The sequence below is a fragment of the Marseilla massiliensis genome (assembly GCF_023336985.1).
In the GTDB taxonomy this organism is placed as follows: Bacteria; Bacteroidota; Bacteroidia; order Bacteroidales; family Bacteroidaceae; genus Prevotella; species Prevotella intestinigallinarum.
Genome location: NZ_JAMBLP010000007.1, coordinates 57,672 through 115,342 on the forward strand (window position 1 = coordinate 57,672; position 57,671 = coordinate 115,342).

The 57,671-nt window shown below is 56.5% G+C and carries 48 protein-coding genes and 1 tRNA gene (2 of these 49 cut by a window edge); 31 read left to right on the forward strand and 18 right to left on the reverse strand.

Going from position 1 to position 57,671, the window contains the following annotated elements:
• Positions 1–1,954, forward strand: partial view of an ATP-dependent DNA helicase RecG gene (recG, locus tag M3089_RS07150; protein WP_249082921.1) — the 3' portion only. 146 nt of this gene lie to the left of the window's left edge; the window shows 1,954 of its 2,100 coding nt (coding positions 147–2,100); its start codon lies off the left edge, out of view; the stop codon is at positions 1,952–1,954.
• Positions 1,955–2,334: 380 nt separating this feature from the next.
• Here the strand turns inward: recG and M3089_RS07155 are convergent, their stop codons facing one another.
• Both M3089_RS07155 and M3089_RS07160 read right to left on the reverse strand, forming a co-directional pair.
• Positions 2,335–3,345: a class II fructose-bisphosphate aldolase gene (locus tag M3089_RS07155; protein WP_205111000.1), complete on the reverse strand. Its 1,011-nt coding sequence runs from the start codon at positions 3,343–3,345 to the stop codon at positions 2,335–2,337.
• Positions 3,346–3,715: 370 nt separating this feature from the next.
• Complete coding sequence (locus tag M3089_RS07160; protein ID WP_249082923.1) at positions 3,716–5,548, reverse strand: MutS-related protein; 1,833 nt, start codon at positions 5,546–5,548, stop codon at positions 3,716–3,718.
• Positions 5,549–5,793: 245 nt separating this feature from the next.
• Here M3089_RS07160 and M3089_RS07165 point away from each other — a divergent pair, with 245 nt between their 5' ends.
• Positions 5,794–6,798, forward strand: coding sequence for a YqiA/YcfP family alpha/beta fold hydrolase (locus tag M3089_RS07165; protein ID WP_249082926.1), 1,005 nt, complete (start codon positions 5,794–5,796; stop codon positions 6,796–6,798).
• Positions 6,799–7,102: 304 nt separating this feature from the next.
• Here M3089_RS07165 and M3089_RS07170 read toward each other — a convergent pair whose 3' ends face one another.
• Genes M3089_RS07170 through M3089_RS07180 form a run of 3 tightly spaced genes read right to left on the reverse strand, consistent with a single transcriptional unit; the run spans position 7,103 to position 8,648 of the window.
• Positions 7,103–7,633, reverse strand: a complete 531-nt coding sequence (locus M3089_RS07170; protein WP_249082927.1) for a DUF5024 domain-containing protein — start codon at positions 7,631–7,633, stop codon at positions 7,103–7,105.
• Positions 7,630–8,151, reverse strand: a complete 522-nt coding sequence (locus tag M3089_RS07175) for a hypothetical protein (protein WP_249082930.1) — start codon at positions 8,149–8,151, stop codon at positions 7,630–7,632. Before M3089_RS07175 ends, M3089_RS07170 begins: the two co-directional genes overlap by 4 nt.
• 8 nt (positions 8,152–8,159) lie before the next feature.
• Positions 8,160–8,648: an RNA polymerase sigma factor gene (locus M3089_RS07180; RefSeq protein ID WP_205110990.1), complete on the reverse strand. Its 489-nt coding sequence runs from the start codon at positions 8,646–8,648 to the stop codon at positions 8,160–8,162.
• Between the two features lie 795 nt (positions 8,649–9,443).
• On the opposite strand from M3089_RS07180, the gene M3089_RS07185 reads away from it, so the two are divergent.
• The 9 genes from M3089_RS07185 (at position 9,444) to M3089_RS07225 (ending at position 18,728) form a co-directional block, all read left to right on the forward strand.
• Complete coding sequence (locus M3089_RS07185) at positions 9,444–10,295, forward strand: ABC transporter ATP-binding protein (RefSeq protein ID WP_249082932.1); 852 nt, start codon at positions 9,444–9,446, stop codon at positions 10,293–10,295.
• 2 nt (positions 10,296–10,297) lie between these two features.
• Positions 10,298–11,110: a hypothetical protein gene (locus M3089_RS07190; protein ID WP_249082934.1), complete on the forward strand. Its 813-nt coding sequence runs from the start codon at positions 10,298–10,300 to the stop codon at positions 11,108–11,110.
• Positions 11,111–11,127: 17 nt separating this feature from the next.
• Positions 11,128–11,955, forward strand: a complete 828-nt coding sequence (locus M3089_RS07195; RefSeq protein ID WP_249082936.1) for a hypothetical protein — start codon at positions 11,128–11,130, stop codon at positions 11,953–11,955.
• On the forward strand, positions 11,952–12,356 hold the full coding sequence (locus M3089_RS07200) for a GntR family transcriptional regulator (protein ID WP_249082938.1): 405 nt from the start codon (positions 11,952–11,954) through the stop codon (positions 12,354–12,356). The genes M3089_RS07195 and M3089_RS07200 overlap by 4 nt, the downstream gene beginning before the upstream one ends.
• A 186-nt stretch (positions 12,357–12,542) precedes the next feature.
• Positions 12,543–13,265, forward strand: coding sequence for an ABC transporter ATP-binding protein (locus M3089_RS07205; protein WP_205110984.1), 723 nt, complete (start codon positions 12,543–12,545; stop codon positions 13,263–13,265).
• A gap of 21 nt (positions 13,266–13,286) precedes the next feature.
• Positions 13,287–14,546 carry an ABC transporter permease gene (locus tag M3089_RS07210; RefSeq protein ID WP_249082941.1) on the forward strand — a complete coding sequence of 420 codons (1,260 nt, stop codon included), beginning with the start codon at positions 13,287–13,289 and terminating at the stop codon, positions 14,544–14,546.
• Positions 14,547–14,889: 343 nt separating this feature from the next.
• Positions 14,890–16,122, forward strand: coding sequence for an ABC transporter permease (locus M3089_RS07215; RefSeq protein WP_205110980.1), 1,233 nt, complete (start codon positions 14,890–14,892; stop codon positions 16,120–16,122).
• Between the two features lie 126 nt (positions 16,123–16,248).
• Positions 16,249–17,358 (forward strand): efflux RND transporter periplasmic adaptor subunit, encoded by a 1,110-nt coding sequence (locus M3089_RS07220; RefSeq protein ID WP_249082944.1) that lies wholly within the window; start codon positions 16,249–16,251, stop codon positions 17,356–17,358.
• A 14-nt stretch (positions 17,359–17,372) separates the two neighbouring features.
• Positions 17,373–18,728 carry a TolC family protein gene (locus tag M3089_RS07225; protein WP_249082946.1) on the forward strand — a complete coding sequence of 452 codons (1,356 nt, stop codon included), beginning with the start codon at positions 17,373–17,375 and terminating at the stop codon, positions 18,726–18,728.
• 139 nt (positions 18,729–18,867) lie between these two features.
• On the opposite strand, the gene M3089_RS07230 is transcribed toward M3089_RS07225, so the two are convergent.
• The 8 genes from M3089_RS07230 to M3089_RS07265 all read right to left on the reverse strand — a co-directional run bounded on the left by M3089_RS07230 (position 18,868) and on the right by M3089_RS07265 (position 34,294).
• On the reverse strand, positions 18,868–20,580 hold the full coding sequence (locus tag M3089_RS07230) for an endo-1,4-beta-xylanase (protein ID WP_249082949.1): 1,713 nt from the start codon (positions 20,578–20,580) through the stop codon (positions 18,868–18,870).
• 12 nt (positions 20,581–20,592) lie between these two features.
• Positions 20,593–23,016, reverse strand: coding sequence for a hypothetical protein (locus tag M3089_RS07235; RefSeq protein ID WP_249082951.1), 2,424 nt, complete (start codon positions 23,014–23,016; stop codon positions 20,593–20,595).
• 143 nt (positions 23,017–23,159) lie between these two features.
• Positions 23,160–25,829: a chitobiase/beta-hexosaminidase C-terminal domain-containing protein gene (locus M3089_RS07240; protein WP_249082953.1), complete on the reverse strand. Its 2,670-nt coding sequence runs from the start codon at positions 25,827–25,829 to the stop codon at positions 23,160–23,162.
• Positions 25,830–26,310: 481 nt separating this feature from the next.
• Positions 26,311–26,562 carry a hypothetical protein gene (locus M3089_RS07245; RefSeq protein ID WP_249082955.1) on the reverse strand — a complete coding sequence of 84 codons (252 nt, stop codon included), beginning with the start codon at positions 26,560–26,562 and terminating at the stop codon, positions 26,311–26,313.
• A gap of 4 nt (positions 26,563–26,566) precedes the next feature.
• On the reverse strand, positions 26,567–29,242 hold the full coding sequence (locus M3089_RS07250; RefSeq protein WP_249082957.1) for a chitobiase/beta-hexosaminidase C-terminal domain-containing protein: 2,676 nt from the start codon (positions 29,240–29,242) through the stop codon (positions 26,567–26,569).
• Between the two features lie 495 nt (positions 29,243–29,737).
• Positions 29,738–32,437 carry a chitobiase/beta-hexosaminidase C-terminal domain-containing protein gene (locus tag M3089_RS07255; RefSeq protein ID WP_249082959.1) on the reverse strand — a complete coding sequence of 900 codons (2,700 nt, stop codon included), beginning with the start codon at positions 32,435–32,437 and terminating at the stop codon, positions 29,738–29,740.
• Positions 32,438–32,804: 367 nt separating this feature from the next.
• Positions 32,805–32,996 carry a hypothetical protein gene (locus M3089_RS07260; protein ID WP_205110874.1) on the reverse strand — a complete coding sequence of 64 codons (192 nt, stop codon included), beginning with the start codon at positions 32,994–32,996 and terminating at the stop codon, positions 32,805–32,807.
• Positions 32,997–33,112: 116 nt separating this feature from the next.
• The gene (locus tag M3089_RS07265) at positions 33,113–34,294 is read right to left on the reverse strand and encodes a phosphoribosylaminoimidazolecarboxamide formyltransferase (protein ID WP_249082961.1); all 1,182 of its coding nucleotides are present in this window, start codon (positions 34,292–34,294) and stop codon (positions 33,113–33,115) included.
• 574 nt (positions 34,295–34,868) lie between these two features.
• Here M3089_RS07265 and M3089_RS07270 point away from each other — a divergent pair.
• Positions 34,869–35,102, forward strand: coding sequence for a hypothetical protein (locus tag M3089_RS07270; RefSeq protein ID WP_205110870.1), 234 nt, complete (start codon positions 34,869–34,871; stop codon positions 35,100–35,102).
• A 677-nt stretch (positions 35,103–35,779) separates the two neighbouring features.
• Here the strand turns inward: M3089_RS07270 and rplS are convergent.
• On the reverse strand, positions 35,780–36,142 hold the full coding sequence (rplS, locus tag M3089_RS07275) for a 50S ribosomal protein L19 (protein ID WP_205110869.1): 363 nt from the start codon (positions 36,140–36,142) through the stop codon (positions 35,780–35,782).
• Between the two features lie 254 nt (positions 36,143–36,396).
• On the opposite strand from rplS, the gene M3089_RS07280 reads away from it, so the two are divergent.
• Both M3089_RS07280 and M3089_RS07285 read left to right on the forward strand, forming a co-directional pair.
• Positions 36,397–37,161, forward strand: coding sequence for a 5'-nucleotidase C-terminal domain-containing protein (locus tag M3089_RS07280; protein ID WP_249082962.1), 765 nt, complete (start codon positions 36,397–36,399; stop codon positions 37,159–37,161).
• Positions 37,162–37,174: 13 nt separating this feature from the next.
• Positions 37,175–38,023, forward strand: a complete 849-nt coding sequence (locus M3089_RS07285; protein WP_205110865.1) for a bifunctional metallophosphatase/5'-nucleotidase — start codon at positions 37,175–37,177, stop codon at positions 38,021–38,023.
• Here M3089_RS07285 and porT read toward each other — a convergent pair.
• Positions 38,004–38,753: a type IX secretion/gliding motility protein PorT/SprT gene (porT, locus tag M3089_RS07290; protein WP_249082964.1), complete on the reverse strand. Its 750-nt coding sequence runs from the start codon at positions 38,751–38,753 to the stop codon at positions 38,004–38,006. The two genes, M3089_RS07285 and porT, sit on opposite strands and share 20 nt — an antisense overlap.
• A gap of 311 nt (positions 38,754–39,064) precedes the next feature.
• Between porT and M3089_RS07295 the strand changes: the two genes are divergently transcribed.
• The gene (locus tag M3089_RS07295; protein WP_205110862.1) at positions 39,065–39,232 is read left to right on the forward strand and encodes a 4Fe-4S binding protein; all 168 of its coding nucleotides are present in this window, start codon (positions 39,065–39,067) and stop codon (positions 39,230–39,232) included.
• A 194-nt stretch (positions 39,233–39,426) separates the two neighbouring features.
• Here the strand turns inward: M3089_RS07295 and M3089_RS07300 are convergent, their stop codons facing one another.
• Positions 39,427–40,464, reverse strand: coding sequence for a hypothetical protein (locus tag M3089_RS07300; protein ID WP_249082966.1), 1,038 nt, complete (start codon positions 40,462–40,464; stop codon positions 39,427–39,429).
• 1,004 nt (positions 40,465–41,468) lie between these two features.
• Positions 41,469–41,542: transfer RNA gene (locus M3089_RS07305), tRNA-Met, on the reverse strand.
• A 147-nt stretch (positions 41,543–41,689) separates the two neighbouring features.
• Between M3089_RS07305 and M3089_RS07310 the strand changes: the two genes are divergently transcribed.
• The 14 genes from M3089_RS07310 (at position 41,690) to M3089_RS07375 (ending at position 55,996) form a co-directional block, all read left to right on the forward strand.
• Entirely contained in the window at positions 41,690–42,088 is a 399-nt protein-coding gene (locus tag M3089_RS07310) for an START-like domain-containing protein (protein ID WP_205110858.1), read from the forward strand.
• 95 nt (positions 42,089–42,183) lie between these two features.
• Positions 42,184–44,103, forward strand: a complete 1,920-nt coding sequence (locus tag M3089_RS07315; protein WP_249082970.1) for an LptF/LptG family permease — start codon at positions 42,184–42,186, stop codon at positions 44,101–44,103.
• Positions 44,104–44,132: 29 nt separating this feature from the next.
• Complete coding sequence (locus M3089_RS07320) at positions 44,133–45,341, forward strand: bifunctional 3,4-dihydroxy-2-butanone-4-phosphate synthase/GTP cyclohydrolase II (protein WP_249082972.1); 1,209 nt, start codon at positions 44,133–44,135, stop codon at positions 45,339–45,341.
• Positions 45,342–45,455: 114 nt separating this feature from the next.
• The gene (locus M3089_RS07325; RefSeq protein WP_249082974.1) at positions 45,456–46,649 is read left to right on the forward strand and encodes a pyridoxal phosphate-dependent aminotransferase; all 1,194 of its coding nucleotides are present in this window, start codon (positions 45,456–45,458) and stop codon (positions 46,647–46,649) included.
• A 201-nt stretch (positions 46,650–46,850) separates the two neighbouring features.
• Positions 46,851–47,687, forward strand: coding sequence for a MotA/TolQ/ExbB proton channel family protein (locus tag M3089_RS07330; RefSeq protein WP_249082975.1), 837 nt, complete (start codon positions 46,851–46,853; stop codon positions 47,685–47,687).
• Between the two features lie 26 nt (positions 47,688–47,713).
• Positions 47,714–48,325: an ExbD/TolR family protein gene (locus M3089_RS07335; protein WP_205110851.1), complete on the forward strand. Its 612-nt coding sequence runs from the start codon at positions 47,714–47,716 to the stop codon at positions 48,323–48,325.
• A gap of 3 nt (positions 48,326–48,328) precedes the next feature.
• Positions 48,329–48,976, forward strand: a complete 648-nt coding sequence (locus M3089_RS07340; protein WP_205110850.1) for an ExbD/TolR family protein — start codon at positions 48,329–48,331, stop codon at positions 48,974–48,976.
• 38 nt (positions 48,977–49,014) lie between these two features.
• Positions 49,015–49,842, forward strand: coding sequence for an energy transducer TonB (locus tag M3089_RS07345; RefSeq protein WP_249082978.1), 828 nt, complete (start codon positions 49,015–49,017; stop codon positions 49,840–49,842).
• Positions 49,843–49,845: 3 nt separating this feature from the next.
• A complete protein-coding gene (locus M3089_RS07350) occupies positions 49,846–50,808 on the forward strand; it encodes a PstS family phosphate ABC transporter substrate-binding protein (protein ID WP_205110848.1) in 963 nt (320 codons plus the stop codon).
• Between the two features lie 169 nt (positions 50,809–50,977).
• The gene (locus M3089_RS07355; protein WP_249082980.1) at positions 50,978–52,342 is read left to right on the forward strand and encodes a tetratricopeptide repeat protein; all 1,365 of its coding nucleotides are present in this window, start codon (positions 50,978–50,980) and stop codon (positions 52,340–52,342) included.
• A 997-nt stretch (positions 52,343–53,339) separates the two neighbouring features.
• Positions 53,340–53,834, forward strand: coding sequence for an RNA polymerase sigma factor (locus tag M3089_RS07360; protein WP_249082982.1), 495 nt, complete (start codon positions 53,340–53,342; stop codon positions 53,832–53,834).
• Between the two features lie 35 nt (positions 53,835–53,869).
• A complete protein-coding gene (locus tag M3089_RS07365) occupies positions 53,870–54,343 on the forward strand; it encodes an SMI1/KNR4 family protein (protein ID WP_249082984.1) in 474 nt (157 codons plus the stop codon).
• 11 nt (positions 54,344–54,354) lie between these two features.
• Positions 54,355–54,843, forward strand: a complete 489-nt coding sequence (locus tag M3089_RS07370; RefSeq protein WP_249082987.1) for a hypothetical protein — start codon at positions 54,355–54,357, stop codon at positions 54,841–54,843.
• A gap of 292 nt (positions 54,844–55,135) precedes the next feature.
• Entirely contained in the window at positions 55,136–55,996 is an 861-nt protein-coding gene (locus tag M3089_RS07375; protein WP_249082990.1) for a hypothetical protein, read from the forward strand.
• Positions 55,997–56,148: 152 nt separating this feature from the next.
• On the opposite strand, the gene M3089_RS07380 is transcribed toward M3089_RS07375, so the two are convergent.
• On the reverse strand, positions 56,149–56,700 hold the full coding sequence (locus M3089_RS07380) for a GrpB family protein (RefSeq protein WP_249082992.1): 552 nt from the start codon (positions 56,698–56,700) through the stop codon (positions 56,149–56,151).
• Positions 56,701–56,806: 106 nt separating this feature from the next.
• On the opposite strand from M3089_RS07380, the gene M3089_RS07385 reads away from it, so the two are divergent.
• Positions 56,807–57,175: a hypothetical protein gene (locus tag M3089_RS07385; protein ID WP_249082994.1), complete on the forward strand. Its 369-nt coding sequence runs from the start codon at positions 56,807–56,809 to the stop codon at positions 57,173–57,175.
• Between the two features lie 414 nt (positions 57,176–57,589).
• On the forward strand, positions 57,590–57,671 hold the start of the coding sequence (locus tag M3089_RS07390) for an IMP cyclohydrolase (RefSeq protein WP_249082998.1). Its footprint extends 512 nt past the window's final position; the window shows 82 of its 594 coding nt (coding positions 1–82); it begins with the start codon at positions 57,590–57,592; the stop codon falls past the right edge of the window.

Sequence of the window (57,671 nt, forward strand, 5' to 3'; positions counted from 1 at the left end):
GTACGCCATCAGCGAGCTTACGGGCGACATGCCCTATGTGCAGGTGCGCGGCCAGATACTGAGTTACGAGACCTTCGAGATGGGGCCGCGCAAGGAGCGCGTGGTCGCGCATTTCTCAGACGGCACGTCTGTGATGGACCTTACGTGGTTCAACGGCGGCAAGTATGCCAAGAAGGCATACCGGCCCGGCACGATGTACATCGTCTTCGGCAAGCCAACGGTGTTCAACGGGCGCATCAACGTGGTGCACCCCGACATCGACCAGGCCGACACGCTGGAGCTTTCGGCAATGGGGCTGCAGCCATATTACTCTACTACGGAGAAGATGAAGAAGGCCGGGCTGACTTCGCGTGCCATCGAACGGCTCACCAAGAGCCTCGTCGAGCGTATGAAAGAGCCCCTGGCTGAGACGCTGACCGACGAGATGGTGGCCCGTCTCCACATGATGGGGCGCGACGCAGCCCTGCGCACAATACACTATCCGAAAGACGCGCGCGAGCTTGAGCGGGCCCGCGCCAGGCTCAAGTTTGAAGAACTATTCTACGTCCAGCTGGGCATAGTGCGCTATGCCAGCGACCAGAGACGCAAGTACCGGGGCTACGTGTTCCCCCGTGTGGGCGAATGCTTCAACACGTTCTACAGCCATTACCTGCCGTTCCCGCTCACCGAGGCGCAGAAGCGCGTCATCCGCGAGATACGCCGCGACGTGGGCTCGGGCCGCCAGATGAACCGCCTCTTGCAGGGCGACGTGGGCTCGGGCAAGACGCTCGTGGCGCTCATGTCAATGCTGCTGGCCGTCGACAACGGCTACCAGGCGTGCATCATGGCGCCTACGGAGATATTGGCCGAGCAGCACCTGGCAACCATACGCAGTTTTCTCGGCGACATGCCGTTGCGCGTGGAGCTTCTAACGGGCATGGTCAAGGGGCGGCAGCGCCGCGATGTGCTCGGGGCGCTGGCCGAGGGCAGAATCGACATTTTGGTGGGGACGCATGCCATTATCGAAGATTCGGTTCACTTTGCACGCCTCGGTTTCGTCGTGGTCGACGAGCAGCACCGCTTCGGGGTGGCGCAGAGGGCCAAGCTGTGGGGCAAGAGCGCCAACCCGCCACACATACTTGTCATGACGGCCACGCCTATACCGCGCACGCTGGCCATGACTCTCTACGGCGACCTCGACGTGAGCGTAATCGACGAGCTGCCGCCCGGGCGCAAGCCTGTGCTCACGCAGCACGTCTACGACACCCGGCTGACGGCCCTCTACGACAGCATTCGCCGGCAGATAAGGCTCGGGCGGCAGGCATACATAGTGTTCCCGCTCATCGAGGAGAGCGAGAAGAGCGACCTGCGCAACCTTGAAGAGGGGTTCGAGGTGCTCAGCCAGGCTTTTCCCGAGTTCAGGCTGAGCAAGGTGCACGGCAGGATGAAGCCGGCCGAGAAGGATGCCGAGATGCAGCGTTTCGTCAATGGCGAGACACAGATACTCGTGGCCACGACGGTGATAGAGGTGGGGGTGAACGTGCCCAATGCGTCGGTGATGGTCATACTCGACGCACAGCGCTTCGGCTTGTCGCAGCTACACCAGTTGCGCGGGCGCGTAGGCCGCGGGGCCGACCAGTCGTACTGCATCCTGGTCACCCCCAACAAGCTGAGCGACGACACGCGAAAGCGCATCGACATCATGTGCGATACGACCGACGGGTTCCGCATCGCAGAGGCCGACCTCAAGCTTCGCGGCCCCGGCGACCTTGAGGGAACGCAGCAGAGCGGCATGGCTTTCGACCTTAAGATTGCCGACATTGCGCGCGACGGGCAGCTCGTGCAGATGGCGCGCGACGAGGCACGCCGCATCATCGACGACGACCCGGAGTGTGGCAAGGAGCGCTACGCACTGTTGTGGAGCCGCTTGCGCGAGCTACGCAGAAACGAAATAAACTGGGGGGCAATCTCCTGACGGCTCTCTGTGCGGCGTCTTCTCAGCTTTGGGGCGTTTTTGTGGCTATTTATTTTCGGGTGTGTTTGTCTTTCGGAAATATTCCAATGATAAGTATTTGAGTCTCAGTGAGTTTGCAAAACGGCCCGTTTCGGATTGCAAAACAACCGGTCTTGCAGTCCGGAACGGGCCGTTTGGCGTTCCCGTTTGGCCTCTTTGGCCAGGCCTTGCGGCCGGGGCTGTGCGTCGGCGGCTTGCAGGCGTCGCTGCCGCATGGGTCGGGCCACTGTGCGCTTGCGTTTGTTTGCTGGGCCGACCCAACCCGAAACAAGAGAGGCGGAACGCCACTGCAGTGGTGTTCCGCCTCCTTATGGCAGTGGGGCATGGCCCCGTTGCATGTGTCAGTCGAGCTGTGCCAGCTTGTTGTCGCTGCCGAGCACGTCGAGAATCTTGTGCTTGTACATTTCCTCCATGAGGTCGCGAGCCGGTCCGCAGTACTTGCGCGGGTCAAACTCTGCGGGCTTCTCGGCCAAAGTCTTGCGCACTGCTGCGGTGAAGGCAAGGCGAGAGTCGGAGTCTATGTTAATCTTGCAGACAGCGCTGTTGGCTGCCTTGCGCAACTGCTCCTCGGGTATTCCGACAGCGTCGGGCAGCTTGCCGCCGTACTGGTTGATCATGTCAACATACTCCTGGGGCACAGATGAAGAGCCGTGGAGCACGATGGGGAATCCGGGCAGCTTCTGCATTATCTCGTCGAGCACGTCGAATGCCAATGGCGGGGGCACCAGGCGGCCTGTCTTCGGGTCGCGGGTGCACTGCTCCGGCTTAAACTTGTAGGCGCCGTGTGATGTGCCTATGGAGATGGCCAGCGAGTCAACGCCGGTCTTTGTCGTAAAGTCAATCACCTCTTCGGGCTTGGTGTAATGCGAAACCTCGGATGCAACTTCGTCCTCAACGCCTGCAAGCACGCCCAGCTCGCCCTCGACGGTAACGTCATACTGGTGGGCATAGTCTACAACTTGCTTCGTGAGGGCCACGTTTTCGTCGTAAGGCAGTGACGAACCGTCTATCATTACCGACGAGAAACCCATGTCAACGCAGTTCTTGCAAAGCTCGAAGCTGTCGCCATGGTCAAGGTGCAGTGCTATCTCGGGGTGATTGCAGCCAAGCTCTTTTGCGTATTCAACGGCACCCTCGGCCATGTAGCGAAGCAGAGTCTGGTTGGCGTAGTTGCGCGCTCCCTTTGACACTTGCAGGATAACAGGCGACTTCAGTTCTGACGTTGCCTTGATAATGGCCTGCAGCTGCTCGAGGTTGTTGAAGTTGAATGCGGGCACAGCCCATCCGCCATTGATGGCTCTCTTAAACATCTCGCGTGTGTTCACGAGACCTAAAGACTTGTAGTTTACCATAATTTTATTGTTTGATTGAGTGTATCCTTTTTCTTTTCTGACCGCAAAGTTACCATTTTAATTTTGCACTCCCAAAGTTTTGCATCTGTTTTCGTGTGACGGTAACGTTACTTTTTCATTAATTTGCATTACTCTTTGCTTTCGGCGGCCTTTTGCAAGCCAAACTTTGCAATGTCGGGGCTTTGCCGTCAGTGTGCTGTGGCGGCCGTTTCGCCTGGCGATAAAAAAAGGGGCTCCGCCGAGCCCCAAATCTTTTAAACCTTAAATCTAATACTATGAAAAACACTTTCCGCAAAGATAGCTTTTTGTTTCCATTGCGCAATGCCGGCCGAACTTATTTCGGTAGACCCTGATGTTTTCTTGATTTAAATCAATTATTTCCTATTTCGGCAATTATATTGCCCAATAGGAATGTTGCGTTTTGGTTTCTTGCCACTCCCGGGGTTATCTTATAAGTATATGTTATCTTGTCGGCGAGCCCTATCTCGAAGCACCAGTTGTGGAACGTTTGCGGCTTTTCGTCGGCCATTTTCGACAGTTCGAGGTCGTGGGTGGCAATCATCCCGCTTACGGGTAGCGTCGATATGGCTTTCAGGAACATCCGCGAGCCGTTCAGTTTGTCGAGCGAATTGGTGCCCTTGAGAATCTCGTCGAGTATTATCAGTGTGTGTTCCGACTGCTTGCAACTGCTGATGAGCTGTTTCAGGCGCAGCAGTTCGGCGTTGAAGTAGCTTATTCCGTGGCTTAGGTCGTCGCTTGTGCGCATGCTGCAGAACAGGTTGAACACCGTTGTGCGCATCGACTTGGCGAACACCGGCATGCCGTTCATGGCCAGGATGTAGTTCACCCCGATTGAGCGGAGGAAGGTACTCTTGCCTGCCATGTTGGCTCCTGTGACGATATAGTAGTTCTTCTCGGCTATGCTGAAGTCGTTGCACACGGCCTTCTCGCCCAGGAAAGGGTGCCAGATGGCCTTTGCCTCGAGGCTCACCCCGGGCTTGCTGCTTATCATGGCGGTGGTTGCCGCCGGTTCGTTGTAGCTGAATGTGGCCATGCTTACGAGCGCGTCGAGTTCGCTAACGGCGTCTATCCACTGCTCGGTGTGCCTCATGTGGCGCCGTTGCCAGCCCAGGAAGCGCCTTACGAGGAAGAAGTCGCTGAGCAGCAAGGTGTCGAATGCTATTAGTCCAAGCACGTTTGCCCGCCTGTCGAGGCCGTCGAGCATTGCCTGCAGCTCGCGGAACGACTGTCGGGCGCTGTGGGCATCGGGTGCTCCGTTGCCGTTGCCGTCGTGTGTCATGACCATTTCGCGCAGCTCGGTTGTTGCCGTCAGTTCGGTGAGCTCGGCGTAGGCCTTGAGCTGTTTGTGCAGGTTGTTCACCGCCTTGCTTATCAGTCGCAGTGGCTTGGAGCACACGAGGTAGACCAGTGCGAACTGTGTCACGCCCCAGGTTATGGGCACCCCGGCCTCCATGTCGGTGGTGGCGGCCATCAGTATGGTGGCCATGAACCCCGCGATGGCCATCCACGCCACTGCCGCGGCCACCGGCGAGAGCGCAAACCGCGGTATGGCCATGTTGCGGGCCTGGTTGAGTGCCTCTTTCACCGCAGGCGTGTCGATGTGCCCGTGGCGCCTGTGGGCCATGAACTCCGTGCGCAGCGGCTCCATTGCGGCCAGCCTGCTTATGGCCTGTCGCCGCCTGTCGGCCGTGGCTTTGGCCTTTTCCGGGTCGGCAGAGTCGATGGTTGACAGATGCCGTGCCAGGCAGTCGGCGCCTCCGCTTGTCACGGTGCGGCATATGCGATGGTACAGCGAGAGGGGCCCGAAGATGTCCATGTCGTAGGTGAACGGATGCTTCGGGTCGGCGTAGCGGCTGCCGTCGTCGAATGCCGAGAAGTCGCCCTGCAGGTATTTCAGTTCGTTGCAGTATGCTTCGTGGCGGCTTTCCTGCTTCTCTATGAGCCGGCCGTTGGCCACGTCGCGCCTCCGTGTCACAATGTATGCAGCCAGCATGGCGGCCGCCAGGGCCGGCCATGCCCATCCGCCCCACACGGTATAGGCCGCCACCGAGCAGATGGCTGCGATGAACGTGAACAGTTCTGTGCCCAGAAACAGTCCGTTTTTGCGTTTCAGCCGGCTGATGTCTGCAGCCAGGGCGTTGGCGTTGGCGGTGTAGAAACTGCGTAAATCGTCTTTTGTCATGCTCTGGTTGTTGTATGGTTTGGCTGCAAAATTACAGCATTCCGTTCTTTTTGTCAGTCATGGTTAATATGGTTTAACAGATGTAATGGTGCAGATAGCATAATTTATAGGTTGTGGTTTGTTGGCCGTTAGTCTATTTTGGCGTAACTTTGCACGCCGGTAGTAGCCCCGGCGGCTGTGCCCCCGGAAGGGCATGCCGCCCCGGCCCGCTTCCGCCAAGAACCGAACAGCATAAACAAAAGGATATGGATAACGCATACATTAAGTCGTTTCCCGACGTCATGTCGGGCAAGAAGATACTATATGTCCACGGTTTCGCATCGTCGGGCCAGTCGGGCACAGTGGCCAGGCTGCGCGAGTTGCTGCCCGGGGCCGTGGTTGTGGCCCCCGACCTGCCCATACATCCGGCCGAGGCCATGGACTTGCTGCACAGCGTTTGCGACTCCGAGAGGCCCGACCTCGTTGTCGGCACGTCGATGGGAGGCATGTATGCAGAGATGCTCTACGGCTTCGACCGCATATTGGTGAACCCCGCTTTCAGGATGGGCGAGACCATACTGAAGAACGGCATGCTCGGCAAGGTGACGTTTCTCAACCCCCGCGCCGACGGCATGAAGGAGTTTATGATGACCAAGCAGTTGCAGGAAGAGTACCGCGAGACTACCGAACGCTGCTTCACAGGGCCCGTTGCCGGCGACCAGGGGCGCGTCTGGGGGCTCTTCGGGATAGAAGATCCCGTGGTGCACACCTACGACTTGTTTGCCTCTCACTATGCCAATGCGCTGCGCTTCCACGGCGAGCACCGCATGAACGACAGCATACTGCTCCACTCGGTGCTGCCGGTGGTGCAGTGGATTGACGACCGCCAGCGCCGGCGGCAGCGCAACATCGTGTACATAGGCATAGAGCAGACCATGGAGCACGACTGGCGTCCGCTGTCGAGCGTGGTAAAGGCCGTGCGCTTCTTGCTCGAGTGGTACGACGTTTATTTCGTCGGGGCGTTGCCACCGGCCGACGGCGGCTATGCCGGGCGCGTGTCGCAGTGGGTGTTCGAGACCGTCGGCGTGCCCTCGTTCCGCCACGTCGTGTTCACCAACCGCAAAGACCTGCTCTATGGCGACTACCTTATCGACGCCAGTGCCGACGGAGGCTCGGCCTCGTTCATGGGCACCCGCATCGACTTCGGGTCGGATGCGTTCAAGACGTGGGAGGAGGTGATAGAATACTTCGGGCGGCTCGGCGGCCAGTGACGGCCCGGCCACAGGTGTGCCGGCGCCCGTGGCATGCCTCCGCGCCGCGCCGCGGCAGCCCTTGCCCGCGCTGTCGGAGCTTGCTGCCGCGCCGACGGCCGACGGCCGCTGTCGGAGTTTGTGCAGCCCGCGGCCGTCGTTGCATAAAGCAACAGGTGCGCCCGGCAATTGCCACGGGCGCACCTGCTGACATCCCGTCTCCCGACGTGACATCGTCAAAATCATGATGTGAAAAGTCTTAACGCCTTAAGACGACTTGCTTAATCAGATCTCTATTGCATCTATCAACTAAAATCCATTATGGCTAACTTATCTCCTTTATTGCGCATCTGCCCCCGGCGGCGTGGCCGTCGGTGGCCGCCATGTCGCCGTTGCGCTTGTGGGTGGTCTCCACCGACGACTCGTCGATATTGACAGACTCGTCGCGGAAGTATGTCTGGACGTCGACTTCAGGGCGCAGCTTGTCGCCGCTTACCGACAGCCGGTAAACCGTCTTGGTGGAACCCTGTACGAACGTGAGCACGCATTCGTAGCTTTCGCCCCTCTGTTCGCGCTCCACGTTGGTTGCCGAGCGCGCCTCGGCCTCGAAGGCTTCGCGCAGTGCGTTGGCCACGGTGCCCCCCTGGCTGTAGAAGTGGAAGTTTTTTGTCTCCATGCCCACGCGCCGTGTCTTCGGGTCGCGCTTCACTATGCGGTCTGTCATCACGTTTTTGCTTTCCAGGTCGCGTATCTGTTCTTCGATGCGCGCTTGCGCCAGTGCCGCCGTGGTGGCAGCCAGGCACAGTAGCAGCGATGCCACGGCTCTGGTGCACATTATTTTCATTGCAGTTGTCATATCGTAGGTCTGTTGCTGTTTTGCTTGTTTTCGTTCTCCATCATCTTGAATATCTCCTTCGGCGACATCCTTCCGATGCCCTTGTACCTGTTGCCCAGCGCGCAGGCCTCGTGCTCTATGCGGCGCAGTTCGGGCATTATCACCTTCAGGTCGGTTATCTTCTTGCCCCCTCTCACTATGTAGCTGCCGCTGTATATGGCATACATCCGTTCGGTTTTGGCGTGGTGTTGGTAGGCTACGGCGGCCCCGGCTACTATCAGCACCGCTGCGGCGGCCCCGGCGGCAACCTTGGCCCATATCGGCACCGTGCGCGCGCGGCGCCCTTTCGGCTCGGCCACTGGCGGCAGTGGTGCAGCCATGCCGCCTGCATACCATTCGAACATGGCCTTGTACTTATGCAGGTGGCTTGCCACTCGGCTGCCGGTGAAGTAGTCGTAGAGCCGGCGTTCCTCTTCGTTGCTTGTCGCCCCGTCGAGGAATTTCGCTACGAGCTGTTCCATTATCTTGTCTTTATCCATAGCTCTGTCTATTCGTTTACGAAGTGTTTCAATATGTTGCGCCTTGCCCTCGACAGGTTTTGCCTCACGGCCTCGGGCGAGCTGCCCGTGAGCCTGGCTATCTCGCCCACCTCCATGCCTTCGGTGTGCTTCATCCTGAGCACTGCCTGCTGGGTGTCGGGCAGGGCGTCTATGAGCCTTGCCACGCGCTCTTCGTCTTCCTGCTCGATTAGCGATGCCTCGGGCGTCTGGTCGGTGGCGGTGTCGGCGGGGCGCGCCTCGGCCAGCGGCACCGTTGCCTTGCGCATTTTGTTGAGGCTCAGCCGGCGGGCCATCACCACGGCCAGCGCTTCTGTGGAACGGTATTCTTCGAGCCGGTCGTGCATGACCCAGAGCTTGAGCACCACTTCCTGGGCTATGTCTTCGGCGTCGGCTGCGTCGGAAACATACCTCATGGCTTCGTGGTGCAGGCGTGGGCGTATGCGCCCGACCTCAATCTCGAACTCCTTTTGTTCCATATACATTTATCAGACACGGCCGGTGGCGGTTTGTGACATTGGTTGCTGTCTATTTAAACTATTTTAATAAATGCCAGGGCGTTGCCGAATGGTTATGGCGGGGTGCCGTGAGTTGGGCTTGCCTGTGGTCGCCCGGCGTTGGCTGACAGCTGCTTTGGTGGGTGCTGCCGGCCAAGCTCATGACCGGGCGCAGCTGGTTGCAGCTCCTTCCAACTCCTTCTTACTCCCCAATAACTCGTTTTAACTACCCAAATACCTCCTTCTGCCTCCCCTCATTTGGCCCTATGTCGATGTTCATTTTATTTAAATGGGCTCTTGCTTTGCAACACTCCGCGTGTCAATATTATTCATGCGGCAAATCCGTTGTGGCCACTTAGTGTAACCGGTTGGATTTCAGTGTGTTGGCAAACGGGTCGGGACAGCCTGCAAAACGGCCCGTATTGCCCTGCCGAACGGGCCGTTCGGTGTGCCTGTATGGCCCGTTTGGCTCGACAGTTTGGCCGTCGGCTGTGGCCGGAGCTGCCGTTTGTAAACATTGTTCACTTCCACTTCGGTTTTCTGCAGGGTCGCGTCGGCTGTGGCTCGGCTCGGGCCCGGCGCGATGTTGCGGCCGGAGGCGTTTCGCCCCTGCCACCCGATGGCATGCCGATAATATAATTATGTGGAAATGTTAAATCACCGATTTGGCAGAAAAAACATGCGCGTATGTTTGCCGTATTGCATGTTTTGTATTATCTTTGCGGTGTACTAATACAGTGGTACACTATGGGTCGATAATTAAAACGATAGAAAATCATGATAGAAGTAAGCAACATCTGTTTCAAGTATCCCGGGAGCAAGCGTCCCGTGTTCACCGATTTCAGTGTCAGCATGGCCCCTGGGCGTGTCTACGGGCTGCTGGGCAAGAACGGCACGGGCAAGTCGACGCTTCTTTATCTCATGGCCGGACTGCTGCGCCCACGGTCGGGCAGCGTTTGTGTCGATGGCGTCGAAGCATCAAAAAGGCGTGCCGACATGCTCCGCGAGATGTTCGTCGTGCCCGAAGAATTCTTCCTGCCCGACGTCACCCTCGATGCCTACGTGCGCATCAACGCCCCGTTCTACCCGCGCTTCAGCCGCGAGGTGCTCGACGCCTGCCTTGCCGACTTCGAACTGCCCGGCCGGTTGCGGCTCGGCAAGCTGTCGATGGGGCAGAAGAAAAAGGTGTACATGAGCTTCGCCCTGGCCGCCGGCACGCGCCTGGTGCTGATGGACGAGCCCACCAACGGGCTCGACATACCGTCGAAAAGCATCTTCCGCCGTGTGGTGGCGCGCCATTTCACCGACGACCGCACGTTTGTCATATCCACCCACCAGGTGCACGACGTGGAGCAACTGATAGACCATCTGCTCATCATATCCACCGGCGGTATGTTGCTCGACGCCTCGGTGGCCGACGTGTGCGGGCGCTATTCGTTTGAGCTGAGGCAGCCGGGCGAGCCTCTCGGCGGCGTGGTCTACGCCGAACCCTCGCTGCAGGGCAACCTCGTCATGGCCCGCCGCCAGGCCGGTTGGCCCGAGACGCAGCTCAACCTCGAACTGCTGTTCAACGCCGTGGTGCAAGGCAAGCTGCCTGCCGGCAGCCTTGCAGGAGGGGAGGAGGTGTGAATATGGGTGGACGTTTCTCGTTCAGGCGCGTGGCGTTGCTGTTGCGCAGCGATGCGGAATGCGTGTGCCCGGCATTGCTCAAGGTGACGCTCGGCGCAGGGTTCTTCCTGTTCCTGTATTTCATGGCTACGTATGGGTATGATGGCAGCGGCATCATCAGCGTGACTACAGATGCTGCCATGAGGTGGAAGGGTAGCGTGTCCAAGGGCTGTCTGGTCATGGCCATGGTGTTTGGCCCTTCGTTTATCTACGCCGGCATGGCCCGGCCCGACGCCCGTTTGGCGTTCATGATGCGCCCTGCTTCGGCGGCCGAGAAGTTTGTCGGCCGGCTATTGCTGTCAACTGTGGGTGTGTCCGCCTTGGTTTTGCTGGCTGTCGCCGTGGCCGATTTGCTCCACCTGGGCTTCAGTCTGGCCGCAGGCACCTCCGACGGGCTGCGTTCCGTCATGGCCAGCCTCGCCCGTGAGACGGCAGGCAGCGTTTCCGACATCTTCCGGCCTGCCCCGCATGACTGGCCAGCAGCTCTGGCACACGGGCTCAATGCCGTGGCTGGGCTGTTGTTTTTCCAGTCGCTTTATCTGCTCTGCCCGCTTCTGTTGGCCCGTGGCGGGTTTGTTGTGGCTACGTTTTCGGCAGTGGTCTGCCGGGCCGTTTTCGTTGCGCTACGCCATTGTTTGCCCGACACCGTCAGCCAGTCGGCCTGCGATTTCATGTGGATGGCGTTAGGCTTGTTGCTCGCCGTCGCCAATTATGCCGTGGCCTACCGCAGTTTCCGGCGTATGCAGTTGGTGAATGGAAAGTGGTTTAACATATAAATCAGGAATAGAAAATCATGGATACATATTTTGACATAAGGCGTTTCGGCCGCTTGATGCGTTACGACCTTGTGGCCAACTCGCGCCACTTGGCCTTTCTTCTCATCGCTGTCAGCGTGGGATTGTACGCATTGTTGTTCCTCAATTTCTACAAGGCGTTCACCGTCACCTATAGTGTCGGTGAAATGGAAAGCCGTGTCGGCGACATTGCCTCGTTCTTTCTGTTGGTGCTCTTTGTCTTTTCGGTCTACAGTCCGAGCCTTGTCTGCTCGCGCCTCAGCGACAAGGCAGCGTCCACGGCATACTGGCTGCTGCCCGCCTCGCCGCTCGAGAAGTTTTTGGTGCGCTTCTTGCTGTCGGCGTTCGGCGCTGTCGGTCTGGTGGTGTGCGCCATGCTTATGGCCGATGCGCTCTTCATGCTCACATGCCTTGCCGCAGGCTTGCCCGGCGTCACCTCGGTGTCGCTGGCCATGGCCGGTCTCTTGGGCGACACGCTCGGGGCGTTCGCCCGCCGCGAATTGCCGCCGGGGCCGGGCGGTTGGTGGCTTTTGGTGGTGCTGTGGCTTACGTTTGCCATGTCGAGGGCGCTCAGCCTGCTTTGCGGCGTGGTGTTCCGCCGCAGGGCGCTGCTGCTCACTGTGCTCCTGTCGGTGGTGGTGAGCATGGGCTATGCCGCCATGGGCGGCGACTGGGTTGGCGCGCTCTACTGGTCGGCCTATGGCTCGCCGGTGTCGGCGGCGTGGCTGTCGCTGTCGCTTCTGGCCGTCACGGTGTGCTGCTACCTGCTTGCCTACCGCCTGTTTTGCCGCATACAGATTGTAGGGCGCAAATGGATAAGCCTATGACAACGTTCAATCCCGACAAGCCCATCTACCTGCAGATGGCCGAACGGCTGTGCGACGAGATACTGGCCGGCACCTACAGCGACGACGACCGCGTGCCCAGCGTGCGCGAATATGCCGTGATGCTCGAGGTGAACACCAACACGGCGGTGAAGGCTTACGACGCCCTTGCGCGCGACAACGTGATTTACAACCGCCGCGGACTGGGCTACTTCGTGTCTCCCGGCGCCCGCGGGCGCATACTCAGTGCCCGCCGTCGCGATTTCATGGATCACACCCTGCCGTCGGTGTTCCGCGACATGAGGCTGCTCGGGATATCCATCGGCGACATCGTAGGCGCGTGGCAGGCCACAGCCGGCGGGCAGGGCGACCAGCCTGGCGGCAGCGACGGCGGCCAGGGATAAACGCCCCTGCGTATGGCAAATATGACCATCGGACGATAAAAAAGATGGATAAATGTTGCTGAGCGTGCAACATTTTGCCTTAACTTTGCGTCAATAATATGTCAGTAGTAGCAATAACACAGAGCTGCCGGGCCCGCACCGTGGGGTAAAAGCCAGCAGGGGCGGGGCCGGCATACATATATTATTATGGTAATACACATCAAAGACCTCAACAAGACATACCAGGGAGCGCAGCCGCTCCACGTGCTCAAGGGCATCAACCTCGACATAGAGCGGGGCGAGTTTGTGTCAATCATGGGCGCGTCGGGCTCGGGCAAGTCGACGCTGCTCAACATACTGGGCATACTCGACAACTACGACACGGGCGAATACCGCCTCGGCGGCGAGCTGATATGGAACCTTAGCGAGAGGCGCGCGGCCGAATACCGCAACCGCATGATAGGCTTCGTGTTCCAGTCGTTCAACCTCATCAGCTTCAAGACAGCCGTAGAGAACGTGGAGCTGCCCCTCTACTACCAGGGAGTGGGCCGCCGCGAGCGCCGCCGTCGGGCCATGGACTACCTCGACCGGCTGGGGCTGGCCGCTTGGGCCACCCACTATCCGGGCGAGATGTCGGGCGGACAGCGCCAGCGTGTGGCCATAGCCCGCGCCCTGATAACGCGCCCCGAGCTCATACTGGCCGACGAACCTACGGGCGCCCTCGACTCGAAGACGAGCGTAGAGGTGATGCAGCTGCTCAAGGAACTGAACGAACAGCAGGGCATGACCATCGTCGTGGTGACCCACGAGAGCGGAGTGGCCAACGAGACCAACCGCATCGTGCACATACGCGACGGCGTAATCGGGCTCATAGAAGACAACCATGACCACCATGCCTCGCCGTTCGGGGCGGGCGGCCTGATGAAATGACGACAATAAAGCAAGCCATATATGCGCGACATCTTTACTGAAATATGGGCGACAGCCAGGCGCAACAAGCTGCGCACGGCGCTCACCGGCTTCTCGGTGGCGTGGGGAATATTCATGCTCATCTTCCTGCTCGGGGCGGGCAACGGCCTTATCAACGCCCAGATGCAGAGCACAGACCGCTACCTGGCCAGTTCGATGGTGGCATTCGGGGGCCGCACCTCGAAGCCCTATGCGGGCTTGGGGAGCGGCCGCGGCATATCGCTGCGCGAGCAAGACATGGCCACCACCGACAGCGTGTTTGCCGGGGTGGTGGGCGATGTGGGCGCCGTCTACGACCATGGCGGCGTCACCCTCTCGGCCGGGGCAAACTACATGGCGGGCCAGACGCTGAGCGGTGTCTACCCGGTGGACCGCGACATTAACAAGACAGAGGTGGTGGAAGGCCGCTTCATCAACGACATCGACATGCGCGAGCGGCGCAAGGTGGCCGTGATAAGCGAAGACCAGGCGCGCGAGCTGTGGCCCCACGGGGGCTCGCCCGTAGGCAAATACGTCAAGGCCGACGGCCTTATGTGGCGTGTGGTGGGCGTCTACAGGGGCGACGGCATGATGAAGGCCTCCGACGTCTACTGCCCCCACGCCACCGTTTGCGCCATCTACAGCACCGACAGCCGCGTGGGCAACATTGAGTTTACGTTCGACGGGCTCGAGACGGAGCAGCAGAACAACGACTTCGAGGCCGACTACAGGGCCAAGCTGAACCTGAACCACAGCGCAGCACCCGACGACGACAACGCCGTGTGGCTGTGGAACCGCTTCATGGACAACATCCAGATGGCCCGGGGCATGGGCATACTGCGCACGGCGCTGTGGGTTGTGGGCTTGCTGACGCTGCTTAGCGGCGTGGTGGGCGTGAGCAACATCATGCTCATCACCGTGAGGGAGCGCACCCGCGAGTTTGGCATACGCAAGGCCATCGGGGCCCGCCCGTGGTCTATATTGCGGCTCATAATAATAGAAAGCGTGGTAATGACAACATTGTTTGGCTATGTGGGCATGCTATGCGGCATCGCCGCAAACGAGTATATGAACGCCACGATAGGCCGCACGGAGGTAGACACGGGCCTGTTCAAGGCCACAATGTTTGTCAATCCCACCGTGGGCGTCGACGTGTGCATAGAGGCCACGCTCGTGATGGTGCTGGCCGGCACGCTGGCCGGGCTGGTGCCTGCGCGCCGGGCTGCCCGCGTGAGGCCCATCGAGGCGCTCAAGGAAAACTGACGGCGGCGGCAAACAATGCCGACAAAATAGAGGCCGCCCGGCATCGCTCGCGCCACGGCGCGGCCAAACGGCACATATCGCGCCGCAAGACGGCCTATTCGGCAGTGCAGAACGGGCCGTTTGGCCGTGCAATACGGCCCGTATCGCAAAGCCTTGAGAATCAGTATGATGGGCGGAGCGGCGCGGATGGCGAAAAATAATTACACAAGTCTGCCTCCGCCGGGGAAGCGGCCGGGGCCGAGACGCAACGCGCAGGCCTGGCGGCAGTGGCAGGGCGGCGCGGCGGCCGCCACAGCGGCATACAGTGAAACACAGGCCGATGGCCTGATAAAGAAATGCGATTATGAATTTCAGAGAGATAATAGATTCGCTCATGCGCAACAAGAGCCGCAGCATACTGACCGGTTTCGGGGTGTTCTGGGGCGTGTTCATGCTCATTGTGCTCATCGGCGGGGGCAACGGGCTGAGGGAATTGCTGCAGAACAACTTCGCCGGGTTTGCCACAAACTCGGCCATGGTGTGGGCCCAGCCCACGTCGAAGGCATACCGTGGGCTGCCCAAAGGGCGCAGCTGGAGCATGGACTACCGCGACGTGGAGCGCCTGGCCAGGCAGGTGCCGCAGCTCGACAGGGTGGCGCCGGTGCTCTTCGTGGGCGGCAAGAGGGCTGTCAACGGCGAGCACACCGCCTCATGCAACGTGTCGGGCGTGACGCCGGAATATGCCGACATACAGACACCCAAGATACGCTACGGCCGCTATCTCAATGCCCTCGACATGGAGCAGGGGCGCAAGGTGTGCGTCATTGGCAAGCGCATTTACAACGACCTGTTTCCCGAAGGGGGCGACCCGTGCGGCCATTCCATGCGCATCGATTCCGTTTACTACGAGATTGTGGGCGTAGACTTCCGTACCGGCAACTCCGTCAGCGTCGGTGGGCCTGTAGACGAGAACGTGTCGGTGCCCATAACCGTGGTGCAGCGGGCCTACAACCGTGGCTCTCAGGTCGACGTCATAGCCGTCACGGGGCGCCGCGGGGTGGTGATGAGCAAACTGACCGGGCGCATCCGCAGTGTGGTGGCGCGCTCCCACAATGTTGACCCCACCGACGAGCAGGGCGTGATGGTGTTCAACACCGAGGTGCTTTTCGCCATGCTCGACAATCTTTTCCGCGGTGTCAACTTCCTGGTGTGGCTCGTTGGCACGGGCACGCTGCTGGCCGGGGCCATCGGGGTGAGCAACATCATGATGGTAACGGTAAAGGAGCGCACCTCGGAAATAGGCATACGGCGGGCCATAGGGGCCACGCCGCGCATGATTCTCGGGCAGATAGTGGCCGAGAGCGTGGTGCTCACGGCCGTTGCCGGCATGAGCGGCATCATGCTGGGCGTGGCCATCCTGCAGATGATAGAGCTGGGCTCAACCACCGACGGCATAGCCGCAGCCCGCTTCCAGGTAGACTTCTCTACGGCTTTCGCGGCCGCGTCGATGCTCTGCCTGCTCGGCGGACTGGCCGGACTGGCCCCTGCCTGGAGGGCAATGAAGGTGAAGCCCGTAGACGCCATGCGCGAGGAGTAGGGCCGAAGCGTGCCTCTACGGCCCCGTGCCGCATCCGTATGGGCTGCCTTTGCGAGGCGTGGCGGCCTGGAAAGCCACTGCGCCCGGCTTGTGGGCAGATGTAAATGTAACTTAACAACAACAGATATGAGAAGATATTCCAAACTCATTGTTGCGGCACTGGTGGCCGTGGCATTCATCGGGACATTTGTGTTCCTCTATCAGAAATCGCGGCCGAAGCCTGTGGTGTATACCGAACTGAAGGCTACGGTGGGCGACATACGCAAGACAACCATCGTCACCGGGAAGATTGAACCGCGCGACGAGGTGAGCGTAAAGCCGCAGATAAGCGGCATAATAAGCCAGATCATGAAGGAGCCGGGCGACAGGGTAGAGGCCGGCGAGGTCATCGCCAAGGTGAAGGTGATACCCGACATGAGCCAGCTTAGCTCCGCGCAGAGCCGTGTCAGGCTGGCCGAGATAAACCTGAAGCAGGCCACCACCGACTTCGGGCGAGAGAAGGCGCTCTACGAACGCCGCCTGGTGAGCGACGACGAGTACGACAAGGTGAGGCAGGCCATGGAGCAGGCGCGCGAAGAGAAGGCCGCCGCAGAAGACGCCCTGCAGGTGGTGCGCGACGGCATATCGCGCAGCAACGCCAACGCCAGCTCCACTCTCATACGCTCGACTATATCGGGCATCATTCTCGACATCCCTGTCAAGGTGGGCAATTCGGTCATACTGAGCAACACGTTCAACGACGGTACGACCATAGCCACGGTGGCCGACATGGGCGACTTGATATTCCGCGGCAATGTGGACGAGACGGAAGTGGGCCGCCTCGCTGTCGGAAAGCACATGAAGATTACCGTGGGGGCGCTGGAGAACCTTTCGTTCGATGCCGTGCTGGAGTACATCTCACCCAAGGCTGTAGAGAACAACGGAGCCAATCAGTTTGAGATCAAGGCGGCGGTGAGGCTCGACGGCAAGGGCCGCATGCGCTCGGGCTACAGCGCCAACGCCGAGATTGTGCTCGACGAGGCCCGCCATGTGCTTACCGTGCCGGAGAGCGCGATAGAGTTCAAGGGCGACTCCACGCTGGTTTATGTGGCCCGGGGCGAAGGCAAGGAGCGGCAGTATGTGAGCCGCAGCGTAACGACGGGCCTGAGCGACGGGGTGAAGATAGAGGTTAAAAGCGGGCTCAAGGCCGGCGATATCGTGCGCGGGCCGCAGCAGGTGGCCAGCGATGACAATTGACGGGAGGCAAGGCTATGGTGCATAACAGGATTTTCGTTATCGTGGCGGCGCTCTCGCTGGGTTCTGCAAGCGCTGTGGCGCAGCAGGGCGAAGCCACCCCCGGCAGGGCCGAATGGACGCTGGCCGAGTGCATTGACCGTGCGCTGGAGCGCAACATCAGCATTAAGCAGAGCCGGAACAGACGCATGCAGCAAGACGTGCAGCTAAACACCGACAAGTGGAGCCGCTTGCCCTCGGTCGACGCTTCGGCCGGGCAGAACTTCTCGTTCGGCCGCGGACTGACAGAAGACAACACATATACAAACACCAACACGAGCAGCACGTCGTTCTCTGTCGGCGCAAGCGTGCCGCTGTTTACCGGGATGAGGATAACCAACTCGATAAAGCTGGGGCGCCTGAACCTTGAGGCGGCCACGGCAGACCTTGAGAAAGCCGGCAACGACGTGCGGGTGCAGGTGGCCCAGGCCTATGTGCAGGCGCTTTACGACATGGAGGTTGTGGGCGTGGCATGCCGCCAGGTGGCCATCGACTCCATGCAGGTGGAGCGGCTGCGGGCCATGAAGAGCCACGGCAAGGCAAGCCCGGCAGACCTCTCGCAGCAGGAAGCCACGCTGGCGCAAAGCCGTCTCACGGCGACGCAGGCAAAGGGGAACCGCAGCCTGTCGCTGCTTGCGCTGTCGCAATTGCTCGAACTTCAGTCGGCCGAAGGCTTTGCCATAGCGTTGCCCGACACCGCCGGGATGGAGGCGCGGTGCTCGTCGCTGCCCGCCGCCGATGCTGTCTATGCCGAGGCTTTGGGCATAATGCCCGAGGTGAAGGCCGAGCAGATACGCCTGAATGGGGCCGACTACAGTGTCAAGGTGGCCCAGGCAGCATTCTATCCGCAACTGTCGCTCACGGCTGGGCTGGGCACTAACTACTACCGTACGTCGGGGTATAGCTCCTCAAGCTTTGCCTCCCAGATGCGAAACAACTTCAGCCAGTATGTGGGCCTGAGCCTCAATGTGCCGCTGTTCAACCGCTTCCAGACCCGTAACAGCGTGAGGGCAGCCCGCATAGACAGGCAGACACAGGAGCTGCAACTGGAAAACGTGAAGAAGAACCTGTACAAAGAGATACAGACGGCCTGCCTCAATGCGCGCAACGCTGGCGCTAAATATGTCAGTTGCAGGGCGGCCCTGCGCAGCTTTGAAGACGCTTTCAGCCTGACACAGGCAAAATATGAGAACGGCAAGGCTACCATAACAGAGTTCAACGAGGCCAAGAACAACCTCATGAAGGCACAGAGTGACCTGGCGCAGTCGCGCTACGAGTATCTGTACCAGATGGCTTTGGTCGACTTCTATCGCGGCCGCCAACTCGCCTTCTGACCTCGTCCTGCCGCCACGGAGGCAAGTGCTGATACGACAGGCGTGCCACCCGGAGACTCCGGGTGGCACGCTTCTTGTTGCCGGTGGGCTGCCCTCGGGGGCGCAAATGCCGGCCGCGGCAATGCCATTGGCCCATGGCTTACCTTACGACGGTGCATTTCCCGTCTATTATGTATATGCCTTTGGGCAGCCGGCCGATGTCTTTCCTGTCAAGGCCGAGGGCCACAGGGCGCCCGCCGAGGTCGTAGACGTCGACAGAAGCCGATGCGGTGGCGCCGGTGTCAGGCGCTGTTATGCCGTCGGCAATTTGCGCGGCGCTTTGCAGAATGTCGCGCAGTGTGAAGAAAGCAGGCTTGGGTTCAAGCGTCTGGCGGAAGATAAGAGGGTTGCCCTGACGCCAAGACATGTCGTCGGTGACGCCCCATACCAGAATGTTGCGGCAGTGGTCGTAGTTCATCATCACCGAGGCAATCTTGCCGTATTCCTCTGCCTGTTGCTGCTCGGCGCCCTGGGCGTATGCGTCGGACATAGAGACGTCAAGCTCCGTCACCGCGCATTCAACGCCGAGCGGCGCATATCGCTTCACGTTGTTGTCGAACTTGGCCGAGTCGGTGTCGCCCACTGTGAGATGACATTGGAACCCCACGCCGCCAACGGGGATGCCGTCGTTGACGAGACGGCGCACAAGGTTGTAGTAGGCCTGCGTCTTGGCTTTGCCTTGGAACTCAACCCCGTAGTCGTTGATGTATAGTTGGGCGTCGGGGTCGGCCCTGTGGGCATAGACAAAAGCCGAGTCTATGTAGTCTTCGCCTATGACATTCTGCCACACCGAGGGCCTGAGGTCATAGCTGAGCGGGTTGGTGCGTATGGTGGTCTGGTCGTCGTCGAGGCATTCGTTGACCACGTCCCACTCGCTGACCTTGCCCTTGTAGTGGGAGACAACGGCCGTGATGTGGTCTTTCATTATCTGAAGCAGCTCGTCGCGAGAGTATCCGTGGTCGTTCTTGATGCCGTCGGAGCTTATCCATGCCGGCACTTGCTTGTGCCAGACGAGCGTGTGCCCCCTGACTTCCATGTCGTGGCGGGCGGCGAAGTCAACGATGCAGTCGCCGTGGTAGAAGTTGAACTCACCGCGGTTTGGCTGCAGTGCGTCGGGCTTCATCTCGTTTTCGGCCACTATCATGTTGAAATTGCGGAAGACGGTTTGCGTCGGCAGCAGGCTTTCGTCGTTGATGTTGATGCGTGACACCGGCACTGCCACTCCGATGTTCTTGCCTGCCTTTGCGGCATGGTAGCGCAAAGTTTGCTGCTCATCGGTGAAGTCGTAGCCATAGTCTGCGGCAATCAGCCGAATGTTGTCTACGTAATATTCAGCGTCAACGGAGTTGAATCCCATGTAGATTTTGTCTGATGCTTCATCGGTTCGTTCCATGATGTACGACTTCGCCACCCATGTCTCTGCCTGGCCTTGGTCGTAGAAGCCTGCGTCGGCATAGATAGTGTCCTGCCCGAGCCTTGCCACAAACTGCTTGTAGTTGGCGTCTGAGGCCGGGCGATAGAGGTCGAAGGCCAGCATTCGGTAAGATTCGGTGATGTTGCCCTGCGTGATGTGGCCTATGGCAAGTTCGATAAGAGTGTTCCAACTCTTGTTGGTGACGTGCAAGACCTTGTTTTGCGGGTTCGTGGGGTCGGCCGTCACTTCTGCCACCGACTCCGTCTTGTCGCTGTAAAGGTCGTTCATCGGCAGCCTGTCGCCTATTTCGTAACCTTCAAAGTCGTATATCACTTTTTCCTGTGAGTGCCCTTGCAGCGTGGCAACGGCGAGCATCATAAGCAATAATGTGTGTCTCATTGTGTCGTCGTTTTATTTGTTGTTGATTTTCATTGTCACCCCGTCAACGTCGACAATGGCCATGCCGCTCACGCCGCTGATGGTGTTCAGTCCGTTGGCCGACACCGTTTCGCTAAGCAGTTGGCCGCTTGCCGAGTACACTTTGATGCGCTTCCCGGCCTCAGTGTCTACGTAGATGTTGCCGTTGGCAGAGTAAATGCGCGTCTTCCCAGAGTCGGTTGCTGTCTTGACGGCGCTGGGCGATTTCGCCGTGAGCACCAGTCGGTATGCTCCCTCGGCCTCGCGCTCCTCGACAGTCCACTTGTCGTTGTCTGGCAAAGCGATGTTGAAGTTCCACGGGTCGCCGTACAGCGAGCCTTTGCCTTTGGCTTCGATGAGCACGAACTCGTCGCCCTCGTTGTATTGGTACGAGTCTTTTACGTCGAGCTTCACCGTCGGTTTGTCGTCGCTCTCGGTGAAATCCTCGCAGATGTTGTAGTAAATGATGTCGCCGCTGGCCACGATCCGGTCGTAGTCGTCGGCAGATGCTATTTCCATGTTGATTGTTGTGGTAGGCCGCAGGTATAGTGCCACGGGTTCGTCTTTGGCAAAGTTCTTGAGCGTAAGGGTTCCCGTGCCGTCGCTTCCAGGTTCTATGGTGCCGTAGACGTCGGTGTTTCCGGCAATGCTTCCGTTGCCGCCGATGGTCGCTTTGCTGAATACGAACGTCTGGGTGGTGCCTGTGGCGTAGCCCGTTCCGCCGGTGAGGTGGTATGCCTCGGCCTCGGCCGTGTTGTTGTTCACCAGCAACCGTCCGTCGAGCACGCGTATTCCGCCGTTTATCAGGTTGTTGTTGTTAGTCAGGGTGTATGTTCCGGCCCCTTCCTTGATGAGCCCCACCTGCTGGCTTTCGTATGGCTTGCCGTTCTTGTCGGCAGGTGCAATCTGTCCGGCCAGTTCAGAGTCGGTGCCAAGGCAGCCCACGAGATAGTAAGACTTGGGGTTTGAGGCCTTGTAATATCCGCAGAGCCGTGCCGTGGGAGCCATGCGCAGCTCGCCTATCCTGAATCCCCTCGTGCCCGACTCGCACGCCAGCGTGGTGTTGTCGTGCATTATCAGCGTCTTGTTTTCAAAGGTGGCGTTGACTTTCCCGGCCTCGATGCTCTCCTCTACTTCCTCGGGGTTGAACGTCTTGCCGCCGTGGCCGAGCACCAGTCCGTAGAACCCGGCCGAGCCGTACACCTCTTTGTATGGGTAGAGGTTGACCGTTCCGCTGAACTGCGACCAGTCTGGTATTTGCGCACCCTTGGCGTTGCCCAGGTAGGAGCGTTCGCCTCCGGCGTATATGTTGAGCGTGCCTTTGCCGCTGATTTGCGACATCCAGTAGGTGTAGCGTGACGTATAGACATCGAGTGTGCTGCCTTCGGCGATGTCGATAGGCGCGTTTACGCTTACATAGTCAGACGTGTTGAGGCTGAAGTGCAGCGCCCCGCCGTCGGCCTCGACCTTGGTGCCAAACGGGTTTTGCAGTCCTGCGTTCACCATCCTTATCATGCCGGAATGCAGGTATGTGCCCCCGTTCATGTTGTTGTTGACGTCCATGGTGACTGTGCCGCCGCCCTCGACCGACATCTTGCCGAAGCCGGTTATGGCGTCGTCAGGGTGTTGGGCCGTGAGAGTGTAGTCGACGGCCTTGTTGCTGAACAGTATGCTTGGCGCCTCGACCGTCTCGCTGACAACGACCCTGGCCGTGCCTGCCCCTGCCGTGGCTGCCGGCGTGTCGTCGAATATCACGGCATAGCCGTTGGCAAAGCACGCCGGCTCGCCTTCGGAGCCGTCTGCCGGCACGGTGGCAAAGTTGGGAGTGGTGCCAACGTCCCATACGTCAGACGTAGCCCCCGTCCATCTCAGCGTGTCTTTGGCTTCTTTCGACACCCCGCTGAGCACTATGTTGTCGATGTAATACTCCGCCGTATTGTTGTTGTATCCTACGTACAGGCGCACGGCATCGTTTTTCACGTATTTCAGTTCGTAGGTCTTCTTCACCCAAGTTTCCTTGTCTCCCTGGTGCGGATAGCCCTCGTCCCAGTACAGCTGGTCGTTGCCCAGCAGTACGGCCATCTGCATCCAGTCGTTCTGGTCGCTCGCCGGGCGGTAAATGTCGAACGATATGGACTGGTACATGTCGGCCATGTTGCCTCCGTCTACGCCGTCCGGCAGTTCAAACTCAATGAATGTGTTCCATGATGTGTTCTTTACGTGCAGCACCTTGTTGCCTTCGTTGGCCGGGTCTGCCTCGACCACGGCAGTCGATGTGGTTGTTGTGTTGTAAATGTCCTTCATGTTGAAGGCCTGCCCGATTTCGTTTTTCTCAAAGTCGCACACGGTGATGTTGTCTGCCCGGGCCTGCCCCAATATGGCGGCACAGGCAAGCAGCAAGTAAGTTTTTCTCTTCATGAGATGTTGTTTGATGTTAGTAAGTAAATGGTTAGTTGTTTTTTGTCAGGGTACATTAGGGTTATTGCAAAGGGCCGGCACGGTGTCAGGCACACATGCCGGCCCTTTTGTGAGAATGGTTGCCGTGAAGGCAGCCGTCGGTATTACCTTACAACGACTTTCCTCGTCTTCACGCTGCCGTTGTCATACACTTCCCTTATGATGTTGATGCCCTTGGCCGGGGCGTTGAGGCGTGTGCCGTTGATGCTGTAGATAAGCGTGCGCACAACCTCGCCTGTGGCTTCTTCGGCCGCGTCAACATCCTTTATTCCGCTCAGTTCGCCATGGTTCATGATGTATATGTCGAATACCATGACACTGGAGAATGCAGCCTGCAGCTTTACAAACACCTTGTCGGTGCCCTCGTAGCTGGCTATGTTCTTCTTGATGTAGCGCTGTGTCTTTGAGAAGTACACCGAGTCTACAAACGTCCAGTTGTCTTCAGACAGGGTGTCGGTGCTGATGAACAGTGCAGCCTTGGGCTGGTTGCTGCTGCTGGCGTTGCCGACGTAAGTCACTATGTCAAACGGGCCCTGGAAAGCTTCGGTGCTTTGTATGTGGCAAGAGTAGGGGTCGTTCTCCACACCGTCGCTCTTGCGTATGTTGCCGAATGTCACCGAGTTGTCTGAAGCGCCTTGGTCGAATGCCGTCTCGCCGCGGTAGCGCTTGTCGGTGTTGGCGTCTGAGATGTCGTCCGATATGGTTATGCGCTCCCAGAGCATGCCCTGGCCGTAGGTCTTAGCCTCCCATCCCTTGCCGGGATTGACAACGGTGAGGTTCCACAGCGGCTCCTTGCTGTCGATGATGGTGGTGTCGCGCCCGTCGGGAAGCTCCTCTACGTGTGACACAACCTCATAGTAGTTGTAGCCGTTCTTCTCGCCTTCGGTGTAGTACTTGGTCTTGCTCTCGCCCAGCGACCAGTCGGCGGCGTTGGCGTCGAAGTGTGACACAACGTCGAGGCGCACCTCCTTGCCGGTTATGGTGATGTCTTTCGAGGCGAGCTCAGACGCAACCTTCTCGGCCTCGAGCACTTCGCCGGCGAAGGCATAGATGGTGGTGGGGTGGGTTATCGTTATCGGTGAGGTGTAAACCGACGATGCCGTGGCATCCTTCACGCCCGTGAAGTTGTAGTAGAGCGTGGCGTTGGGCTCGTTGTTTGTCAGCGTCACGATGGCCTTTCCGTCTTCCTCGGCCGTGGTGATGGTAGGCATGGCCGATGTCTCGTGCAGTGCCACGTTCAGCGTGGCGGGCTCGCTGGGGTCGTAACCGTCGGCGTAGGCCACGGCCGTGATGGTGGTGCCGGGCTCAGATATGTTCACCGGCCCGGTGTAGGGCGTGCTCGCGTCTGTTGGGGTGGTGCCGTCGGTGGTGTAGTAAATCTTGGCTCCTTCGGTGTCCGAGGCTATGGTGACGTCGGTGTTCATCTGCTTGTAGTCTTCGGTGAACTTCGGCGTGGCAGCCTTGGTTATCTCCTTCTTCGAGTAGTTGAGCTCCTTGATGGCGTTGGTCAGTATGTCTACAATGCTCACAGCGTAGAACTGGTTGTCGGCACCGTAGGGTATCAGCATGTAGGTGTTGCGCCCGGCGTTGTGCTCATGGATGGCGGTGGCCCCTCCTACGGTTGCCAGCACGCGGTCGTTTGCAAAGTATGACCCTTCGGGTATCTCGACTCCGGTGGCCGAACCCTCCTCGAAGAATGCGAGCTTGCCGTCGGTGATGTAGTTGTCCGACTCGTTCGACGGCTTGAACAGGGCGTCGTCGAGCGCTTCTTCAGCCACGTCGAGCGACGGAGAGTCTGCTGTCTTGGGCGTGCCGTAGCCCCATGTGGCGTAAAGCTGCGGGTTGAGGTTGAGCATTGGCACGTAGGCGATGGCCTCGCGCAGCGTCGGTGCATACTGGTCGTCGGCCGGCATGTAGCCGCTCACCACCACCACGTCGTAGGCCTTCAGCTCGTCGGGCGTTTTCCTGTTGGCCTCCTGGCTCACGTCGAGGGCGTCGAAGGTGATGTTGGTAAACTCGCCGTTGTTCTCGATGATGTCCCTGAAGGCATCGTTAGAGGCGTCGTAGTTGTTGTAGCCCGAGTTGAACACGTAGGCAATCTTGGCGCCGTCTACTGCCGGGGCGTCTTCCTGCAGGTCGATGTAATATATGTGGCAGCCGTTGCTGTTGGTCACGGTGACGTCGACCAGCTCGCCGTTGGATATGTCGGCCGGTATCTGCCATACGCACGTTGTGCGCTCCTTGGGTTTTTCCGAGCCTTCTATTATCTCAATGGCCGTGCCGTTGACCGACAGCGACACGCCGCGCCCGTCGGTGAGCCTGTGCGACTCTACGTCCATGGTGATGTTGGCTCCCGGCTTGACACCCTTTATTGTGAACTTGTTGTTCTTTCCTCCCATCCACAGGTAGCTGGGCCCTGAGTATGGGCCGAGGCCGTCCCAGGTGGTCTGGTAGTTTACGGCCAGGGCGAGCGACCTGCCGCTGCAGTTGAACACCAGGCCCTGTGTCTCGGTTATTGTGGTGGTCTGGCCGTTGGCAACTGTTGCCAGTTCGGTCTCTTCTTCGGGCACATACCAATAGCAGTTGCCGTTGGTCTCGCCGTCGCCGCTTGCTTTTTCGATTGTCGTCCACCTTGTTCCGCCATTGGCCTGGGCGTCGGCAGCAAGGTTTTGCAACGTTGCCGAACTCCAGTTGGTGAAGTCCCATTTCCTGTTTTCTGCATTGGCGCTCATCGTCAATGCAAAAAAGGCAGTGAGCATAAAAAGTTTTCTCATAATTGTTTATTTTGATTAGTACTATAATTTAGTTCTTTTTGTTAGTAATGTCTTGCCTTTTTGGGCACTGTCGGTTTTTAGTCTGTGTTGGTAGGTCAATCGTCGGCAAAATTAATAAAATATTGTTTACCTCACAATGGTTTATGCTTGGTATTATGATAAAGATTCTTTGATTTTGGATAAAATGCCCGTGCCCGTTCCTCTTTTGCCCCGGCGGCCATGGCTTATGCACCGTAGCTTTTGTTTACAATGGGCGAGTCAATTTGCCGGCATGGCTCTGCGGGCATGGCAAACGGCCCATATCACTGTGCCATACGGGCCGTTCGGGATGGCCATGCAGGCCGTTTTGGCGGGCGTTTCGGCCTGTGTTGCAATGCGCTGGTACACAGGCCATTGCGCAATGCGGCCCGTGGCTTGATTTTTTATTACATCGTTTGGGCCCGGCCGGCGGTTGCCCCTGTCCGCGGCATGGCTGCCGCCACTACCCGCAAGCGTCAACCTGGCTGCGCCTCTCTGCCCTTATGTCCATGCCGGTTGTCACCCATGCTTCGCCACGCTTGCAGGCGTCGCTGCCGCCCATTGGCCTTGCCGTTGCAGCCTTCGCCTCTTGCAAGGCCTCCGGCAGCCTTGAGCGGCAGGTGTCGGCATCCGTTTGTGGCCATGGCCGGCGGTTTGAGGCAATGAAAAAGCGGCGGGCCACAAGGCCCGCCGCCGGTGTCAGGGTTGGTTTCATGTAGTTATTTAACCATCACTTTCTTGGTCTTCACCTGGCCGTTGGCATACACTTCCTTGATGATGTTGATGCCCTTGGCCGGTGCGTTGAGCTGCGTGCCGTTGATGCTGTAGACGATTGTCTTCACCACCTCGCCTGCGGCTTCGCTGCCCTCGGTCACATCCTTTATGCCGGTGATGTAGTCTTTCGATGCTTCTCCCTCGTTCTTGATGAAGATATCGAAGATGTTGGCCTTGGTTCCGCCCGAAGCCAGCTTCACATACACCATGTCTGTGCCTTCGTAAGAGAGTATGGTCTTCTTCCAGATGCGGTCGTCGCCTGGTTTGCCGTTGTCACCATTGCCCGAGAGGGTGTTGGCCACGAGGTCGCCAATCTTAGTCCACTCGCCGCTGATGGTGTCGTTTGTCACGAGCACCTCCACCTTGGCGTTCTTGCCCGACATGTATGTCACCACGTCAAACGGGCCCTGGAAAGCCTCGGTACTCTGTATGCAGGCTGATGCGGGGTCTTTGAAACCGTTGCCGTCGGTGCCTGTCACACTCTGGAAGGCAACACATCCCTTTGTTATCTCCTGCTCGCTGTCGTCCCACGGCGTCTGCGGGTTGTAAGCATTGAAGTCGAGCACGTTGTGGCCGGCGTCGTTGTTCTGGTAGAGCATGGGCTGGCCGTAGCTCTTTATCTCCCATCCCTTGCCCGGGTTGACGCATGTCAGCTTGTTGGCCGGGGCGTAGATGTTTACTATTGAGTCCTGTCCGGGGCCGAAGTAGTCTTCGTATATCTCCTTGTCTATTATCTCGTCGGTGTAGAAGTTGTAGCCCTTGGTGTAGTAGCTTCCGTCAAGTTGTACGTTGTAGTCGGTGGCGTTGGCGTCCATGTGCGACACGATGTCGATGCGCACCTTCTCGTCTTGCACCGCAACAAACTTCTGAGTGAGCTCCGACTGCAGGTAAGAGCCCTCCACGCCGTCGGTGAATGCGGTCACTGTGGTGTGCTTGTTGACGGTTATCGGCTCGGTGTATTCGGCCGACTTAGCCTTCTCGTCGCTGCCCGAGAAGTTGTAGAACAGCACGTCGCCCTCATGGGCCGGTGTGATGGTAATGGTGCTCTTGCCGCTCTCTTCGGTCACGGTGATGGTTGGCTTGTCGGCAAGTTCGTATATGTCGATGGTCTTTTCGGCAACTCCGCTGGTAAGGTAGCCGTCGGCGGTTGCTATCGCCTTCACCGTCACTCCTTCGGCCTTGATGTCAAACGGCTCGGTGTAGAGGGTGCTCTCCGTGGTCGGCGTGCTGCCGTCGGTGGTGTAGTACACCTTGTAGTTCTTGGTGACGCACGACAGCGACACCGTTGTGTACAGGTGATGGTATTCTTGCGATATGGTCGGGTTGGCTGCATTGGTCACCTTGGCCTTTGTGTCGCAGAGCATGATGATGGCGTTTGGCGAGATGTCCATGAACGAACCGGCCGGCGACCCCATCGGGAATGCATACGGAATCATCATGTATGCGTTGCGGTTGGCGTTGTGTATGTGCACTGCGGCAGCCGTTCCGGCCATTGCCAGCGTGTCGTCGTTGGCGAAGTATGAGCCCGGCTCTACCTCGTAGCCGGTGATGTTGCCCTCTTCATAGAGCATCAGTTGCCCGTTTTCATCTATGTATGGCTCCTGGCTTTGGTCTGAAGGCTGGAACACGGGGCTCTCCTTTCCGCTTGCGGTCACGTCGAGCATGTTGGTCGTTGTGGCCACGCTCTTGCCGTAACCCCACGTCTCGTAGAGGTCGGGGCTCAGGTTGAGCATGGGCACATAGGCTATGGCGCTCTTCAGTGTGCCCACGAAGGCGTTGTCCTTGCGTATGGCATTGCTCACCACCACGGCGTCGTAGTACTGCAGCGAGTCGGCCGATATGGCGGCTCCGCCGTCGGCCACGTCGATGGCCTTGAGCTCCATGTTCTCTTCTCCCAGCCTCATGGGCAGCGTGTTGGAAATCACGTCGTAGTTCATGTCATCCGAACCGAAAGTGTAGCCGGGGTATCCCGAGTCGTAGATGTAGGCAATGTGCGTTATCTTAGGCTCGCTAGAAGGCTTCTCTCCCACGCAGATGTAGAAGAAGTGCATGCCGTTTGTGGCCTGCAGCTTGACGTCGGTGTCCTCTGCGTTGTTGTTGATGAGCACCACGGTGTCTTTCTTTCCCACCGTCTTCCACTGCGTTGCGCCGTCATACTTGCCCACAACACCGTCGGTGGCGCTCTTGAATCCGCGCTCCTCGGTGCCGCTGTGCGATGCGTAAACTACTGTGATTGAGTCGCCCGCAGGCACTTGCGGGATTATGATGTAGTCTTCCGACTTCCTTCCGTTGAGCCAGATGTGCGGCCCGTCGTTGTGGCTTATCACGATGTTGAAGTGCTGGGCAGACGACGCTCCGATGGTCAGGCCCTCCGTTTCGGGTATCACCCACTCCTCGCCGTTCACCTTGCAGGTAAGCGGCCCGGCCGTCCTGGCCTTTGTTTCAAACCATGTCTCCTTGTTGGTCCAGTAGCCCGAGCCCGACTCGGCGTCGGCCGTAAGGTTGGCGATGGTGGTTTCGCTGAACCCTTGGGTAAAGTCCCACAACTTGCGAACCTCATCCTTGGCCTGCGACGACAGTGCAAGGACCAATGATAGTCCAAGTGTAAACAGTTTCTTCATAAGCTTTTTATTATTTTGATTAGTATAATCTTGAATATGTCCAGTTAGTAATGGGCAGCTTGTCTTGGCAGGCAAAAGCTGTCGTTATTGGCATTTTGCGCTGCAAAGGTAATAATATCCTGTGACATAGGGCAGTGTCTTGTCGTTTATTTTTTTGATTATTAACTGTGTTTTTTGTTGGTTCAGTGCCCGTGCGCGGGCTTTCCGGGGGCTTGATGGTGCCTCGGTGTGGTCTCCGTATAGCGTCCGATGCATGTCGATATGCTGTTTTAAATCTGTCAGGGCTGCCTGTCCGTCCGTCCGGCAAGGATGCCTTTGGGGACATGTCCGCCCCTCCGTCCGGTCGAATGGCTCCCCTGTGACAATCATGAAGCGTGGGTTTCAGCCAATGAAATCCGCCCAAGCCGGTTGCCGGGAAAATCAAACCGGCATAAAATAAAGAAGGACGGGCTGCCCCGTCCTTCCTTTTCTTGTTGCCTCAATCGGCGCGTTGCCTTATTTCACAATGGCCTTCCGTGTCTTCACCTGGCCGTTGGCATAAACCTCCTTGATGATGTTGATGCCCTTGGCCGGTTCGTTGAGCTGTGTGCCGTTGATGTTGTAGATGATTGTCTTCACCACTTCGCCTGCGGCTTCGCTGCCCTCGGTCACATCCTTTATGCCGGTGATGTAGTCTTTCGATGCTTCTCCCTCGTTCTTGATGAAGATGTCGAAGATGTTGGCGTTGGGCCCGTCGGCCGACGCAACCTTGACAAACATCTTCTCGGTGCCGTCATAAGGCAGTATGGTCTTCTTCCAGATGCGAGTGCTACCGTCCTTGTTGTTGTCGTCAACTCCGCTGATGTCGTTAGAGAGAAGGTCGCCAATCTTTGTCCATTCGCCGCTGATGGTGTCGTTGGTGACGTAAACTTCCACGTTGCAATTCTTTCCCGACAGGTACGTAACGACGTCGAACGGGCCTTGGAACGCCTCCGTGCTTTGTATGCATGCGGATGCCGGGTCTTTGAAACCGTTGCCGTCGGAGTAGTTTACGCTTGCGAGCGTGATGCAACCCTTTGTTATCTCCTGCTCACTGTCGTCCCATGGCGTCTGCGGGTTGTAGGCGTTGAAGTCCAGGACGTCGTGGCCGGCATCGATGGATTGGTAAAGCATGGGCTGGCCGTAGCTCTTTATCTCCCATCCCTTGCCCGGGTTGATGCACGTGAGCTGGTTGGCCGGGGCGTAGATATACACTATTGAGTCTTGTCCGGGGCCGAAGTAGTCTTCGTATACCTCCTCGTCGATTATCTCGTCGGTGTAGAAGTTGTAGCCCCTGGTGTAGTATTTGTTGGATGTGAAGATGTTGTAGTCGGTGGCGTTGGCGTCCATGTGCGACACGATGTCCATGCGCACCTTCTCGTCTTGCACCGCAACGAACTTCTGTACAGTTTCCGACTGCAGGTAAGAACCCTCCACACCGTCGGTGAATGCGGTCACGGTGGTGTGCTTGGTTACGGTTATCGGCTCGGTGTATTCGGCCGACTTGGCCTTCTCGTCGCTTCCCGTGAAGTTGTAGTAAACCACGTCGCCCTCATAGGCCGGGGTGATAGTGATGGTGCTCTTGCCGCTTTCCTCGGTCACGGAGATGGTGGGCTGGTCGGCCAGCTGGTGTATCTCGATGGCCGTTTCAGACACGTCGCTAAGCAGGAATCCGTCGGCTATGGCCACAGCCTTGACCGTTTGCCCGTCTTGTGTGATGTTGAACGGTTCGGTGTATGGCGTGCTCTCGGTTGTTGGGGTGCTGCCGTCGGTGGTGTAATACATCTTTGCGTTGGCCGTGAGGCACTGCAGTGTCACTGTTGTATAGTTGTGATGATATTCCTGTATGGCCGTTGGCTTGGCTGCTGCCACCACGTTGGCCTTGGTGTTGCACAGTGCCACCACGGCGTTTGGCGTGATGTCCATGAACGATGCGCCCGGCCCGCCGAACGGGAACGTGTAGGGTATCATCATGTAAGCGTTGCGGTTGGGGTTGTGTATGTGTACCGCCACGCTGTTGCCGGCCATTGCCAGCGTGTCGTCGTTGGCGAAATAAGTGCCCGGTGTCAGCTCAACCCCGGTCACAGTGCCGTCTTCCCAGAATATCAGCTGCCCGTTTTCGTCGATGTAAGGCTCGTCCGACTGGTTGTAAGGCGAGAAGATGCTCTTCCAGTTGTTGGCCACGGTGAGCATGTTTGTCTCTGTGGTCACGGCCTTGCCGTAGCCCCACGTCTCGTAGAGGTCGGGGCTGAGGTTGAGCATCGGCACAAATCCGATGGCGCTCTTCAGCGTGTTTACGAAAGCGTTGTCATTGCGTATGGCCGAGCTAACCACCACCGTGCTGTAGTGCTGCAGCGAGTCGGCCGAGATGGCGGCGCCACCGTCGGCCACGTCGATGGCCACGAGGTTGAGGTCTTCGATGCGCGATGGCAGCGTGTTGACAAGGATGTCATAGTTTGGTTCGTAGTAGCCTTCCTCGCCGAAAGAGTAGTCTGGGTATCCCGAATCGTAGATATAGGCAACGTCGGTGTGCGTAACCTCGTTGTCGCCGCCGTCAATCTGTATGAGCGCTATGTCAAGTCCGCCGGTCTTGAGCTTTATCTGCACGTCGACAGAGTCGGCAAAACCGTCTTTCACCTGCCATACCAATGTGTAGTTGCCGTCTTCGTCTCTCGACGGGTCTGCGATGCTTCCGCCGAGGCAGATGCCGTCAACAGGTCCCTCAATGTACTCGATGTTGTCGTTGCCGGCATAGAATCCACGGTTGTCTGCCGTCGAGTTGGCCGAGCGTGCGCGTATGGTTATCTTCTGCCCGGAGGCCAGCTTGGGCAGGTTGAGCTCCATGTTGTTGCGCGTCATACGGAACTTTGACGAAGCCACGATGTAGTTGTTGTTCTTGCTAAGGCCTGCCGAGCCGAACGTGAGTCCGCGCAGTTCTTCGATGGGCTTGCCGTTGGCCATCAGTTCGCCCGACATCTTGGTCAGGTCTTTGGCCTCCTTTACCGAGACGCCGTCGTCCTGGTAGGTTATCGACCAGTTGGCTTCGTCGGCAATAAGGTTCTGTTGCGTCTCTGCGCTAAGGCCTTTGGTGAAGTCCCATGTCTTGCGCCATTGCGCATCAGCCTCGGTTGCGAACACGGCCGACAGGGCGAGGCATAGAGATAGAATTTTCTTCATTTGCTTTTTGTTTTAGTTAATTTGTATGGTTTAGTTGCTGTTCCGAAGTGTTGGCCAAGGCTGTTTTCGCGTGTGGCCTTGGCAGGGTCGGCTCCTGTGGGAGTCATCGGTGTTTTCTATTCGAGTGTCTTCTGTTTGCAAAGATAAGGTAAAAAGCTGGAATCCAATGCCGCGTGGTACATTGAAATATGCTGTTTTTCCATGGTTTTTTGATATGGCCTGTGGTTTGCAGGGCCGTTTTGTTGTTCTTTATCTACCGGTTTCGGCCCGCGGCCCCGGCCCCGGCGTGCAGCAGCGGCCTTGCCCCACGGCGGTGTGGGGCGGCTTGGGGCAACCGCCACCGGGGCGTTAAGGCAGTGGTGCTGCCTTATTTCCCCTTGCGCCGGTTGGCCCGTTGCTGGCGGTACTTGGCCTTCTGGCGTGCCGACCCGCTGCCGTGGGCCCCGGTGATATACTGTTTTTTCTTGGCTTTGGTCTTTATCTTGCCGTTGTCGTTGTCTTGCCTTGGCGCTTTGCGGAACACCAGTCCTCCGCCGGCTATTATCTCGTCGATGTCCATGTTGTCGGGCTTTAATGGTTGGAATGCGGGTTGCCGCCGCCGTGGCAGTGCCCCGGCATGCAGGCCCTGTGGCCCTGCGTGGCGGCGGCAACCCGTTGTCAGTTTTGCGTCATGTGTCAATGGTGGAACAGGCGCACGCCGGTGAATGCCATTGCTATGCCGTACTTGTCGCACGTCTCGATAACATTGTCGTCGCGAACCGAGCCCCCGGCCTGCGCTATGTATTGCACACCGCTCTTGTGGGCGCGCTCAATGTTGTCGCCGAAGGGGAAGAAGGCGTCGCTGCCCAGGGCCACGCCCGTGTTGCGGGCAATCCATTCAGCCTTCTCCTCGCGGGTTAGCACCTCGGGCTTCTGCTTGAAGAAGAGCTGCCATGTGCCGTCGCGCAGCACGTCGTCGTGGTCGTCGCTGATGTAAACGTCGATGGTGTTGTCGCGGTCGGCGCGGCGTATGTTGTCGACAAACGGCAGCGCCATCACTTTAGGGTGCTGGCGCAGCCACCATATATCGGCCTTGTTGCCGGCCAGGCGGGTGCAGTGTATGCGGCTCTGCTGCCCGGCTCCGATGCCTATGGCCTGCCCGTCTTTCACGTAGCACACCGAGTTGCTCTGTGTGTACTTGAGCGTTATGAGCGATATGATGAGGTCGCGCATGGCCTCGGGCGTGAATTCCTTGTTGCGTGTGGGCACGTTCTCGAAGAGCTTCGGGTCGTCGAGCCTCACCTCGTTGCGCCCCTGCTCGAAGGTGATGCCGAACACCTGCTTGCGCTCTACGGGCGCCGGTGTGTAGTCGGGGTCAATCTTTATCACGTTGTAAGTGCCCTTGCGCTTTTCGCGCAGTATCTCGAGAGCCTCGGGGGTGTAGTCGGGTGCAATCACGCCGTCGCTCACCTCGCGCTTCAGGAGCAGGGCTGTCGCCTTGTCGCACGTGTCGCTCAGCGCCACGAAGTCGCCGTAAGAGCTCATGCGGTCGGCGCCGCGTGCCCTGGCGTAGGCGCAGGCTATGGGCGACAGCTCCTCGCCGATGTCGTCGACGAAGTATATCTTCTTGAGCGTGTCGCTAAGCGGCAGTCCCACTGCCGCGCCTGCCGGCGAGACGTGCTTGAACGATGCCGCCGAGGCCATGCCGGTGGCAGCTTTCAGCTCTTTCACCAGTTGCCAGCTGTTGAACGCATCTAAGAAGTTGATGTAGCCGGGGCGCCCGTTGAGCACCTCTATCGGAAGTTCGCCCTCTTCCATGAATATCCGCGAGGGCTTCTGATTCGGATTGCATCCGTACTTTAAGGCTAATTCTTTCATGCTTATGTCGTTATATGTTCGTTTCGCGCTGCAAATATACTACAATTATGCGAACTGTGCAACTTTATTTGCCTCTATGCCCGAAGCTGCATGTCGCGTGTCTCCGCCTGCCGCGGGGCGCCTGCTGCGGCAGTGGGCGTGGTCGCATATCTTTACACGTGCGCCGGGCCATGCGGCACGATGCCCGGCGGCCCGGCTGCAAGGGCCGTTTGGCAGTGCCGCAAGGGTCGTTTTGCATGGCCGTACGGCCCGTTTTGCACTACGGTTGCGGCCCTTTTGCAACTGCTTGCCGTTCAGTCCGTTGCGCAGCCCGGCGCCGGCCGTAGCTTATCTTTACAAGCGTGGCCATGTGTGCCTCGGGTCGTGTTGTGTCGTCAGTTTGGTGAATGTAACTAAAAATAAATGCTTTTTTGTTTTTATTTTCGTTCGTTTGCATTACCTTTGCATCGCCGGAGCCGTGCCTGCCGCGCTTGCTGCAGCCTCGGTCGTGCCGCCAGCGTGTGGGGGCGGTGGCCATGGCGCCATGGCGGCCATAGGTGCCGGTCTCGGCAGGTAGTTGTAATGTAAGTATGTTATGGAAAATTTGCAACGTGAATTGGCCAAGCTCTGCGAGGCCATAGAGAGAGAGGTAATCAAGCGCCCGATGAAGGCACTGGCCCTGAAGCGGCTGGCCGACTGCCTGCGGGGCAAGGAGAAGCCGAGCCGCGAGACGCTCGACAGGCTTTCGCTGCTGGCCGGCTTCCAAGACTGGAAGTCGTTGCGCGACGCTCTGCACGGCGACGCCGACGGTGCCACCAACTTCAAGTGAGGCCGGCCGGGGCTCTGCCACCGGCGCAACCGAACACCCGATAAACATAGGGGGGAGTTCGGGAGTACAGGAGTGCAGACAATAGTTTTTGTGTACAATGGAGTTAGATGGAGGCAGAAGGAGTTACAAGGAGTTAGAGGACAATAGCATTGCCTATCTCTTCCTTCAACACTTTCCCCATGCTCCCATGTTTCCATAACTATTGTCTGTACTCCGGGCAAAGAATTAAGTAGCTGTTCAAAATAAACCGATACAATAGACCTCGCAGGTGTCCTCTATGTCTTTGCCACCATCTTGTGTGCCCTTTCGGGCCGCATGCCAAAGTCTCATCGGCCGCGTAGCCCGCTACGCTCTCTCTTCGGACTTTGGCATGCATCCCCGAAATAGAGCACAATTTGATGGCAATTAATTTTGAACACCTACTTAAAAATTAAGAAAGGGCTGCGCGATGATAGTCTATGCTATTGTCCTCTAACTCCTTGTAACTCCTTCTGCCTCCCTATAACTCCTTCTGCCTCACCTATAACTCCTTAACTTCCTAACTCCTGAAAAGCCTCCTGGATTTATCCGATGAGCCGTGGAACGGCCGGGCCCGTCCGTCTGTAGGGCCGTAAACGCCGAGAGGCGGCTGCGGGTTGCCCCGTAGCCGCCTCTCGGCGTTGGATAGCGTTGCCGCATTAAGCGTTTGCCGTGGCAGTCCGCTTCTCCTTGATGCGGGCCTTCTTGCCAGTGAGCTTGCGCAGGTAGTAAAGCTTGGCGCGGCGCACCTTGCCTATCTTGTTTACTTCAATGCTGTCGATGTTGGGAGACTCGAGCGGGAAAATGCGCTCTACACCCACTGTACCAGACATTTTGCGAACCGTGAAGCGCTTCTTCTCGCCATGGCCGCAAATCTTGATGACTACACCACGATAGAGCTGGATACGCTCTTTCGTTCCCTCGATAATTTTGTAAGCGACAGTAATTGTGTCACCCGCCTTGAACTTCGGGTGCTGCTTGCCGGTTGCAAATGCTTCCTCAGCAACTTTAATTAAATCCATTCTTTATATAATTAAATTTGTTCTTATCGTTCCGGCGCAACATAACAGGCAACACGTTACTTCCTGACAGCGATTACGCGGGAAAGCGGGTGCAAAGTTACTACATTTTGTTGAAACGGGCAATTTTGCCGCCTCTTTTTTTGTGTGTTAGCCCGTTTTTAGCTAATTTTGTGGCAGTTATGCCCTGCGGGGCCGCCATTGCCGATGCACCGGCGCGGCATGCGGGGCGCCAATGGCTTATTATCAATGTGTTTATGGCAAAAGTTAAGACTATGATGGCTGCAGCCGCTGTTGCGGCGCTGCTTGCGGCCTGTTCAGTAAACAGCGCCGTGGTGGGCGTGGAGCGCACCAGGCTGCTTGTTGACAGCAGGTATGACGGTGCCGTCGACGCGTCGACGGCCGGGATGATGGCGCCTTACACCAGGGTGGTGGACAGCATAATGGGCCCAGTGGTGGGGCGCACCGACTCGGAACTCGCGGCATACAGGCCCGAGAGTCCGCTGTCGAACCTGCTGGCCGACATTCTGGTATGGGCCGCCGCCGACTATGGCGAGCACCCGGTGATGGGAGTGTACAACATGGGGGGCATCAGGGCGTCGCTGCCCAAGGGCGACGTGACCTACGGCGACGTGCTCGAGGTGGCGCCGTTTGAAAACAAGATATGCTTCCTTACGCTCAAGGGCAGCAGTCTGATGGAGCTGTTCGGGCAGATGGCCAAGGTGGGCGGCGAGGGCGTAAGCCACGGTGTTGAGCTGGTGATAACGCCAGGCGGACAACTCGTGAGCGCACGGCTCAACGGGCAGCCCATCGACCCGACGGCGTCATACCGCATAGCCACTATCGACTATCTGGCCGAGGGCAACGACAAGATGGAGGCGTTCAGGCAGAAAAGCGGATTCAACTCGCCGCGGGCAAAGCAGAACGACACCCGCTACATAATATCAGCCTACTTCAAGGAGAAGGCCGCCAGGGGCGAGGCCGTTGGCGCACGGGTGGAAGGAAGGATAAAGGTGGAATGAAAGGCAACAGGAAATGAAAGCAAGACTATATATAATATGTGTAGCCGTCGTGGCCTGCATGGCGGCCTGGGGGCAGCAGAAACTCGTGGTGCTGCACACCAACGACACCCACAGTACGATAATGCCGCTGAGCCGCAACCTGGGCGACACCATGCTGGCAGGGCGGGGCGGATATCTGCGGCGCATGGAGCTGTTGCGGCGCGAGCGGGCCGCCGAGCCCGGGCTGCTGCTCTTTGACAGCGGCGACTTCTCGCAGGGGTCGCCATATTACACGCTCTTCAAGGGCGATGTAGAGGTGGAGCTGATGAACCGCATGGGCTACGACGCGGCCACCATAGGCAACCATGAGTTCGACTTCGGGCTCGACAACCTGGCACGGCTGTTGCGCAAGGCCGAGTTCCCGGTGGTTTGCGCCAACTACGACTTCTCGGGCACGCCCGTGGCCGGGCTGGTGAAGCCCTACGTCATACTGCACCGCAACGGGCTCAAGATAGGGGTGTTCGGCGTGTCGCCCAGGCTTGAGGGCCTTGTGGCCGCCGACAACTACCGCGGGGTGGGGTACACCGACCCTGTCGAGGCTGCCCGCTCTACGGCAAGGTTGCTGAAGCGACAGAAGCACTGCGACGTGATAGTTTGCCTGTCGCATCTGGGATGGGCGCAGATGCCGGCCGACGTCGACGACAGTGCCATGATAGCCGGGTCTAAATACATCGACCTTGTGCTCGGGGGGCATTCGCACTCATACTTTGAAAGGCTTGAATATGTGAGCGACGCCGACGGCCGCCGCGTGCCCGTAGACCAGAACGGCAAGCACGGCGTGTTTGTAGGAAAGGTCGAGATGACTATTCGAAGTAAAAGGTAAGCACAAACATCTTTGAGCGGCCCGCGCTGACCGAGTTGGCGTAGGCCTGCATGGTGGGGTCCTGAAGGTTGCGCGCGTGGTCTTTGTCGAGCGCGTCGGTTAGGCTGTAGCAGAACTTCAGTTCGGGTATGAGCTTGAAGAAGCGCAGGTAAAGGTCGCAGCCGATGCCCACTTCGATAAACGTGTCGTATCGCTTCAGGCGCACGTAGTCCTGGTCTTCGCCTGTAAGGTTGATCATCGGGTTGATGCCTGCCATGATGTAGGGGCGGTAGTTGTTGAACCTCGGGGCGCTGAACTTCAGGTCGACGGGCAGCGATATATATGTGTTTTTCATGTCTTGCGACTCGCGGTGCGGCTGTCCGTTCTCGTCGGTCTGGCTCAGGTTGATGAAGCGCAGGTGCTTGGCGCCGAAGTGCATGGTCGGGGTGAAGCGCACCGAAAAGTGGGAGCTGAGGCGCAGGTCGGCCAGCACGCCAACGCTGAAACCGGGGTTCCATCGGTCGGCGTCGCACAATATGAGCTGCTCCTGCTGCGTGCCGTCGGCAGCGGTTACCGTCTGCGGTCCCACATTCTCAAACTCAATGTCTTGCAGGTGCATGCCTACCAGTATGCCGAAGTGCAGCGGCCGCAGGTCGATGTAGGGCTTGTTTTGGGCAATCTTCTCCTGTGCGGCAGCCCCGCAGGCCACGGCCAGCGATATAGCGAGTGTGATGATGCTTCTTATTACCATATAAAGAATAACGCGATTTTTGGCCTCTTATTATATTTTCTGTCGCCCAACATGGCTTTGCGGCTGCGGTGCATGTCGCCTGTGGGCCGGGGGCGCTGCTGTAGGGTGGCGTAGGGCGGTTTGCGGCCCCGGCCGTGCGTATGGGGCTGTGGCGTGCGGCCGCAGTCGGCTGGGGCCGTGCGGCGTTGCCGGAGCTTTATTTCGAAAAAGTATAAATAAATGAAAATAAGCCTCCAAAAGTTGGTACGTTCCAAATAAATTAGTACTTTTGCATACCAATTTTTAGGTATTAATATTTAAACGATAGAATTATGGCTTACGTAATTAGTGACGATTGTATCGCATGCGGTACATGTATCGATGAGTGCCCCGCAGGAGCTATCTCCGAGGGCGAGAAGTATTCAATCAATCCTGACGCCTGCACAGAGTGTGGCACTTGCGCTGACGTTTGTCCGTCAGAGGCAATACACCTCGGCTAATCGGATAGGCTTTGAATCAAGATAGTGAGGATTCCCCGCGGGGAATCCTTTTTTGTTTGTTGCCACCGGCCCATGGGGCAGGGCGGGGCCGCTGGCCCGATGCGGCGCTCCCGCCCGAGCCTCGCTTTGAGGTGCAGGCGGAAGGTGCATCGTTGCCACGGCGGCAAACGCCATTTTGCGCCGAAGCTCGGTGCCTACTTGTTGAGGTGTTTCTTTCCGCCGACGATAACCATGCCCTTGGCGTTGGGCTTCGTTAGCCTGCCATGAAGGTCGTAGGCAACCCCTGCGGCTGCTGCCTTGGTTTCAGAGCCTGCGTCGTGAATGGCCGAAGTGCCCATGGCGATGTGCATCTCGCTCGGCTTGAGCGTCACCGAACCGGCTCCGTTGCTGCCACCAAAGCAGATGGAGGTGACCTTGGCGAGGTCGACGCCGCTTTCTTTGGCGAAGGCTTCGAGGTCGATGGTCTTCGTTCCGTTGGCATAGAAACTGTAGCCCATCTGCTTCCACGTGCTGCCGCCGCCATCGGTAGTATGGTATACCCCTATGCGCACGCCACCGCTCCCGCTCTCGACCTTATAGTCGGAGAAGGTGAATGACAGCGTCTTGTAGTTGGCCAGCTCGCCGTTGGCAAAGGTGAACACGGGCATCAGGTTGCTGTAGCCCAGAGTCCATGAGTAGGTCTCGGTGGCGTCGTCGTACGACGCATTGTTTGCCGGCGTGCCGAAGGTGGCGTAGAGCAGAGGGTCGAAGTCGCCGTTCTCAAGGTATACCTGCCTTGCCACAATGTCTACAGAGGCAGGCTGGCTGTCTGTGGCCCCGCCGTTGCCCCCGAAGCAGATGCCGGTTGCCTTTGCGAGGTCTATGTTGCTCTCGCTTGCGAAGGCCGCCAGGTTTACGGTCTTGGTGCCCGGCGAATAGTAAGCGCCGCCCATCTGCCTCCATGTGCTCGCTCCGTTGTCGTCTGTGTAGTACACGCCAACGCGCACGCTGGCTTCGCTGCTGATGTTGGCGAAGGTGAAGCAGAGCGTCTCGTAGTCGGCCAGTTCTCCGTTGGCAAAGGTGAACATTGGCATCAGGTTGTTTGTGTTGGCCGCCCATGTGTAGGTCGGCGACTTGTAGATGGCACTGCTTGCCGGCATGCCGAAGGTGGCGTAAAGTTTCCTGGCGTAGGCCGTTGCCGCGCCAATGGTCAGCAGGAAAGCTGCCAGGGCAATGGTAAATCTTGTTTTCATAAGCTTTGTTGTTTAGTTAAACATGTTTTTTCCGATGTTTGGGCGCGTTGCCGACTTTTGCGCTGCCACACCCGTAGCAACGGCTTTCGTGCGCCCCGGCTTGTTTGTTCATCGTTTCCGGGGTGTTGCCCTTGTTGTCTTGGTGTCAAGGCGTTCATGCCCGGCCATTGCGGGGCCCGGCATGTCTTGTTGCCTGCAATTCTGTTTCACGTCATAGGCTCGATGTTTTTGTTACTCGCCGCAAAGATAGCAAAATGTCGGGCAAGGGCGTTTGCTTGCCGTTCCACAGGCTTTTGTTTCTGTTTCATCATGATAAGTGCGTGGGCGCCCGGCGTTTGCGTCATTGCATTCAGCCCGCGTCGTAGTTCCGCTCCTGGCCTCCCCGCTGTCAGCTTCGTGCTTTTTCAGCAATCAGAGGGAACAGCCGATAAACATAGGGGGGCTTTTCAGGAGTTAAGGAGTTAAGGAGTAAAGGAGTTAAGACAATAGTATTTTGGTTTATTTTGGAGGCGGGAGGCAGGAGACAGGAGTACAGACAATAGTTTTGGAAACATGGAATCTCTGGGAGCATTGGTAAAGTGTTGCAGGAAGACAGTCAAATACTATTGTCTTAACTACTTTACTCCTTAACTGCTTAACTCCTAATAAGCCTCCTGGATTTATCTGGTGAGCCAATCGGTGTGTGCGCCATTCGGCAGCCATGCAGCCGACAGCCCGGTCTGCCACGGTGCGTTGCGGCTTGCTATGCATGAGGGGTGGTGACTGTCTGGCAGGCAGTTTTGTTGCATTAGGCATGCCGTTGGGTTTCTATGGCCTAAGGTTTCGTAGCGTTGCCCGGCATTATTGTGTGTTTCATAAACGTGGTGTCGGTAAATGGAGGGAGCCTCCGGGGCGTTGCGCTTCGCCGGGCTGCGGCATGAATGGCTGTTCAAGGGCTGTGCCGTTTGCTGTGTCATAAACAGAAAAAGGACTTGCAAGAAATTGCAAGTCCTTTGCCTTTGATGTAGCGGGGGTGGGACCCGAACCCACGACCTCCGGATTATGAATCCGACGCTCTAACCAGCTGAGCTATCCCGCCATCGTTTGTTTGCGGGTGCAAAGGTAATGCAAATTTTTTAATTCACAAAATTTTATCACGGTTTTATTAAGTCTTTAATCGAAAAAAGATACTTTTGCATCGGTCTGTGAGGCCATACATTATATTATATATAAGTGGTATTGATATATGGAACGCAAGAAAGTGACCATCGAGTATCCGCTGGCGGCCAAGTCGCCGGCCATAGTTTGGCGACTGATAAGCAGCGCGGCAGGGCTGCAGAAGTGGATGGCAGACAGGGTGAGCGACGACGGCGCAACGATGACATTCACCTGGGGCGAGCTCTGGACGGGCCAAGACGTGAGGGTGTCGCACGTGATCGACCGCCGCAAGTTCAGCCACATAAGGCTCAAGTGGGATGCCGACCACGGCGAAGGCGAGTATTGGGAGATGAGGCTCGAGGAGAGTGAGCTCACCGGCAACCTGGCCCTGCTCATCACCGACTTTGCCGATGCCGACGAGGAAGACAGCCTGCGGGGCTTGTGGAGCGGAAGCCTGAACAGGCTGCACAGGGTGAGCGGACTGTAAAAAACTGAAAAAAACGGCAAAAGCATTCCCACTCTGACTTTTTTATGCTAACTTTGCAAGTCGGTATAACTATCCCCATAGTCGTCAGACAAACAATGCTCCGCATAAAGAAGTTAGACATATTCATAGCCAAGCAGTTCGGCCTGCTGTTCCTCGGAACGTTCTTCATCTGCCAGTTTGTGCTGATGATGCAGTTCCTGTGGCGCTATGTCGACGAGCTGATTGGCAAGGGGCTTTCGCTCGAAGTGCTGGCGCAGTTCTTCTGGTACATGGGGCTCATGCTCATGCCGCAGGCATTCCCGCTGGCCATACTGCTCTCGTCGCTGATCACCTTCGGCAATCTCGGTGAGAGCTCGGAGCTCACGGCCATCAAGGCTGCGGGCATATCGCTCATGCAAGCCATGCGCTCATTGATCGTGATAGTGTGCATGATAGCCTGCTGCTCGTTTTACTTCCAGAACGTGATAGGCCCCGATGCCAACAAGTCGTTCAGCCAGCTGCTTCTCTCTATGAAGCAAAAAAGCCCCGAACTCGAGATACCCGAAGGCATATTCTACGACGGAATACCGGGATGCAACCTTTATGTGCAGAAGAAAGAGGTGGGCACGGGCATGCTCTACGGGGTGATGATATACCGCATGAACGGCAGTTATGAGGATGCGGCCATAATACTTGCCGACTCGGGCAAGCTGCAGTCGACGGCCGAGAAGAAGCACCTGCTGCTCACGCTATACAGCGGCGAGTGGTTTGAAAACATGCAGTCGCAAGACATCGCCGGTAGCGCCAGCGTGCCTTACAGGCGCGAGACCTTTGGCACAAAGCAGATTGTGCTCGACTTCGACGGAGGCTTCAACATGGCAGACGTGGCCGGAATATCGGCCGACGCCCGCTCGAAGAGCATCGGCAAGATAATGCACGACCTCGACTCCATACGCCATTTCAACGACAGTGTGGGCCATTCGTTCTACAACGACGCCAAACGCACCGCATTCAGCATGCCGGCGGTGGGGCGTGCAGACTCGTTGCGGGCCGTTGCCGAGGCCAGGTCGGACACTATGAACATAGATTCGGTGTATCTCAGGCTGAGCCCCGAGGACAGGCAACGGGCCGTAAAGGCTGCCCTCAACAGCGTGCAGATGTATGCCTCGGAGCTTGACATGAAGGGCGACTACATGAAAGGGCTCAACCGCAACGTGCGCACTCACCAGATTGAGGCCATCGGCAAGGTGACGCTCGCCCTGTCTTGCGTGATATTCTTTTTCATAGGGGCACCGCTCGGGGCTATCATACGCAAGGGCGGGCTCGGAGTGCCGGTGATAATATCGGTGCTCGTGTTCATCGTCTACTTCATTTTTGAAAACTCGGGGATGAAGATGGCGCGCGACGGGGTGTGGACAGTGTGGTTCGGCAAGCTGATTTCCACTGCCGTGCTCACGCCGCTGGCCGTGTTCTTCACATACAAGGCCAACAACGACTCAGTGGTGTTCAACTTCGACATCTACCGCTCCATATTCTGCTCGCTGCTCGGCATCAGGCAGAAACGCCACGTTTACCGCAAGGAGGTGATAATCAACGACCCCGATTACGCCGCCGACGCCGCAATGCTCGAAAAGATAACGCTCGACATCACGGAGTATTCGAGATGCCACAACTTGCTGCATGCGCCCAACCCGATTAGCGTGTTCTTCCGCGAAGGCGACGACAGGCGCATACGGGAAATAAGCGTCGAGCTGGAGGCGGTGATAGAAGACCTGTCGAACACCAGGGACAAGGTGATACTGACCGAGCTCAACCGATATCCCATAATGGCCACCCATGCCCACACAAGGCCATTCCGCAACAAATGGCTCAACGCCACCGTGGGCATACTGCTGCCTCTGGGCGTGTTCTTCTACCTGCGCATGCTGCGCTTCAGGTTGCGGTTGCTGCGCGACCTGAGGGTGGTGAGGGCTGCCAACGACGCCCTCGTGGCACGTATAGCGGAAATGGGCAACGGCAACGCGGGCCGTCACTGACTTGTATATAACCATAAAATTGTAATGATATGACAGACACCAGACTGGACACAATAGAATCGGCTCTCGATGATTTCCGCGAGGGCAAGTTCGTGATTGTGGTCGACGATGAAGACCGCGAGAACGAAGGCGACTTGATAATTGCCGCCGAGAAGATTACGCCTGAAGCCGTCAACTTCATGCTGAAGCATGCAAGGGGGGTGCTGTGCGCGCCTATAACCATGAGCCGGTGCGAGGAACTTGACCTGCCGAGGCAGGTGGAAGACAACACATCGGTGCTGGGAACGCCATTTACCGTGACCATCGACAAGCTCGATGGGTGCACGACGGGTGTCTCGGCCCACGACCGCGCGGCCACGATAAGGGCTCTGGCCGACCCTGAGTCGACGCCGCAGACATTCGGGCGGCCGGGGCACATCAACCCGCTATACGCACAAGACCATGGCGTGCTGAGGCGTTCGGGCCACACAGAGGCCACCATCGACCTGTGCAAACTGTCGGGGCTGTATCCGGCTGGGGCGCTCATGGAGATAATGAACGACGACGGTACTATGGCACGGCTGCCCGAATTGAGGCAGTTTGCCAGCCAGTACGGGCTGAAGATAATCGCCATCAAAGACCTCATTGCCTACAGGCTCAGGACGGAGTCGCTGATAGAGGTGGGCACCGAGGTTGACATGCCAACGGCATACGGGCATTTCAGGCTGATACCTTTCAGGCAGAAGAGCAGCGGACTGGAGCACATCGCGCTCATAAAGGGCAGTTGGGCCGCCGACGAACCTGTGTTGGTAAGGGTTCACTCTTCGTGCGCCACAGGAGACATACTGGGGAGCAAGCGATGCGATTGCGGAGAACAGCTGCACCGTTCGATGGAGATGATTGAGAAAGAAGGCAAGGGCGTGGTGATATACATGCAGCAGGAAGGCCGGGGCATCGGCCTGATGAACAAGATCAAGGCATATAAGCTGCAAGAGGAAGGCTACGACACCGTCGATGCCAACGTGCACCTGGGGTTCAAGCCCGACGAGCGCGACTACGGATGCGGCGCGCAGATGCTGAGGCATCTCGGGGTGCACAAGATGAGGCTGCTCACAAACAACCCGACAAAGAGGGTGGGGCTCGAGGCGTATGGGCTGGAGATAGTGGAGAATGTGCCCATCGAGGTGGCCCCAAATGAATATGACTACAACTACCTGAAGACAAAAAAAGACAGAATGGGGCATACTCTGCACCTCTGAGGCCCCCGTTTTGTTACATTTCATTGACGAAACATTAAAAAACAATATATTTTTTTTCGCGTGAAGAATAAAATAACTAATTTTGCAGTTAAATAAATAGCAACAGTAATTCGTATGGCACAATTATCCGATCGTTTGCAAAGGCTTGCGCCGTCAGCCACGCTGGCGATGTCGCAGAAAAGCTCAGAGATGAAAGCTCAGGGCATCGATGTAATCAACTTGAGCGTAGGTGAGCCCGACTTCAACACTCCTGACCACATCAAGACCGCAGCCAAGAAAGCCATTGATGACAACTATTCGAGGTATTCGCCAGTGCCTGGGTACCCCGACTTGCGCAAGGCTATTGTCGACAAGTTGAAAAACGAGAACGGCCTGGAGTACGGAATGAACGAGATTCTCGTGTCAAACGGAGCTAAGCAGAGCGTATGCAACACGGTGATGGCCTTGGTCAACGACGGTGACGAGGTCATAATACCCGCCCCCTACTGGGTTTCTTATCCCCAGATGGTGAAGCTTGCCGGTGGCGTGCCTGTGATTGTTAACGCCGGCTTCGAGCAGAATTTCAAGATGACACCGGAGCAGTTGGAGGCTGCCATAACGCCGAAGACTCGCCTGCTCATACTGTGCTCTCCGAGCAACCCTACCGGAAGCGTTTATTCCAAGGCTGAGCTTGAGGGGCTGGCAGAGGTCATCAAGAAGCATGAAGACATGTTTGTGCTTGCCGACGAGATTTATGAGCACATTATATATACAGGCCGTCACGAGAGCATTGCGCAGTTTGACGGAATGAAAGAGCGCACCATCGTTGTCAACGGCGTGTCAAAGGCTTACGCCATGACGGGCTGGCGCATTGGTTTCATTGCCGCCCCGGAGTGGATAGTGAAGGGGTGCAACAAGCTGCAAGGCCAGTATACAAGCGGCCCGTGCTCCGTAAGCCAGAAGGCTGCAGAAGCTGCCTATACGTCGAGCCAGGCTTGTGTGGAGGAAATGAGGCAGGCTTTCCATCGCCGTCGTGACCTCATTGTCAAGCTTACAAGCGAAATACCGGGGCTGGAGGTGAATGTGCCGGAAGGCGCCTTCTATGTGTTCCCCAAGTGCAGCAGCTTCTTCGGCAAGTCAGACGGCGAGACAACGATATCAAGCTCCACCGACTTTGCTCTTTACCTGTTGGAGAAAGGACATGTGGCAACTGTCGGCGGCGATGCTTTCGGCGACCCGGACTGCTTCCGCATGAGTTACGCAACCAGCGAGGACAACATCGTTGAAGCTATGAAGCGTATTAAAGAGGCCTTGGCAAAGCTGAAATAAACTGCGTAAACTGATAAATGCGGCCTATTTTTGCGACAAGCTGATTAAAAGATGTTAAGCGTCGAACGCAGTATCTGTAATATTTATTATCTTTGCTGCACTGAAACGAAAACCACTTTCTAACCATCAGTAAGGCGCAAGCTCAGAAAACAACTAAAAAACAAAATTCATATTATTAATAAACAAAAACATCAATCAATTATGGCAACATCAACAAAAGCTGTAGCCCCGGCTAAAAACAAGAAACAGGGGTTTGGAGGTATCAAGAACGCTATCTGGATTATGGTGATATGCTGCATTGTAGCGTATGCTTTCTACTTCCTCGTTCTCGGTGATGCAAGCAACTTCGTCGGAGGAGACAAGTCTGCTCACCCTGCTAACCTTGCAGGTACTGTGTATAAAGGAGGTCCTGTTGTAGGTCTTATCTTCACATTGTTCCTCACTGTGGTTTGCCTCGGCGTTGAGCGCTATTTCGCCCTCAAGTCTGCATTCGGTACGATGAACCTCTCTAAGTTCACTGTTCAGGTTAAGGAGCTCATCAAGGCCGGCAAGTTCACCGAGGCTCAGGCACTGTGCGACAAGATGCGCGGTTCTGTAGCTAACGTTGTTTCTGCTTCTATCAACGCTTACAAGGATGTTGAGAGCAACAACACAATGAAGAAGGCCCAGAAGATTTCAAAGATACAGCAGGCCCACGAGGAGGCTACTCAGCTTGAGATGCCTACACTGCAGATGAACCTGCCTATCGTTGCAACAATCGTTACCCTCGGTACTCTTACCGCTCTGTTCGGTACTGTGTTGGGTATGATCCGTTCGTTCCAGGCTCTGTCAAGCGGTGGTGGCGCTGACTCTATGGCTCTGTCTGCCGGTATTTCTGAGGCCCTTGTGAACACGGCTTCTGGTATCGCAACATCTTGGGTGGCTGTGGTTGTTTATAACTTCTACACAAACAAGATTGACAAGCTTACATATGCACTCGACGAGGTTGGTTATACAATAGCTGCAACATACGACGTTAACCACACCGACGAGATTTAATTGTTTTACCTTTTAAATTCAAACTAATGGGTAAAATAAAGATACAGAAAAAAGACATCTGGATAGACATGACGCCTATGTCTGACGTGATGACGCTGCTTCTGTGCTTCTTTATGTTGACATCAACATTCTTGCAGCCGGAGCCTATACAGGTCAACACGCCAAGCTCGGTGTCTGAGGTCAAAGTGCCTGAGAACGATGTCTTGAATATCTTGGTCGGAAACGACGGAAAGATATTCATAGGCACCGAGAACAAGAACAACATGAACGCCATGCTGCAAACCATTGCAGACAAGTTCGGGTTGTCGTTCAACAGCGCCCAACTCAAGAACTTCAGCCAGGAGTCGATGGTTGGCGCCCCTATCAGCGCTTTGGGAGATTACCTCAGTCTTGAAAAAGAACAGATGGCTGAAGCTATCAAGACGCTCGGCATACCCACCGACAGCATTGACGGTGGCATGAGCGAGTTCCAGGAGTGGGTCAAGGCTGCGCGTGAAGCCAACCCGGACATGACGATAGCCATCAAGTGTGATGCAAAGACACCATACAAGGTTGTGAAGACCATGATGTCTGAGCTTCAGGACATGAACGAGAACCGTTACAGACTTATCACAAATCTTAAACAAGGGGAGGAATAATCCATGGCAAAGAAAAAAGAAAGCAAGCAGAAGAAAATGAACACCCGCGTGGACTTCACGCCGATGGTGGACATGATGATGCTTCTTATCACCTTCTTCATGCTTTGTACGACCCTTAGCAAGCCTTCGGCAATGCAGCTTACCATGCCGTCGAACGACCAGAAGCTGACTGACGAGGAAAAGTCTGTAACGAAAGCTTCTCATACCATCACCATATATCTTGGTTCTAATGACAAGATATATTATGTTGCCGGCATCCCGCAGTACGACAATCCGGAATGCGTGAAAGAGACCACATGGGGCAAGGACGGAATCCGTAGCGTGCTCATCAAGCACACAACCGAGGAAGGCATCAACCCCGTGGCCCGCATCATGAAAGCGAAGCAGGATCTTGACGCCCGCAAGACCGCCCCTGGGTCGACAATGACTGAGGAGCAGTACAACAAGGAGCTTGATGAACTGCGCAAAGGTAATATCAACGGTGAGAAGATACCTACTCTTACCATTATTATAAAGCCTTTGGATACTGCCAGCTATAATAATATGGTTGAGGCTCTTGACGAGATGCAGATATGCAGCATTGGTAAGTACGTCATTGACAAGATAACTCCTGATGACGAGAAGCTTCTCTCTCTGAAAGGAATCAAGTAATCGAATCGGTGACAGAAGATAATTAAAAAGGAAGAACTATGTCAAAAATAGATCTAATAGACAATAGCTGGGTCGATCTCGTCTTTGAAGGTAAGAATCATTCTTATGGTGCCTACCGTCTGCGTAAGAACACAGGAAAGCGCAACTTGGCGTCAATCATCATTGTGCTTGTTGCCATTGTGGTAATCATGGCTGCCGTATGGGCAAAGATAGCCATTGAGAATGCAATGCCTAAGAAGGTTGCCATTACCACAGATGTGGAGCTTTCGCAGCTGGCCAAGAAGAAGGAAGCTAAGGTTGAGCGTAAGGAGCCCGTCAAGATTGAGATGGAGCAGAAGGTTGTAGAGAAAGTAAAGAGCTCTGTTAAGTTTACTGCCCCTGTCATCAAGAAGGACGAGGACGTTGCGCCAGAAGACGAGTTGAAGTCTCAGGACGACCTTGCCAAGACAGCCGTAGCCATCGGTTCATTCGACGTTAAGGGTAACGACGAGGCCGCCGGCGAGGTGCTCAAGGCCAAGGAAGTGATTGCACAGGAGAAGCCTGTTGAAGAGAAAGTGTTCGACGTTGTAGAGCAGATGCCCCAGTTCCCCGGTGGCGATGCCGCACTGTTTGAATACCTGTCCACACACATTAAGTATCCTACCATTGCCGAGGAGAACGGTGTTCAAGGCCGCGTAATCGTGACGTTCGTTGTAGAGCGTGACGGTTCTATCACCGACGTCAAAGTGGTCAAGTCTGTTGACCCCTCACTTGACAAGGAAGCATCCCGCGTGGTGGCAGGCATGCCTAAGTGGATTCCCGGTAAGCAGAATGGTTCTGCTGTACGTGTTAAGTACACTGTACCTGTGACATTCAGACTGCAATAAATAATGAAGATTAACGTATTCAACACCTTTGTTGGATTGACTCTCATCTTAGGCTTGTTCGCATCTTGCAAGGACAAGCCTAAGAATGGTAGAACTGACACTTACTCATCAGGGACAATTAAGTTTGTCTCTGATGAGAGTTTCAGTCCTATTATTGACGAACAGCGTGAGATTTTCGAGTTTGTTTATCCAAAGGCAAAGCTGGTGCCTATATATACCAACGAGCTCGATGGTGTTAACATGCTCATGAAGGAGCAGGTGTATCTTGCCATAACCTCGCGCAATTTTACAGACAAGGAGGTGGCCAACCTTGAGGCCCGGCGTTTCCAGCCGATAGCAATACCGTTGGCTTTTGACGGCTTGGCTCTTATTGTCAACAATTCCAACCCCGACACGATAATCTCTGTCAATGACATAAAGCAGATATTGAGTGGAAAGGTTGCGAAATGGAAGGCGCTTTATCCCAACTCCAAGTTAGACAGCATTGAGGTGGCCTTCGACAATAAGCAATCGAGCACAGTGCATTATTGTGTTGATTCATTGCTTGGCGGCAAGCCAATAAACAGCCCCAACATCTATGCGGTGGACAAATCGGCCGAAGTCATAGACTTTGTCGAGAAGCATCCAAATGCCATTGGGATTATAGGGTCTAATTGGCTCAATGACAAGCGCGATACTACCAATGTGACGTTTAAGCGGAACATACGTGTGATGGGTGTGAGCCGTATACACCCCGCGACAGTTGAGAGCAGCTGGAAGCCATACCAGTATTATTTGTGGAATGGCAATTATCCGCTTGTCCGCACCATTTACGCTTTGCTTAACGACCCCCGTCATGGCCTGCCATGGGGTTTTGCCAATTTCATGTCTGCCGACAGTCGTGGGCAGCGGATATTCTTCAAGGCAGGTCTGTTGCCATATAGGGGAAACATGACCGTCAGGGAGGTGAGTGTAAGTGATGAGTGACGGCATGCGTTATGATGTGAAATCTATTAGCCCGGGGCATCCTTGGGCTTTGACTACTAGAATTATCGACTAGAATTATCGAAAGGAATTTAAGCAATTTAAGGTTAATATGAAGAGTTTGAAGTATTTATTAATTGGATCTTTTATGCTGGCGCTTTCAGTGCCTGCAATGGCTCAAGACGATAACAAAGCCACTATCGATGCAATAACGAAAGTAATCAAGAGCAAGCCTGCCGACTTGGAAGACCAGGTAAAGGCCGTTTACAAGAAGAACAAGAAGAATGAAGACGTTCTTGTTGCCATGGGTAGGGCTTTCCTCGACATCAAGGATACTGTCAACGCAACACAGTACGTGGAGTACGCCCTTAAGGCAAACAAGAAGTATGCTCCTGCGTTTATCCTCCAGGGAGACATCGCCGCTCTCAACAACGACGGTGGTGCTGCTGCCGGTTATTACAACCAGGCCATTTATTTCGACCCGAAGGATCCCGAAGGATACTACAAGTATGCCAGCGTTTACCGCAAAATCAGTCCTACGGAGGCTGTAGGCCGTCTTGAGGAGTTGCGCGCACAGCGCCCCGATGTGGTAGTTGATGGAATGATTGGTCACATATATTACATCTCAAACGAGTTTGACAAGGCTGCCGAGAGCTATGCCAAGGCCGACAGAAACAAGCTCACAGAGAAAGAGCTCACCGAGTATGCCATGGCGTTGTACTTCGGCCAGAAATACTCCGAGAGCCTCGAGATAGCCAAGTTCGGCCTGACCAAGTTGCCGCGTGACGCCGCCTTCAACCGCCTGGCTTTCTTCAACTGCACCGACATGGAGGACTATCCCAGCGCTTTGAACTATGCCGACGCGCTTTTCAACAAGTCTGACAGCGCCAAGTTCTCATATTACGACTACACTTACTACGGCAATGCATACAACGGCAACAAAGAGTACGACAAGGCTGTAGCCATGTACCAGAAGGCCCTTGAGCAGAAGATAGACAACAACGAGAAGCGCGCTGGAGTAATCAAGCAGCTCTCTGATTGCTATCTGGCTAAGGAAGACTACTCTAACGCCATCAAGTACTACCAGGATTATCTGACCACTCTCGGCAATGCGTCGGCCAATGATGCCGCTGCCCTGGCCCAGATTTACATCCAGTATGCCGACACCCTGTCTGATACAGCTCGCATCGACATGTTCAAGAAGGCCGAGCAGGTGTATGTAGACATGGAGAAGAAGTATCCCGATGCCCTCGAGTATGTAACATTCATGCGTGCCCGTGTAAACTCATACATGGATCCCGAGACAAAGGAAGGTCTTGCCAAGCCATATTATGAGAAGGTAATGGGCATGATTGAGCCGCGTGCCGAGAAGTCGGCTTCCGACAACGCACGTCTCGTTGAGTGCTATCGTTACCTTGGATACTACTATCTGCTGAAGGAAGACAAGGCCACTTCAACATCATATTGGAACAAGATTCTCGCCATCGATCCTGAGAACGAGATTGCCAAGCAGGCCCTGACCCTTACCACAAAGTAAGATACCGATAAAGATAAATCGTCACATTGGCATCTATAGGATGCCGTTTGACCGACGATTATTAGTTATGCAGATCTCCCGTTGTGCATTGCGCAGCGGGAGATTTTGCGTTGTGGTCTTTGTGCTGTTGCCGGTTTCTGTCAAATGGCCGTTCCTGTTTATTGGGGTAAGGCATTGTTTTTCATGGAAATCCGCAAGTTGGCAATCACTTGTATGTATCTGCCGGGAGTAAGTTTTCATCACGGCCGCCCGTAGTTAGGTGACAACGGCTTAGCGGGTAATCTCAGCCAACAACATCAGCTGGCACATCGAGTGGTGTCTTCTGCTTACCCCTGCTAACCGCTCGCATCTGGCAGAATGCGGAAATCCATTTGCTTTATTATTAAGAAGCAGTTCAAATTTAACCGATACAATTGCCCTTGCAGGTGTCCAATATATCTTTGCCACCATCTTGTGCGCTCTTTCGGGCCGCATACCAATGTCTCATCGGTGGCGTAGCCCGCTACGCTCTCTCTTCAGACTTTGCCGTGCATCTCCGAAATAGCGCACAATTTGATGGCAATTAATATTGAACACTTACTTAATACCCGCTAATTGTGCATGCTTGCAAATATGCAGCTACCAACATCCCTTAGATTCATTGTCTTCCACCATGTGCCATGTTGCGATGCCAAACGGCAAGTTCTGCCCAATGATATGGCCTGTTTCAGCATGATGAACGGCACATCTTGCCATTCAAAACGCCACGTATTGCAACCCGCTGAGAGGCAGGTGGTTAACTGTAAGGGCCGTTGCCGTTGCCTTTAACTTAAAATGGTTAACGCCGGTGTGCGCCTGCCGACTGCCTCAAACGGTTTTGGCTGTTTTTGGATATTAATGTTCACTTTTCGTTGTTTTTGCCGTTTTCGGCATGAAAACAGATGCTCGCTTGGTTAAAAAAACATGTTTCTGATGTCACAAAAATGGCGTTCAAACGTCAATTAAATGTATGCACATCATGACACCCGAAGAGTTCAACAGAATCATGACCCCGATGCGGGCCCGCCTGAAGGTGGCGGCGCGAGGCATAGCCGGTGACGACGACCGCGCCGAAGACTTGGTGCAGGAAGCGTTGCTTGCGCTGTGGGCCATGCGTTCGTCGCTCTCACGGTATGAAAGCCTGATGGGGCTGGCCGTTACCGTCATGCGCAACAAATACTGCGACAGCCGCCGTCATGCAGCGCTGGAATGCGGACGAGAGTTGCCCGAGGCGGCCCGTGCCGTGGCGCCATACGACATGGAACTGCACGACGATGTTGCCTTGATATCCGCCATCGTCGACAGGTTGCCGTCGTTGCAGCGCACCGTGTTCCGCATGAAAGAGATTGAGGGCTATGATGCGGCAGACATAATGCTCGTAACCGGTTGCACTGCCGAGGCCCTGCGCCAGAACCTGTCGCGGGCCCGACGCAAGATACGCGATGAGTTTATGCGCATCACGTCGCGACCGTGACCTGCATGCAACACATGCAAACGCAAAACAAAATTATGATGGAGAACGAAGAATACATAAGGAAGCTTGCAGACAAGTATATGGATGGGCTCACCACCGCTGCCGAAGAGCGACAGTTGGCCCGGCTGCTTGACGATGTGGGCGGCAGCCTGCCTGCCGACCTACGTGCCTGCCGGGCCATGTTTGCCTATGTGGCGGCCGGGCGCGCACGTGCCACAGACCACCGCCGGCATCACTCGAGGCTTCGCCTTGCGGCCTGGGTGGGCGCTGCCGCTGCGGCTGCAGCCACTGTCGTGGCCGTGGTTGTGCTCACGTCGCCGCCCACCCCGCAGAGTTACGCCGTCATCGACGGCAGGGTGGTCACCGACCCCGACGTGGTGCGCCGTGAGGCCGTGCGGGCCTTGAGGATAGTTGCTTCCGACGATTACGACACATTTGGCGCTCTCGACATGATGCGCACCGCTCCCTGTGCCCCTGAGGGGGCGGATGGTGAACAACAACAACGCTAAAACCTTTCATTATGATGATTACAACAAACTGCCATAGTGCCCGCGGGCTCTCGTCTGCCGCCACGGTTGCCTTGCGCCTGGGCGTTCTGGTTGCGGTTGCGTGGCTGCTGTCGGTCGCGACGGCAACAGCCCAGAGGGGGCTGGCCGTTGACGAAGTGTTCAGCCGTTTTGGCCGTGCAAAGGGATGCACCATGGTCGAGATGCACGACGCCAAGCTCGGCGGCCATCGCCTCGACATATACAAGAGCCTCACTTACGAGAGGTTGGGCACAGCCATCGAGCCTTACCTTGAGGCCGACCGCCGCCGGGCGACGAAAATACGCGAGGTGGTTGAGAGCGGCAAGGTGGTCAGCGGCTACTACATGATGCCCCCGCTCTCGGGAGGACGCAATCGCTATGTGCTCTTTGTCGATGCGGGCAAGGGCAATGGCGCAGTGATATACATTGAGGGGCGACTGTCGCCCGACGACATTATGAAACTGTGTTTCTCGCGCCGCTGACCGTTGCCGCCACGCCCCGAAGTGGGCTCCGCTGTGGCGGCGGAGCCGTAGACGGCCGTCCGCTTCCGGGCGGGAGCGCCATTCTCCGGCATCCCGTCAACGGCAGAAGGGCTGCCGCCCGTCAGCAGCCATGCCCCGGCCTCGGGCCCGGCAACAACGTTACGGTAGGGCGCCGGCCCTACATTGCCGTCGTTAGATAATGGCAGAAGCCGATACCGCGGCAACAGTCTGCCTTGCGGCACCCACAATTGATAGATAGATTCACACAATATGAACTAAAAAAACAAGCGATATGAAAACGTTACTTATGGTCATTGCCGCCACTGCAGCCATGACTGCACAGGCCGCTTCGCCCGTCGACACCACCTTCACCGTAAGCGGCAAGCGCATCGTCTTGACCGACTCGGCCGGTCATACCCGCGTGAGCGTTTATTCCACCGACAGCTCAAGGCTCACCCGAACCTACGAGACATCTTATGTTGACGGGCAGGAGATAGAGCGGGTATACATCTCATCGCCTTTCATCCCGCAAACCGTTGGCAGAAAAAAGCGTAGCCCCAAGGCGCATTACCCGTTGTTTTTCATGGGCTTCAACACCCTGCAACGGTCGGCTTTCTCAACCGGTGGAAATCCAGCCATGCACACACGCGACTCAAAGTCGTGGGAGTGGGGCATCACCTGCGCCACCATGGCTTGCCGGCTGACGTCGGGACTGGCACTCACGTCGGCCTGCCAGATGGGGCGCGTGCACCATCATTTCCAGGGCAACTACGTGCTATCGACTACCGACGGAGCCACATCAATGCGCCTTGTCGACGATGGCGACGTGAGGAAAAGCTACATCAGCTATGGCTATATGCGCATACCGCTCATGATAGAGTGGCAAAGCCGTACCGGCGGCGACGACCTGTTCGTGGCGCTGGGCCCCTCGGTCGAGATGCGCTGGAAGGACCATTCGCGCTATTACGTAGGCGAAGAGAAACGCACCGAGACCTCCGACACAAACATCAACCCCCTCGGACTCAACCTCGAGTTGCGCATGGGCTATCGGTATATAGTGGTTTACGGGCGTGCGGCCCTCACACCGCTGCTGAAGACAGCTTCAGCCCCTAAGTGCTACCAGCTGGCCTTTGGCCTCGGTGTGCGCATCTGAACGTTAGCCATGCTACAATCCGTATTGCGGGCGTGGGTTTGCGCGGCGGCCATCAGCAGGTGGCTGCCGCGCGTTTGTTGCCGTGGTCGGTGCCCTGCGCCCCGTTCGTGTTTTCTGGTTGTCCTCAGCCTTGGGCCTTTCGGCCGCCCCGTTCACCGTTCGGTGTGACTTAATATTTCCGCCACTACAGCCGATTTTGCATCGGCATAGTCCTGAATGCACTCCCAGTTTTTTTCAGCCAGCGCCCTTTTCGTAGTTGCATACAGTTGCCGGTCGGCATCGTCGGTTCTCAGACGGTCGCGGAAGTCCAACATCCTCTTGGCCTCTGCGCACCCTTCCGAAAACACGTGAAGGTTTACTTCTGGCCCTTTCCCTTTCAGCATGCGGTGGGCGTGCCACTCCGGTTCCCTCACCCTCAGCCTGTAGCCTTCGGCCTCCAGTGCCCCGACATACATACTTTCGTTGCCGGAGTCTTCCACTGTGAGCAGTATGTCTATAATCGGTTTGGCACAAAGGCCCGCCACCGAGGTCGACCCAACGTGTTCCACCGTGTGCCGTGTTCCGGCCAGTGCGCGGTCAATCTTGTTTTTTTCCCGGTCGAACATATCCTGCCAACGTGCGTCATATTCTTGCAACACAATCTTGCCGTAGGGCTTTTCCACTTCCCCAATCGTCACTTTTTCCAGATAATCTTTTGATGCCATGCTTTTGTTTGCTTGTATGTTTGCCAATAGTTTCGGCTTCACAAAATGAAACCATGCGCCATCCCCCATTGCAAAAACAGTGCCAGCGAGCGACAATCAAACTTGTTTGGAATTGCCCGAGCGCCGCCTGTTTTATCCAAAGACAGTGCCAGCGAGCGTCAATCAAACCTGTTTGGAATTGCCCGAGCGCCGCCTGTTTTATCCAAAAACAGTGCCAGCGAGCGTCAATCAAACTCGTTTGAAATTGCCCGAGCGCCGCCTGTTTTATTCAAAGACAGTGCCAGCGAGCGGCAATCAAACTTGTTTGGAATTGCCTGAGCGCCGCCTGTTTTATTCAAAGACAGTGCCAGCGAGCGGCAATCAAACTCGTTTGCAATTGCCCGAGCGCCGCCTGCACCGCCAGGGCAAAGGCCAGTCGTCCCCGGTTAGTGCCTGTAGCATTTGCGCAAACCGGTTGGGCAAAGTCTTGGCCTGAGCGTTTGGGCCGGTTGGTGTGTACCCGAATTGGTGGCGGCCCTTGTGGCGGCGTTTCTTAGCAAAGTGGCAACAGTGCGGCCACATGCGCGGCCCAATATCGCCGCCCGACCCTATGGCATTGGTAAACGCGCTGTTTCGCAGTCTGTTACGTTGTGTCGCGACAAAAGTCTGTGCGCCGCCCGTTTTGCATTTCACCCTTCATCGCCGCGAGCATTGCGCCACCACATTGCTTTGCGGTTGTTCTCCGTTGCCATGCTGTTTGTCGCTATGAGAAGCGCCGGGGCAGGCGTAATGCAGCCATGTGCGCAATAGGTTGGCGCCCAAAAACATTTTTCGCCGTAAAAGTGTTGCTTAGTCACTTCCTTTTTAGTAACTTTGCAGCCTGATTATATATAACGTTATATTTCGATTTATGGCTGATACAAAAAAGATTAAGACCGCGTTGGTTTCGGTGTTTCACAAGGATGGGCTTGACGAGCTTTTGCGTAAGCTCA

What these genes read in the sequence shown, in the direction of transcription:
- M3089_RS07185 (WP_249082932.1), top strand. Translation starts at nt 9,444, where the DNA reads ATGATAGAAGTAAGCAACATCTGTTTCAAGTATCCCGGGAGCAAGCGT.
- M3089_RS07220 (WP_249082944.1), top strand. Translation starts at nt 16,249, where the DNA reads ATGAGAAGATATTCCAAACTCATTGTTGCGGCACTGGTGGCCGTGGCA.
- M3089_RS07320 (WP_249082972.1), top strand. Translation starts at nt 44,133, where the DNA reads ATGACAGACACCAGACTGGACACAATAGAATCGGCTCTCGATGATTTC.
- M3089_RS07375 (WP_249082990.1), top strand. Translation starts at nt 55,136, where the DNA reads ATGAAAACGTTACTTATGGTCATTGCCGCCACTGCAGCCATGACTGCA.
- M3089_RS07370 (WP_249082987.1), top strand. Translation starts at nt 54,355, where the DNA reads ATGATGATTACAACAAACTGCCATAGTGCCCGCGGGCTCTCGTCTGCC.
- M3089_RS07315 (WP_249082970.1), top strand. Translation starts at nt 42,184, where the DNA reads ATGCTCCGCATAAAGAAGTTAGACATATTCATAGCCAAGCAGTTCGGC.
- M3089_RS07180 (WP_205110990.1), bottom strand. Translation starts at nt 8,648, where the DNA reads ATGGAACAAAAGGAGTTCGAGATTGAGGTCGGGCGCATACGCCCACGC.
- M3089_RS07205 (WP_205110984.1), top strand. Translation starts at nt 12,543, where the DNA reads ATGGTAATACACATCAAAGACCTCAACAAGACATACCAGGGAGCGCAG.
- porT (WP_249082964.1), bottom strand. Translation starts at nt 38,753, where the DNA reads ATGGTAATAAGAAGCATCATCACACTCGCTATATCGCTGGCCGTGGCC.
- M3089_RS07155 (WP_205111000.1), bottom strand. Translation starts at nt 3,345, where the DNA reads ATGGTAAACTACAAGTCTTTAGGTCTCGTGAACACACGCGAGATGTTT.
- rplS (WP_205110869.1), bottom strand. Translation starts at nt 36,142, where the DNA reads ATGGATTTAATTAAAGTTGCTGAGGAAGCATTTGCAACCGGCAAGCAG.
- M3089_RS07300 (WP_249082966.1), bottom strand. Translation starts at nt 40,464, where the DNA reads ATGAAAACAAGATTTACCATTGCCCTGGCAGCTTTCCTGCTGACCATT.
- M3089_RS07200 (WP_249082938.1), top strand. Translation starts at nt 11,952, where the DNA reads ATGACAACGTTCAATCCCGACAAGCCCATCTACCTGCAGATGGCCGAA.
- M3089_RS07350 (WP_205110848.1), top strand. Translation starts at nt 49,846, where the DNA reads ATGAAGATTAACGTATTCAACACCTTTGTTGGATTGACTCTCATCTTA.
- M3089_RS07245 (WP_249082955.1), bottom strand. Translation starts at nt 26,562, where the DNA reads ATGAAACCAACCCTGACACCGGCGGCGGGCCTTGTGGCCCGCCGCTTT.
- M3089_RS07285 (WP_205110865.1), top strand. Translation starts at nt 37,175, where the DNA reads ATGAAAGCAAGACTATATATAATATGTGTAGCCGTCGTGGCCTGCATG.
- M3089_RS07240 (WP_249082953.1), bottom strand. Translation starts at nt 25,829, where the DNA reads ATGAGAAAACTTTTTATGCTCACTGCCTTTTTTGCATTGACGATGAGC.
- M3089_RS07175 (WP_249082930.1), bottom strand. Translation starts at nt 8,151, where the DNA reads ATGGATAAAGACAAGATAATGGAACAGCTCGTAGCGAAATTCCTCGAC.
- M3089_RS07225 (WP_249082946.1), top strand. Translation starts at nt 17,373, where the DNA reads ATGGTGCATAACAGGATTTTCGTTATCGTGGCGGCGCTCTCGCTGGGT.
- M3089_RS07260 (WP_205110874.1), bottom strand. Translation starts at nt 32,996, where the DNA reads ATGGACATCGACGAGATAATAGCCGGCGGAGGACTGGTGTTCCGCAAA.
- M3089_RS07250 (WP_249082957.1), bottom strand. Translation starts at nt 29,242, where the DNA reads ATGAAGAAACTGTTTACACTTGGACTATCATTGGTCCTTGCACTGTCG.
- M3089_RS07335 (WP_205110851.1), top strand. Translation starts at nt 47,714, where the DNA reads ATGGGTAAAATAAAGATACAGAAAAAAGACATCTGGATAGACATGACG.
- M3089_RS07235 (WP_249082951.1), bottom strand. Translation starts at nt 23,016, where the DNA reads ATGAAGAGAAAAACTTACTTGCTGCTTGCCTGTGCCGCCATATTGGGG.
- M3089_RS07280 (WP_249082962.1), top strand. Translation starts at nt 36,397, where the DNA reads ATGGCAAAAGTTAAGACTATGATGGCTGCAGCCGCTGTTGCGGCGCTG.
- M3089_RS07165 (WP_249082926.1), top strand. Translation starts at nt 5,794, where the DNA reads ATGGATAACGCATACATTAAGTCGTTTCCCGACGTCATGTCGGGCAAG.
- M3089_RS07295 (WP_205110862.1), top strand. Translation starts at nt 39,065, where the DNA reads ATGGCTTACGTAATTAGTGACGATTGTATCGCATGCGGTACATGTATC.
- M3089_RS07215 (WP_205110980.1), top strand. Translation starts at nt 14,890, where the DNA reads ATGAATTTCAGAGAGATAATAGATTCGCTCATGCGCAACAAGAGCCGC.
- M3089_RS07265 (WP_249082961.1), bottom strand. Translation starts at nt 34,294, where the DNA reads ATGAAAGAATTAGCCTTAAAGTACGGATGCAATCCGAATCAGAAGCCC.
- M3089_RS07170 (WP_249082927.1), bottom strand. Translation starts at nt 7,633, where the DNA reads ATGACAACTGCAATGAAAATAATGTGCACCAGAGCCGTGGCATCGCTG.
- M3089_RS07380 (WP_249082992.1), bottom strand. Translation starts at nt 56,700, where the DNA reads ATGGCATCAAAAGATTATCTGGAAAAAGTGACGATTGGGGAAGTGGAA.
- M3089_RS07360 (WP_249082982.1), top strand. Translation starts at nt 53,340, where the DNA reads ATGACACCCGAAGAGTTCAACAGAATCATGACCCCGATGCGGGCCCGC.
- M3089_RS07270 (WP_205110870.1), top strand. Translation starts at nt 34,869, where the DNA reads ATGGAAAATTTGCAACGTGAATTGGCCAAGCTCTGCGAGGCCATAGAG.
- M3089_RS07255 (WP_249082959.1), bottom strand. Translation starts at nt 32,437, where the DNA reads ATGAAGAAAATTCTATCTCTATGCCTCGCCCTGTCGGCCGTGTTCGCA.
- M3089_RS07230 (WP_249082949.1), bottom strand. Translation starts at nt 20,580, where the DNA reads ATGAGACACACATTATTGCTTATGATGCTCGCCGTTGCCACGCTGCAA.
- M3089_RS07160 (WP_249082923.1), bottom strand. Translation starts at nt 5,548, where the DNA reads ATGACAAAAGACGATTTACGCAGTTTCTACACCGCCAACGCCAACGCC.
- M3089_RS07190 (WP_249082934.1), top strand. Translation starts at nt 10,298, where the DNA reads ATGGGTGGACGTTTCTCGTTCAGGCGCGTGGCGTTGCTGTTGCGCAGC.
- M3089_RS07330 (WP_249082975.1), top strand. Translation starts at nt 46,851, where the DNA reads ATGGCAACATCAACAAAAGCTGTAGCCCCGGCTAAAAACAAGAAACAG.
- M3089_RS07325 (WP_249082974.1), top strand. Translation starts at nt 45,456, where the DNA reads ATGGCACAATTATCCGATCGTTTGCAAAGGCTTGCGCCGTCAGCCACG.
- M3089_RS07195 (WP_249082936.1), top strand. Translation starts at nt 11,128, where the DNA reads ATGGATACATATTTTGACATAAGGCGTTTCGGCCGCTTGATGCGTTAC.
- M3089_RS07340 (WP_205110850.1), top strand. Translation starts at nt 48,329, where the DNA reads ATGGCAAAGAAAAAAGAAAGCAAGCAGAAGAAAATGAACACCCGCGTG.
- M3089_RS07365 (WP_249082984.1), top strand. Translation starts at nt 53,870, where the DNA reads ATGATGGAGAACGAAGAATACATAAGGAAGCTTGCAGACAAGTATATG.
- M3089_RS07310 (WP_205110858.1), top strand. Translation starts at nt 41,690, where the DNA reads ATGGAACGCAAGAAAGTGACCATCGAGTATCCGCTGGCGGCCAAGTCG.
- M3089_RS07345 (WP_249082978.1), top strand. Translation starts at nt 49,015, where the DNA reads ATGTCAAAAATAGATCTAATAGACAATAGCTGGGTCGATCTCGTCTTT.
- M3089_RS07210 (WP_249082941.1), top strand. Translation starts at nt 13,287, where the DNA reads ATGCGCGACATCTTTACTGAAATATGGGCGACAGCCAGGCGCAACAAG.
- M3089_RS07355 (WP_249082980.1), top strand. Translation starts at nt 50,978, where the DNA reads ATGGCTCAAGACGATAACAAAGCCACTATCGATGCAATAACGAAAGTA.